This is a genomic window from Streptomyces sp. NPDC012827, assembly GCF_042900905.1.
Lineage (GTDB): Bacteria > Actinomycetota > Actinomycetes > Streptomycetales > Streptomycetaceae > Streptomyces > Streptomyces gulbargensis.
Genome location: NZ_JBIBBY010000015.1, coordinates 56,742 through 102,538 on the forward strand (window position 1 = coordinate 56,742; position 45,797 = coordinate 102,538).

Genomic DNA, 45,797 nt, shown 5'->3' on the forward strand with positions numbered 1-45,797 from the left:
CCCTGCGTGATCTGGGAGACGGGCGCGTTCAGCCGCAGGGTGGGCTGGGCCTCGTTCAGCATGGCGTTGACCAGGGCCGCCGTGCCACCGGCTATGCGGTAGCGCATGGTGTTGTTCCAGCCGGTGTTGTTGTGGCCGGACAGGGCCCACCAGTGGGCGAGCATGGTCAGCGCGCCGGTGGAGCTGGAGCCGCCCGAATACACCGCGGTCTGACCGTTGACCAGCAGCTCCTCCTCCGGCGTGAGGGCCATCTGGTTGAGCCGGTCGCGCAGGGACAGCTTGTCCTTGGCGGTGATCAGGTCCGAGCGGTAGAGGGGCTCGAAGGGGCGCTCGAAGTACTGCGTGGAGCCCTCGAAGATCCGCTCGTAGGTGAGGCCGAGCTGGCCGAAGCCCTGGGCGGGGGTGAACTCCTGCGGGCCGGTCGGGGTCGGCAGGAAGGTGCGCTCCGGCGCGGCGTCCTCGACGAGGCCGATGCCGTAACGATTCAGCTCGGCACCGACGTGCGGCTGGGAGGCCGGGTCGACCCAGGTGCCGCCCATCTCGACGGGGTGGCCGGCGAAGGTGTCGGTCCAGGTGCGGCCGCCGACGCGGCCGCGGGCCTCGAGGAGCATGACGCGCAGACCCTGCCGGGCCAGGTCACGCGCGGCGGTGATGCCCGCGTAGCCGGCGCCGACGATGATCGCGTCGTAGGTGACGGTCTCTTCCTGGCCGTCGGCGGCGTGGACCAGGGCACCGGAGGCCGCGACCGACAGGGCGGAGGCCGCGGTGATCGCGGCACCGGCCCGCAGGATGCTGCGGCGGGAGGGGCGACGGACCTGCGGCTCCGTGGCGTCCGTGGCCGTTCTGATCTTGTCGGAGTTCACCGTTGTCTTTCCGTCTCTGCCGTAGGGAAGTGGCTCTGCGCGTGGGGGTGGGACCCGGGGCGCGGTGGGGTCGCGGCGCGGGCCCGGACGTGTGGGGGGTGAGGCGCGGGGTGCGCGAAACACCCGTGGTGCGTTTGGTGTGCGTCATGCGGGTGATACGTGGCCGCGTGAGGCACGGCGCCTGGTGCGGCGCCCGGTGCGTGACGCGTGGGCCGGCGGGCGGTGCGCCGGGTGGGGCGGGACGCGGGTCGTGGGTGCGCGTCCGTGGTGCGCGGGGGTGGTGCCGGCGGGCCGTACGCGAGCGTGTGCGACGGACGCGTACGGCGCGGGCACGGGTGACCGGAGGCGCCGCGGGCTCGGCGGCGCCGGTGTTCCGGGCTTCGGTGGCCGCGGCCGGTCGGGCCGGCGGCCGGGTTCGGTGGGGCCGGAGCCGCCGCCGGCGCGCTCCCCGGGGCGCGGAGGCCTCCGGGGTGCGCGGGCCCGGCGGTGGCGCGGCCCGGGTCGGTCTAGAGGTAGTCGGTGTTCGGGTCGAGGCCGACCAGGACGCGGCCGTGGGCCTCCAGGCTGCCGACGGGGGTCATCAGGCCGTGCAGGTACAGGCCCTCGATGTCCCGCTTGATGCGCTGGAAGGGCGCGGTGCGGGCGATGATCGAGGCGCCGCTGATGTCGTGGAGCTCCTGGACGGCCTCCTTGGCGAGCTGCACCGCGTAGCCGAACTGGCCGCGCATGGTGGCCTTCTGCTCGACGGTCAGCTGCTCGCCGGCGTCGGCGCCGCTCTGCATCAGGCGGAGCCAGCCCGCCGCGAGGCCCTCGGCCGCGGTGATCTTGTTCGCCGCCACGGCGACCTTGATCTGGGTGTAGGGGTGCTCGCGCTGCTCGGCCCAGTGGGTGTAGGCGATGCCCTTTCCGGGCAGCCGCTCGAGGAAGACCTCGAGGGCGGCGCGGGCGAGGCCGATGTAGACGGGGACGGAGAGCGCCATCACGTAGGCGGTCAGGCCGTAGTTGCGGCCGTTCGCGCCGGTGTTGGAGCGGTCGCCGACCAGGCCCTCGATGACCTCGATGCCGTCGACGACGCGGTGCGCCGGGACGAAGAGGTCCTTGACCGAGGTGGTCGAGCTGCCGGTGCCGGCGGCGGCGGTGACGTCCCAGTCGTCGGCGACGGAGACCTCGGAGGCGGGGACGATGGCGAAGACCTCGGCGTCCTCCTGGCCGGGCCGCTTGAGCATGGCCGCGTAGATGTTCCAGTCGGCGCCCTTGATGCCCGTGTTGAAGCGCCAGGTGCCGTTGAGGAGGTAACCGCCCTCGGTCTCCACCGCCGTGCCGGTCGGGGTGAAGCCGCCGGAGATGCGGACGGAGCCGTCGGCGAAGATCTCCTCCTGCGCCTTGTCCGGGTACTGGGTGGCGATCCAGCCGCTGGAGACCCACGCGCACGTGACCCAGCCGGTGGAGCCGCAGCCGCGGCCGATCTCGGCGACGATGGCGGCCTGCTCGGCCACCGGCAGGTCCAGCCCGCCGAACCGCTTCGGCACCGCGATGCGGAAGACGCCCGCCTTCTCCAGCAGCTCGATGTTCTCGTCCGGGATCCAGCCTCGGGTCTCGGCTTCGAGACCGTTCTCGCGCAGGCGGGGAACGAACTCCCTCACCGCCTGCAGCACGGACTCGGCTTCGTTCACGGGCGCGGCCATCGTGACTCCTCATATCTCGGCTGGAAACAACCGGATCGAGCATGCACGGGCCGAGTTCACGCGGAGTAACGCCCGGGTAATCCCGCTCCCTCGGGCCGGCCGGTTGTCGGGGAGTCGTGAAGGAGTTTCCCTGACTTTCCCGGGCGTTCGGGGCAGAACGATGTGATGGTCACTCACAAGGCCCCCATAACAAACCGGGTGTGTGGTTTCATTTGGCTGATGGCCCCGCCGTGCGGCTCCACGCACGCTCGGGCTTCCCTCGGCGTGCCATGACCGGAAACGGACGCCACGGTTTCGCAGGGAGTTGACCGACATGTACGCGAGCTCGACCACCGGCCCGACGTTCCACGAGACGCTGGCGGCGGTGCCGCTCGACCTGTTCGCCTCGCTGCCGCGCAGCGACCAGCGGCTCAAGGCCGAGGAGTACGTCGCGGGGCTGCTGGCCGCGGACGGGCGCAAGACCCTGCGCAACGTGGCCGGCCAGTTCGGCGGCCAGGCGGCCCGCAAGCAGAGCGTCCACCACTTCATCAGCGAGTCCTCCTGGGAGTGGGAGCCCGTCCGCCGCGGCCTCGCCCGGCACGCCCACGAACTGCTGAACCCGCTGGCCTGGGTGGTCCGCCCGACCGTCGTGCCGAAGGCGGGCGAGCACTCGGTCGGCGTCGCGGAGTACTACGTCCCGGAGCTCGGACGGTCCGTCACGGGCCAGCAGTCCTTCGGTGCCTGGCTGGCCTCGCCGGCCGCGGGCGTGCCCGTGAACTGGCAACTCGTGCTGCCGTCCGACTGGGTCGAGGACCCCTCCCGCCGCAGACGGGCCCACATACCCGCGACCAGCCGGGCGCTGAGCCCGGAGGAGAACGCCGGCGACGTCGCCCTGCGGGCGGCCCGTTCACTGCCCGGCGCCGTCCGCCCCGTGGTGCTCGACACCCCGGGGCTCGACCCGTTGCGAATGGGGCGGCGCTTCGGCCGGTCCGGGGTACCGCTGATCCAGCGGGTGGACGGGCAGATCCGGTTGCGCGTCGACCCGCTGGCCCTGCCGGGCCACGGCGGCCTGCCGCTGCCCGCCGCCCGGCTCCTCACCTCCCTGCGGCGCCTCTGGCGGCCCCACCTGCGCCCGGCCGCCGGGCGGCGGCTGTCGATGGCCGTCCCCGTCGTGCTGCCCGGGGCTCCCGACGGCGGCCGGGGCACCGGCGGGCAGCGGCTGCTGGTGGCGGAGTGGCCCGAGGGGGAGCTGCCGGCCGCCCGCCTGTGGCTGGCCGACTGCGGGGTGCGGCCCGCGGACGTCCTGCGGCTGACCGCGCTGGCCGAGGTGGTGGACCGGGACGACGCCCTGGCCGCCGAGCGGGTCGGGCTGCGGGACTTCGCCGGCCGGTCCTTCCAGGGCTGGCACCGGCACATCACGCTCGCCTCGGTGGCCCATCTGGCCTGCGTCCGGGCGGCACACGAGTCGGCGGCGGCGCGGCGCACGGCGACGCGGCCCCTGCTGCTGCGGGCTGGCTGAGCCCGCGGTGACGACCACCGGCCCGTCCGGCCTCCCGGACGCCCCCGGCAGGCCGGGCCCCCCGCCGGCCCCCTCCGGCATGGCGGACCCGTCCGTTCCGACCGGCCCCCTCGCCCCCTCGGGACCGCCCGTTCCCCCCCGTTCGCCGGTTCCGTCCGGCCGCCCCCCGCCCGGCCCGCCGTAGCCTTCCGTCCGCCCGAGGTCCCCGGAGTCGTTGATTCCTGGGACATTCAGGCCTTCAAAACAGACCGCCTACCCCGTTTTTACCTCGCGTGCGGGCGCTCCAACGCCCCGAAGGAGAGTTGTGTCATGCGGTTCAACCTCATGGGACCGTTCCAGATCATCGCCGACGACGGCCAGGTCCTTCCGGCGGGAACGCCCAAGGTCTCGCAGATCCTCGCCCTGCTGCTCACGCACGCCAACGACCTCGTGACGCCCGACACCTTCATCCAGGAGCTGTGGCAGCACAGCCCGCCGCGCTCCGCGCTCAACACCGTGCAGACCTACGTCCACCACGCACGTCGGCTGCTGACCGGTGACGCCCGCCCCGACTCCGAGCACTCGCCGCTGACCACGCGGTTCGGCGGTTACACGATGAACGTCGAGGACTCGGCCATCGACATCAAGGTCTTCGAGCGGCTGGTCACGCAGGGCAAGGACGAACTGCGGGAAGGCCGGTACGAGGCGGCGGCCGACTCCCTCGCGCTCGGCCTCGCGCTGTGGCGGGGCCCGGTGCTCTCCAACGTGCCCACCGGGGACGTGCTGGCCGGCCGGGTCGTCCACCTGGAGGAACTGCGCATCCGCGCCCTGGAACTGCGGATCGAGGCCATGCGGCGGCTCGGGCGGCTGCGCGAGCTCGTCCCCGAGCTGCGCACCCTGGTGCACGACTACCCGCTCAACGAGTGGTTCCACGGCCAGCTGATCGCCGCCCTGCACCAGGCGGGGCGGCGCGCCGAGGCCCTGGACGCGTACCGGAAAGTCCGTCAGATCCTGCGGGAGGAGCTGGGCCTGGAGCCGTCGCCGGACATCCAGTGGCTGCACCAGCGGGTGCTCAGCCCGTCCCGGCTGCCGGCGGGGCCGGGGGCGCACGGCGGCGCGGTGGTGGTGCCCCTGTGGGAGTCGGCTCGCACAGGGTGAGCACCGGCGGGGCGGGCCCGGGTCAGTGGGTGAGTCCGACGACGTCGGACTCGGCCAGCTCGGCCCGCCAGGCCGGCATGTCGTCGTAGAGGTGGGCGGCGCGGGCCGCCGAGATCTCCAGGCGGGGGAGGACGGTGGCGGTGGCGATGGCGGGCAGGAGGAGCTGGAGGAGCGAGGCGATCTCGCCGGGGAGGTCGTAGCTTTCGGGAAGACCCTCGGTCACGACCCGGACGCCGGTCCAGGTGCACACGAGCGTGCGGGCGATCTCGGCCTCGTCGACGTGCTGGAGGACCTCCCCCCGGGTCTTGCCGTCCTTCAGGATGCCGGTGAGCAGCTCGATCCAGTCCGGCCACGCGGTGCCGAACTGGCGGCGGGACTGGAGGTCGATCGCCATGCGGAGGGCCGCGCTGAGCATCGGCTCTCGCGGCAGCCGGTAGGCGAGCAGCAGGAGGATGTCGATCAGCTCCTGCAGCTTGAGCGCCTGCGGCCGGACGCCGTCGGTGGTGACGGCGGCGGCGAGGACCCCGCGCGCCAGGTCCCCCTTGGAGGGGAAGTGGAAGTACAGGGCCCCCTTCGTCACGTCGGCCCGCTCCAGGATTTCCGCAATGGTCGTCGACTCGTAACCGCGCTCCTCGAAGATCGCCGCAGCGGCCTCCAGGATGACCCTGCGGGTACGGATCGCGCGTTCCTGCTGCGCCACAGCCACCTACCCCTCGTACTTGTGTGCTGAACTATTCCTTGAAAAGGACCGGTTAGCCGGTATCTTATCTCGCGTCGGAACCCGGCACTTCATTCCAGGCCTGACCCAAGGGGGGGATCATGCCCAAAGCCATGCTGTCCGATCGCCGACGGCACACACACGTCGTCCATCGGATCGCGGCACCCGTCCGGAACGTTCCCAAGGAGTTCGTCCATCTGCACCGGGAGGACTCCGTCCTGCTCACGAAGTGGTCCGCGCTCGGCGGGGACCGCTATGCCGTGACCGCACGCTGGCCCGAGGGGGGGGTCTTCGGCGACTCGGTGCCGATGCTGCTCACGCAGACGATCCGGCAGAGCTCGCTGCTCATCGGTCACGCGGAACTGGGGGTTCCGTTGGCCCACCAGACACTGATGGAGTGGATGGATTTCACGGTATCGGGTGATTTTTACGAGCCCGAAAACAAACCGGACAACCTGTTCATTCTCTTGACGTTCAAGCCGAACAACCCGCGCTCGTTACGCGTGGAGTTGTCGATCCTCTCCGAGGGCCGGCTGGTGGCGGAGTCGCTGCTCGACTTCAGCTGGATCGCACCAGGAGCCTACCGCCGGCTGCGCGGTGAGCACGCGGACGTCCCCTGGGGCGCGGCGGCCGTGCCCGCGCCGCTTCCCGCGCACGTCGTCGGCTGCGCCCGCGACAGCGAGGTGGTGCTGTCCCCGAGCGGACAGGTCAACCGCTGGGAGCTGCGCATGGACGTCTCGAACGCGGCGCTGTACGACCACAAGGTGGACCACGTGCCGGGCCTCGCCCTGATCGAGGCGGCCTACCAGGCCGCGCACGCGGTCACCGGTCCGGGCCACACCCCGATCCGGGTGATGAGCACCTTCGACCGGTACGTCGAGTTCGACGCGCCGTGCTGGATCGACGCGGTCGTCGTGCCCTCGCCGGACGAGAACGTCGTCCGTGTCGAGATCACCGGCGTGCAGAACGAGGAGCGGACCTTCTCCGTCACCATGGACTGCCCGCGATAGCTCGGCGGTCCCGTGCGAGGGGGCGGTGCCGGTCGGCCGACCGGCACCGCCCCCTTCTCTCACCGGTTGACGTAGCCGCCGTCCACCGGCAGTACCGCCCCGGTGACGTAGGACGACCGGTCGCTGAGCAACCAGGCGGCGGCCTCGGCGATCTCTTCCGGAGCGGCCGTGCGGCCCTGGGGGGTGACCTCGTGGATGGCGTCCTCCAGGCCCGGGTTGCGCGCGTACCAGTCGACGGTGATCTCGCTGCGGGTCGAACCCGGCGCCACCGCGTTCACCCGGATGCCCTGCCGCGCGTACTCGTCGGCCGCCGCGCGGGTGAAGCCGACCACCGCGTGCTTGGAGGCGACGTACGGGGCGGCGGTCGGGATGGCCACCAGGCCGCCGACGCTGCTGTTGTTGACGACGGCGCCGCCGCCGGTCGCCAGCATCGCGCCGATCTCGGCGCGCAGGCAGTTCCACAGCCCCCGGACGTTGGTGTCCATGATGGAGTCGTAGACCTCGTCCCCCATCTCGTGGAGGGGGGTCTGGTCCCCGCCGATGCCGGCGTTGTTGAACGCGCCGTCGAGGCGGCCGAAACGTTCCGTCGCGTGGGCGACCGCGCGGCGGGCGTCCTCGGCGCGGGTCACGTCGCAGACCACTGCCGAGGCCTTGAAGCCCTTGTCGTTCAGCTCGGCCGCGAGGCCGGCGATCCTCTCCTCCCGGCGCGCGGCCAGCACCACCGACGCGCCCTCCCGTGCGAACACGTACGCGGCGGCGGCGCCGATGCCGCTGCTCGCGCCCGTGATCAGGACGACCTTGTTCTCCAGCAACCCACCCGTATCCGGCATGGCGCCGATGCTGCCACCGGACGGGTGGTGGACCGACGGGTTCCGCCCAGGAAGGTAAAGGGTGTGTCAAGTCGAAGGTCCGGGCCGGGGCACGCCGTCGGGCCCCGGCCCGGACCTCCGGGTCAGACGCGCGCCGGCTCGCGGCTCGGCGCGGGCGGGAAGTGGCCCACCTCCACGAAGAACTCCACGTATCGGGCGAAGAGTTCGGCGGTCAGCGGCGGGCACTCCACCCCGGTCCCCGCGAGGGCCGCGAGGGTCTCGGAGGTGTCGATCGGCGGGTAGAAGCCGTCGGTGTCGGAGGTCATCATCTCGAAGGCGTGCAGCAGCGGCCGGAGCGCGTTGTCCGCGTCGCCGCCCACCTTCTCGCTCCAGGTCTCCCAGTCCAGCTCGTCCAGCTCGTACCCCTGCTCCCGCAGGTACGCGACGCACTGCGCGAGGCTGAGCGAGCTCTGGTTGAACAGGTGGAAGGTGCGGCCGACGGTCTCCGGCTGCCGGGACAGCGTGGTGATGGCACCGCTGACGTAGTCGACGGGCAGCAGGTGGAACCGGCCGCCGGTGATGGCCGGCACCGCCGCGGACTGCAGGATGCCCTTGAGGCTCAGCCAGACGAAGTCACGGGTCTGGCAGGCCCCGCTGCGGGTGTCACCGGAGATGACGTCGACCCGGTAGACGGAGACGGGCAGCCCCCGGTCGCGGGCGATCCCGATGATCTGCTCGGCGACCCACTTGCTCTGCAGGTAGCCGCTGGGCAGCGCCTCGGCGGGCCCGGTCGGGTCCGTCACCTTGAGCGGCACGCCCTCCTCCCGTACCCCGTCGAAGACGCCGACGGTCGAGATGTAGTGCACCGGGACCGTGCGGTGGCGGGCCGCCAGGCGCAGCACCTCCTCGGTGCCGCGGACGTTGGCGTCGCGCAGCGAGGTGTACGGGTGCAGCCAGTGGACCCGGGCGCCGTTGTGGTAGACGGCGTCCACCGTGCGGGCCAGCTCGTCGAACCGCTCCTCGGTGAGACCGAGCCGCTCGTCGGCGAGGTCGCCGAGCACCAGGGAGAGCCGGCTCTCGTCGACCTCGTCCCAGAGCCGGTAGAACTCCATGTTGGCCCGCAGCCGGGCCAGCGCCTCGCCCCGGTCGGCGCCGCGCACCAGGCAGTGGATCGTCGCCGTGGTCGAGCGCATCAGGTCACGCAGCAGGAAGGCGCCGAGGAAGCCGGTGGCGCCGGTCAGCAGGATCTCGCCCGGGTCGGCGGCCGAGCGGACGACCTCGGCCGCGGGCCGTACGTCCTCGCCGAGCCGGATCTCGGCGGCGAAGTCGACGGCGGGGGCCGCCGGGGCGCCCTCCTCGCCCGAGCCGCCGGCGAGCTGTCCGGAGACGAACGCGGCCAGGGCGGCGGGGGTCGGGTGGTCGAAGACGAGCGTCGCCGGCAGCTTGGTGCCGGCCAGGGCGCTCAGCCGGTTGCGGAGCTCGACCGAGGTCAGCGAGTCGAAACCGAGCTTGGTGAGCGGTTGTGCCGGCTGGATGCCGGAGGTGTCGGCGTGGCCGAGGACGGCCGCGATCCGGTCGACCACCGCGTCCAGGACGGCCTGTTCGCGCTCGGGCCCGTCGAGGCCCGCGACCAGGTCGGCCAGCGAACCGTCGGCGGCCGCGCCCTCCTCCGCCGCCGTCCGGCGGGCGGGCAGCGGAGCGAGCCCGGTGAGGACGGTGGGGATGCGGCCGGGCTGCTCGCGCAGGACCGCGATGTCCAGCGGGGTGGCGACGACCGCCGGGCGGCCGAGCGCGAGCGCCCGGTCGAGGAGCGCGGGGCCGTGCTCCTGCGGGACGGGCAGGAAGCCGCTGCGGGCGATGCGGCCGAGGTCGGTCTCGCTGAGGTGGCCGCTCATGCCGCCGGACTGCTCCCACAGGCCCCAGGCCACGGAGGTGGCGGGCAGGCCGTGGGCGTGCCGGTGCTGGGCGAGGGCGTCCAGGAAGAGGTTGGCGGCGGCGTAGTTGGACTGGCCGGGGCCGCCGACGACGGCGGCGATGGAGGAGAAGAGGACGAAGGCGGTGACCTCCGGCCGGCCCTGGGTGAGCCGGTGCAGGTTCCAGGCCGCGTCGGCCTTGGGCCGCAGCACGGCGTGCAGCCGCTCGGGGGTGAGAGCGGCGATCAGCCCGTCGTCGAGGACGCCGGCGGCGTGGACGACGCCGGTGAGCGGCCGGTCGGCGGGGATCGTGTCGAGGAGGGCGGCGAGCGCGTTGTGGTCGGCCGTGTCGCAGGCGGCGAGGGTGACCTGGGCGCCGAGCGCGGTGAGTTCGGCGGACAGCTCCCGGGCGCCGGCGGCGTCCGGGCCGCGGCGGCTGGTGAGGAGCAGGTGGCGCACCCCGTGCACGGTGACCAGGTGGCGGGCGAAGAGGGCGCCGAGGCTGCCGGTGCCGCCCGTGATGAGGACGGTGCCCTCCGGGTCCCACACCGGGCCGGTGCCGGTGACGGGGGCGGCCGCGCGGGCGAGGCGGGGGGCGTGGGCCTGACCGGCGCGGAGCGCGGTCTGCGGTTCGCCGGAGGCGGCCAGGGCGGCGATCCGGGCCGCCGCGGACTCCTCGGCCGGGTCCTCGTCGGTGTCGACCAGGGCGATGCGGCCGGCGTGCTCGGACTGGGCGGAGCGGAGCAGGCCCCAGACGGCCGCGCCCGCCAGGTCGGTGACGTCCTCCCCGTCGGTGGTGGCGACCGCGCCGGAGGTGACGACGGCGAGCCGGGTCTGCTCCAGGCGCTCGTCGGCGAGCCACTCCCGGACGAGCGCGAGGGTCTTCTCGGTGGTGGCGTGCACCGAGCCGGGGAGCGAGGCGGCCGGCTCGGCGTGGGTGCGGAGCAGGACGAGCGGGACGGACCGGCCGGCGGCGAGGGCCTCGGCCACCTCGGCGGGGCCGGCGAAGTCGCCGCCGTCGCCGAGGACCGCCGGCCGGTCGGTGCCGGCGGGCGGGACGGCGAGGGGGGTCCAGTCGACGTGGAACAGCGCGTCGTCCAGGCGGTCGGCGACGGTGGCGAGGGTGGCGCCGTCGACGCCGCGTACCTCCACGGCCTCGACCAGGGCGACGGGCTGCCCGGCCGGGTCGGCGAGTTCGACGCGGGAGGCGCCGGCGTCCCCGGGGGTGATGCGGACGCGCAGGGCGGTGGCGCCGGTCGCGAGGAGCCGGACGCCGCGCCAGGTGCCGGCGAGCGGGTGGGCGCCGGCGGCGGGCAGCAGGGGGCGGACGGCGGCGTCGAGGAGGGCGGGGTGCAGCGTGTAGCCGTCCGGGTCGCCCGCCTGCTCGGGAAGGGCGGCCTCGGCGAAGAGTTCCCCGTCGCGGCGCCAGGCCGCGGTGAGGCCGAGGAGGGCGGGGCCGTGGCTGAGCCCGGCCTCGGCGAGGCGGGCGTACAGCTCCTCGGGGGCGATCTCCTCGGCGCCGGTGGGCGGCCACGCGACCGGCTCGAAGGCGGTGCCGAGGGCGGCGGCGCTCAGCGTGCCGTGGGCGTGCGCGGTCCACGGCGCGTCGGGGTCGTCGGGGCGTCCGTGGACGGTGACCGGGCGGCGGCCGGTGGCATCGGCGGGGCCGACGCCGACCTGGAGCTGGTGGGTGCGGCCCTGGGCGAGGACGAACGGGGCGTCCAGGGTGAGGGTGTCGAGGACGGTGGCACCGAACTCGTCGCCGGCGCGGATCGCGAGCTCGACGAGCGCGGCGGGCGGCAGCACCACGGAACCGTGGGCGGTGTGGTCGGCGAGCCACGGGTGGGTGCGCGTCGAGAGGGTGCTGGTGAAGACGGCCTGGTCGGCGCCGGCGAGGGCGACGGCGGCGCCGAGCAGCGGGTGTCCGGTCGACCGCATGCCGAGGCCGGCGGCGCCGGCGGTGGCGGCGGCCGGCTCGACCCAGTACCGCTGGTGCTGGAAGGCGTACGTGGGCAGGGCCACGCGGCGGGCGCCGGTGCCGGCGAAGAAGCCCGCCCAGTCGACGGTGACGCCGTGCTGGTGGAGCCGGCCGAGCGCGGTGACGGCCGTGTGGGCCTCGGGCCGGTCGCGGCGCAGCAGGGCGACCGTGGTGGGGACCAGGTCGGCGGCGAGGGCGGAGAGGACGCCGTCGGGGCCGAGTTCGAGGGTGGCGGTGACGCCCTGGGCGGCGAGGGTGGCGACGGCGTCGGCGAAGCGGACGGTGCCGCGGACCTGGTCGGCCCAGTACTCCGGGGTGCGCAGATCGTTCCCGCCGGCGACCTTGCCGGTGAGGGTGGAGACCACGGCGATGCGCGGGGCCTGGTAGGTCAGGCCGGCGGCCGCCTTGCGGAAGTCCTCCAGCATCGGGTCCATGAGGGGCGAGTGGAAGGCGTGGCTGACCGTCAGACGCCGGGTCTTACGGCCCTGCTCCGCCAGCTTCCCGGCCACCTCCAGAACCGCCGCCTCCTCACCGGAGACGACCAGCGACTGAGGACCGTTGACCGCGGCGATCGCGATGCCGTCCTTCAGGAAGGGAAGGACATCCGCCTCGGTGGCCTGGACGGCGACCATCGCGCCGCCCTTCGGCAGCGCCTGCATCAGACCCGCACGCGCCACCACCAGCCGTACCGCGTCCTGAAGCGAGAACACCCCCGCCACATGCGCGGCGGCGATCTCACCGATCGAATGCCCGGCCACGAAGTCCGGCCGCACACCCCACGACTCGACCAAACGGAACAACGCGACCTCGACCGCGAACAGCGCAGGCTGCGTCCACCCCGTCTCGTCCAGACCCTCACCCGAGGCGATCACCTCACGGACCGAACCGCCCAGACCCGCGTCCAGCAGACCAGCCACCTCGTCGAACGCAGCCGCGAACGCCGGAAACGACGCGTACAACTCCCGCGCCATCCCGGCGCGCTGAGCACCCTGACCGGTGAAGAGGAAGCCGAGACGGCCGCCCGTCTTCTCACCGCGCACCAGGTTCGGGGAGGTGCCGCCCTCCGCGAGGGCCTGGAGGCCGGCAAGGAGCTCCTCACGGTCGTGACCGGTGACGACGGCCCGGTGGTCGAGGGCCGCGCGGCCGGTCGCCAGGGAGTGACCGACGTCCAGCGGGGAGAGGGCCGGGTCGGCGGTGAGGTGGTCGTGGAGGCGGCGGGCCTGGGCGCGCAGCGCGTCCGCCGTCCGGCCCGACACCGTCCAGGGCACGACGGGCAGGCCCACCGGCCGCTCGGGGGCGGGCGCCGGCTCCTCCGCCGGCGGCTGCTCGATGATCACGTGGGCGTTGGTGCCGCTGACGCCGAAGGCGGAGACGGCCGCGCGGCGGGCGCGCTCGGTGGCGGGCCACTCCCGGGCCTCGGTGAGGAGTTCGACGGATCCGGAGTCCCAGTCCGCCATGGGCGTGGGCCGCTCGACGTGGAGGGTGCGGGGCAGGACGCCGTGCTCCATGGCCTGGATCATCTTGATGACGCCGCCGACACCGGCGGCGGCGACGGTGTGCCCGATGTTCGACTTGAGCGAGCCGAGGTAGAGCGGCCGGTCCTCGGGGCGGCCCTGGCCGTAGGTGGCGAGGATGGCCTGCGCCTCGATGGGGTCGCCGAGGCGGGTGCCGGTGCCGTGCGCCTCGACCGCGTCGACGTCGGCGGTGGTCAGGCCGGCGTCGGCGAGGGCCTGGCGGATGACCCGCTCCTGGGAGGGGCCGTTGGGGGCGGTCAGGCCGTTGGAGGCGCCGTCCTGGTTGACGGCCGAGCCGCGGATCACCGCGAGGACACGGTGGCCGTTGCGGCGCGCGTCGGACAGCTTCTCGACCACGAGCATGCCGACGCCCTCGGACCAGGAGGTGCCGTCGGCGTCGGCGGAGAAGGACTTGATACGGCCGTCGGGGGCGAGGCCGCTCTGCCGGGAGAAGTCGACGAACCCGCCGGGGGTCGCGGTCACGGTGACGCCGCCGGCCAGCGCGAGGTCGGACTCGCCGGAGCGCAGCGACTGGATCGCCAGGTGCAGGGCGACCAGCGAGGAGGAGCAGGCGGTGTCGACGGAGACGGCCGGGCCCTCCAGGCCGAGGCTGTAGGCGACGCGGCCGGAGGCGACGCTGCTGAGCTTGCTGGTGAGCAGGTAGCCCTCGAACTCCTCGGGGCCCTCCAGGCCCAGGTAGCTCTGCTCGATGATGCCCGCGAAGACGCCCGTACGGCTGCCGCGCAGCGTGTCGGGGTCGATGCCGGCCTGCTCGAAGGCCTCCCAGGAGGTCTCCAGGAGGAGGCGCTGCTGCGGGTCCATGGCGAGGGCCTCGCGCGGCGAGATGCCGAAGAAGCCGGCGTCGAAGAGTCCCGCCTCGTGGAGGAAGCCGGCCTGGCGGGTGTAGGAGGTGCCGGGGCGGGCCGGGTCGGGGTCGTAGAGGCGCTCCAGGTCCCAGCCGCGGTCGGTGGGGAAGTCGGTGATGGCGTCGGTGCCCTCGGCGACGAGCCGCCACAGGTCGTCGGGCGAGGCGACGCCGCCGGGGAAGCGGCAGGCCATGCCGACGACGGCGATGGGCTCGGCGGTCTCGGCCGCCTCCAGTTCGGCGATCCTGCGGTTCGCCTTCTGCAGGTCGACGGTGACCCGCTTCAGGTACTCGACCAGCTTCTCTTCGTTCGACGGGTTGGACATCGGGTTCGTGCTCTCCTCGGGCGAAGGCGGAAGGCGCAGGCGGAAAGGCGGGAAGCCGGAGCTGGGGCTGGGGGCCGGGCCCGGGGGCCGGTCCGGCGGGGAGGGCCGCCGGACCGGCTCCGGGTGCGGGGCGTCGGAGGGGACGCCCTACGGGGTGGTGCGGCCCAGTTCGTTGTCGATGAAGCTGAGGAGCTCGTCGACCGAGGCCGACTCGATGGCCTCGGACGCGTCGGGCTCGTCGGCCCCGGGCGCCGCGGCCGTGCCCTCGGGTCCCTCGATGCGGGACAGCAGGGCCCGGAGGCGGGCGGACACGGCGGACCGGTCCTCCTCGTCCCCGGAGACCGTGGCCAGCTTCCGTTCCATCTCGTCCAGTTCGGCCATCAGGGCCTCGCGGGCGTCGGGCGCCTCGGGAACGAGACGCTCCCGCAGGTACGCGACGAGGGCCGCCGGGGTCGGGTGGTCGAAGACGAGGGTGGCCGGGAGCTTGATGCCGGTGGCGGTGCCGATCCGGTTGCGCAGGTCGACCGCCGTGAGGGAGTCGAAGCCCAGGTCCTGGAAGGCCCGGTCCGGCGCGATGCCGTCGGCGTCGGCGCGGCCCAGGACGGCGGCCACGTCGGTCCGTACGAGGGTGAGCAGCAGCTGCTCCTGCTCGACCTCGCTCAGTTCGGCCAGGCGGGCGGTCAGTTCCTCCGCGCGGTCGGCGGTGCCGCCGGCGGGGCCGGACCGGGCGACGCGGCGGCCCGGGACGGCGACGAGGTCGCCGAGCAGGGCGGGGATCCGGTCCTTGGCCCGTACGGCGGAGACGCCGACCGGGGTGGCGACGAGCGCGGCCCGGCCGTCGGCGGTGGACCGGTCGAAGAGGGAGAGGCCCTCGACGCGGGCGATCGGCCGGAAGCCGTCGCGGGCGAAGCGGTTGAGGTCGCTCTCGGACAGGTGGGCGTTGATGCCGCCGAGCTGCCACAGGCCCCAGGCGATGGAGGTGGCGGGCAGTCCGTGGGCGCGGCGGTGGGCGGCGAGGCCGTCCAGGAAGGCGTTGGCCGCCGCGTAGTTGGCCTGGCCGGGGCCGCCGAGGACGCCGACCGTGGAGGAGAAGAGGACGAAGGCCTCGAGCTCCATGTCGCGGGTGAGCTCGTGGAGGTGCCAGGCCGCGTCCGCCTTGGGCCGCAGGACCGCGTCGAGCCGGTCCTCGGTGAGGGCGGGGACGAGGCCGTTGTCGAGGACGCCCGCGGTGTGGACGACGGCGGTCAGCGGGTGTTCGGCCGGGATGGCCGCGATGACCTCGGCGAGCGCGTCCCGGTCGCCGGCGTCGCAGGCGGCGACGGTGACGTGGGCGCCGATGCCGCGCAGGTCGTCCAGGAGCGGCTGGAGGTTCTCGGTGCGGTCTCCGGTACGGGAGAGCAGCACGAGCCGGGAGGCGCCGTGCTCGGCGACGAGGTAGCGGGCGAACTCGGCGCCGAGGGTGCCGGTGCCGCCGGTGACGAGGACGGTGCCGCCGGACTTCCAGGAGGGGGCCCGGCCGGCCGGGGTGTCGGTGGCGGGGACCCGGTGCAGACGGGGCAGGAGCACCGTGCCGGCGCGCAGCGCGGCCTGGGGTTCCCCGGCGGCGACGAGCGCGGCGAGCGTGTCGCGCACCTGGCCGCCGTCCGCCGCCTGCGCCGCGAGGGAGGCGGCGGTGTCCGCGTCGGTGTCGACGAGGACGACGCGGTCCGGGGCCTCGGACTGGGCGGAGCGGATCAGGCCCCAGACGGCCGCGCCCGCCAGGTCGGTGACGTCCTCCCCCTCGCGGGTGGCGACCGCGCCGGAGGTGGCCACGACCAGCCGTGTTCCGGCGAGCCGCTCGTCGGCGAGCCACTCCTGGACCAGGGCGAGGGCCCGGTGGGCGGCGGCGCGGGTGGCTGCGGCCCGGTCGGCGGTGCCGGGGGCGGTGGGGCCCCAGGGCAGCAGGACGGTGTCGATGCGCTCGCCGGCGGCGAGGGCGGCGGCCACGGATGCCGGGTCCGGGTGGTGGTCCGGGCCGAGGACGGCCCAGGCGAGCGGCTCGGCGGGGGCGGGCAGCGGGGCCGCGGCCGGGTTCCAGTCGAGGTGGAACAGCGATTCGCGGCCGGTGCTGTCGCCGCCGACGGCGGCCCGGAACTGCTCGTTGGGGATGTCGCGGAAGACGATCGACTCGACCGAGACGACCAGGTCGCCGGCGGCGTCGGCGAGCTGGAGGGAGAAGGAGTCGTCGTCGATCTCCGTCACGCGCGCCTTGACGGCGGTGGCGCCGGTGGCGTGCAGCCGGACGCCGTACCAGTCGGCGGGGACGGGCACGGTGCCGCCGGCCGGGTCGACCGGGCGGGTGGGCAGGGCCGCCTGGAGCAGGACGGGGTGGAGCCCATACCGGCCCGCGTCGGCCTGGAGGCCCTCGGGGAGCTGGATCTCGGTGGTGCGGCCGGGGGCGTTCTCGTCCCAGGTGAGGGAGGCGGCGACCTCGGGCTCCTCGGTGAGGTACCAGCCCTCGGCGTGCATGGTCCACGGCGCGTCGAAGTCGTCGGGCCGCGAGTACAGGCACAGGCAGTGGCGTCCGCTGTCGTCCGGGGTGCCGGCCCTGACCTGGAGCTGGATGTTGCCCTCCTCGGGGAGGACCAGCGGCACCTGGAGGTTGAGCTCGTCGAGCGCCGGGTGGCCGATCAGGTCACCGGCGTGGATGGCGAGTTCGACCAGCGCGGAGGCGGGCAGGACGGGCGAGCCGAGGACGACGTGGTCGGCGAGCCAGGGGTGGCTCGTCAGGGAGAGGCGGCTGGTGAAGAGGATCTGGTTGAAGCCCGCCACGGTGATGGGCGCCCCGAGGACCGGGTGTCCGGTGGTGGGGGCGCCGTTGCCGAAGGTCTCGGGAACGGGGCGGGACTCCAGCCAGTACCGCTGCCGCTGGAAGGCGTACGTCGGCAGGGGCACCTGCCGGGCGCCGGTGCCGGCGTAGAGGGCCTGCCAGTCGACGGGGACACCGCGCGTGAAGAGGGTGCCGACGGCGGTGAGCAGGGTGCTCACCTCGTCGCGGCCCCGGCGCAGGGCGGGGACGGCGCCTTCGGCGAGGGCGGAGAGGATGCCGTCGGGGCCGATCTCCAGGTGCGCCGTGACGCCTTCGGCGGTCAGGGACTCCACGGCGTCGGCGAAGCGGACGGTGCCGCGGACCTGGTCGGCCCAGTACTCCGGGGTGCGCAGGTCGTCGCCGGTGGCGAGCTTTCCGGTGAGGGTGGAGACGACCGCCAGGCGCGGGGCCTGGTAGGTGAGGCCGGCGGCCGCCTTGCGGAAGTCCTCCAGCATCGGGTCCATGAGGGGCGAGTGGAAGGCGTGGCTGACCGTCAGACGCCGGGTCTTGCGGCCCTGCTCCGCCAGCTTCCCGGCCACGGCGAGCACCGCCGCCTCCTCGCCGGAGACGACCAGGGACTGGGGACCGTTGATCGCGGCGATCGCCACCCCGTCGGTGAGCAGCGGCGTGACCTCGGCCTCGGTGGCCTGGACGGCGACCATCGCGCCGCCCTTCGGCAGCGCCTGCATCAGACCGGCGCGGGCGACGACGAGGCGTACCGCGTCCTGAAGCGAGAACACCCCCGCCACGTGCGCGGCGGCGATCTCACCGATCGAGTGCCCGGCCACGAAGTCCGGCCGCACACCCCACGACTCGACCAGCCGGAAGAGGGCGACCTCGACCGCGAACAGCGCCGGCTGCGTCCAGCCGGTCTCGTCCAGACCCTCACCCGAGGCGATCACCTCACGGACCGAACCGCCCAGACCCGCGTCCAGCAGACCGGCCACCTCGTCGAAGGCGGAGGCGAAGACGGGGAACGTGGCGTACAGCTCCTGGGCCATGCCGGCGCGCTGGGCGCCCTGGCCGGTGAAGAGGAAGCCGAGACGGCCACCGGTCTTCTCACCGCGCACCAGGCCCGGAGCCGTACCGCCCTCCGCGAGGGCGCGCACCCCCGCGAGGAGTTCGCCCCGGTCGCGGCCGGTGATCACCGCGCGGTGGTCGAGCACGGCCCGGCCGGTGGCCAGGGAGTGGCCGACGTCCAGCGGGGAGACGCCGAGGTCGGCCGTCAGGCGGGCGTACAGGCGGCGGGCCTGGTCGCGCAGCGCGTCCGCCGTCTTGCCGGAGACGGTCCACGGGACGACCGGGAGCAGCGTCGGGTCCGTCGCCGCCGCCTCCCCCGTCTCCTCCGCGGTCTCGGCGGCCGGCGGCTCCTCGATGATCACGTGGGCGTTGGTGCCGCCGAAGCCGAAGGAGGAGACGGCCGCGCGGCGCGGCGCTCCGGTCTCCGGCCACGGGCGGGCCTCGTGGAGCAGGGAGATGGCGCCCGCGTCCCAGTCGACGTGGGTGGTCGGCTGATCGGCGTGGAGAGTGCGGGGCAGGATGCCGTGGTCCATGGCCTGGATCATCTTGATGATGCCGCCGACCCCGGCCGCGGCCTGCGCGTGGGCGATGTTCGACTTGAGCGAGCCGAGGTAGAGCGGCCGGTCCTCGGGGCGGTCCTGGCCGTAGGTGGCGAGCAGGGCCTGCGCCTCGATCGGGTCGCCGAGCCGCGTCCCCGTGCCGTGCGCCTCGACGGCGTCCACGTCGGACGGGGCGAGGCCGGCGCTGGCGAGCGCCTGCCGGATGACCCGCTCCTGCGCCGGACCGTTCGGGGCGGTCAGGCCGTTGGACGCGCCGTCCTGGTTGACGGCCGAGCCCCGGATGACCGCGAGGACCTGGTGGCCGTTGCGGCGCGCGTCGGACAGCTTCTCGACGAGGAGCAGGCCCACGCCCTCGGCCCAGCCGGTGCCGTCGGCGCCCGCCGAGAAGGACTTGCTGCGGCCGTCGGCGGCCAGGCCGCGCAGCCGGGAGAACTCCACGAAGGCGACCGGCGTCGACATCACGGTGACGCCGCCGGCCAGGGCGAGGTCGCACTCGCCGCGCCGCAGGGCGTTCGCCGCCAGGTGCAGGGCGACGAGCGAGGAGGAGCAGGCGGTGTCGACGGTGACGGCCGGGCCTTCCAGGCCGTACGTGTAGGCGACGCGGCCCGACGCGATGGAACCGGCGCTGCCGCTGAAGAGGTAGCCCTCGAAGCCCTCCGGGGGGAGGTGCGGGCGCGAGCCGTAGTCGTTGTACATGACGCCGGCGAAGACGCCGGTGCGGGTGCCCTTGAGCGACACCGGGTCGATGCCGGCCCGCTCGAAGGTCTCCCAGGCGGTCTCCAGGAGGAGCCGCTGCTGCGGGTCGGCGGCGAGGGCCTCGCGCGGCGACATGCCGAACAGCTCGGGGTCGAAGAGGTCGGCGTCGTACAGGAAGCCGCCCTCACGGGAGTAGGAGGTGCCGACCTTCTCCGGGTCGGGGTCGTAGAGGCGCTCCAGGTCCCAGCCCCGGTCGGTGGGGAAGTCGGAGACGGCGTCGACGCCGTCGGCGACCAGCTCCCACAGGTCCTCGGGAGAGGAGACGCCTCCCGGGTAGCGGCAGGCCATGGAGACGATGGCGATCGGCTCCTGCTCCTTGTCCTCGACCTCGCGGAGACGCTTGCGGGCGTCTCGTGCGTCGGCGATGGCCCTCTTGAGGTATTCGCGGAGTTGTACCTCGTCAGCCACGTGAATTCAGCTCCCCGGTGATGGTGGGTCCGATGGCCGGCTGCGCGCCGCCGCCGGAAGCGGCGGCGGCGCGCACCGTGCGGGTGCGGGTCATTCGAGTTCGTCCAGGAGCGCGAACAGCTCCTCGTCGCTGGCGGTCTCGAGGTCCTGGTCGTCGACGGTGTCCTCGGGACGTCCGGGGTCTCCGGCGCCTTCGGCCGCCTTGAGCAGTTCCTTCAGCCGTGCGGTGATCAGGTCGCGGGCCTCCTGGTCCGGTGCGGCGGCGGCGATGGCCGCCTCAAGCCCGGCGAGCGGGGTGAGCACCGGATCGGCCGGCGACGCCTCCTCGACGGCGAGTTCGCCCAGGAGGTGGGCGGCGAGCGCCTGCGGCGACGGGTGGTCGAAGACGAGGGTGGTGGGCAGCCGCAGTCCGGTCGCCCGGCCCAGCTGGTTGCGCAGCTCGACGGCGGTCAGCGAGTCGAAGCCGAGCTCCTGGAAGGCCCGGTCGGCCTCGATGCGGCTCGGGTCGCCGTGTCCGAGGACACCGGCCACCTGGGCCCGTACGAGGTCGGTGAGGGCGCGCTCCCGCTCGGCGGCCCCGAGGGTGGCGAGCCGCTGGGCGAGCGAGGCCTCCTCGGTGGCGCCGGTGCTCGCCGCGGTGGTGGTGCGGCGCTTCGGCGGGCCGGCGAGGGCGCGCAGGACGGGCGGCAGTTCGTCGCCCCGGCTGCGCAGGACGGCCGTGTCGAGACGGGTGACGGCGAGGACCGCTTCGCCCGTGGCGGGGGCCGCGTCGAAGAGGGCCATCGCCTCGTCGGAGGCGAGGGGCCGCAGGCCGACCCGGGCCAGGCGGCGCAGGTCGGTCTCGTCGAGGCCGCCGGAGATGGTGCTGGCCTGCGCCCACAGGCCCCACGCGAGGGAGACGGCGGGCAGGCCGTTCGCCCGGCGGTGGGCGGCGAGGGCGTCGAGGAAGGTGTTGCCGGCCGCGTAGTTGGCCTGGCCGGCGGTGCCGATGAGGCCGGCCACCGACGAGTAGAGGACGAAGGCCGTGAGGTCCAGGTCCCGGGTCAGCTCGTGCAGGTGCCAGGCGGCGTCGACCTTGGGCCGCAGGACCTTCTCCAGCTGCTCGGCGGTGAGGCGGGCGGCGACACCGTCGTCGAGGACGCCGGCGGTGTGCACGACGGCGGTCAGCGGGTGCTCGGCGGGGATGCCGGCGAGGACCCCGGCCAGCGAGTCGCGGTCGGTGACGTCGCAGGCGACGGTCTCGGCGTGGGCGCCGAGCTCCTCGAGTTCGGCGCGCAGTTCGGCGGCACCGGGGGCGTCGGGTCCGCGGCGGCTGAGGAGCAGCAGCCTGCGGGCGCCGTGGACGGTGACCAGGTGCCGGGCGAGGATCGCGCCGAGGGCGCCGGTGGCGCCGGTGACGAGGACGGTGCCCTCGTCCCAGCGGGGCTCCGCCGGGTCGGCGGCGGGGCCGGTGCGGGTCAGGCGCGGGACGGTGAGGGTGCCGGCGCGGACGGCGACCTGGGGTTCGCCGGTGGCGACGGCGGCGGCGACCGGGCCGTCGCCGTCCCCGTCGGCGGGGTCCAGGTCGACGAGGACGATCCGGCCGGGGTTCTCCGTCTGCGCGGACCTGAGCAGGCCCCAGACTCCGGCGTGCGCCAGGTCGGTGACGTCCCCGCCGCCCGCGGCGACGGCGCCGCGGGTGGTGACGACGAGCCGGGTCTCGGCGAGCCGGTCGTCGGCCAGCCACTCCCGCACCGTGTCCAGGACGCGGGCGACGGCGGTACGGGCCCGCTCGGGCAGCGGGCCGTCGTCGGCGGCGTCCGTGGCGGGCAGGTGGAGGACGGCGGGGGCCGGGGTGCCCGCGTCGAGCGCCGCGGCGAGGGCCGCCACGTTCTCGTACGCGTCCGCCGTGGCCGTCGCCGTGCCGAGCAGCGCCCAGCCGGTGCGGTCCGCGCCGGCGGCCGGGGCGGGCAGCTCCGTCCAGCCGAGGCCGAACAGGCCGTCGCGGGCGGCCGTGCCGGCCTCCCGCAGCGCCTCCTCGGAGAGCGGGCGCAGCAGCAGCGACTCGGCGGCGGCGACGGGGGCGCCCGCGCCGTCGGCGACGGTGAGCGCGGCCCGCAGCGAGTCGTCGCCGGACCGGTCGAGGGAGAGCCGGACCCGCAGGACCGTCGCCCCGGTGGCGTACAGGCTCACGCCGGACCAGGAGAACGGCAGCCACGACGGCCCCTCGGCCTCGGCGACACCGGGGAGCAGCGGGTGCAGGGCGGCGTCGAGGAGGGCGGGGTGGAGGCCGAACCGGGGGGCGTCGGAGCGGTGTTCCTCGGCGAGGACGACCTCGGCGAAGAGTTCGTCCTGGCCCTTCCAGAGCCGGGTGAGGCCCTGGAAGGCGCCCTCGTAGCCGTATCCGGTGGCGGCGAGGCGGTCGTACACGCCGTCGAGGCCGACCTCGGTGGCGCCGGCCGGCGGCCAGGCGAGCAGCCCCTCGGGGGTGCCGGCGCCGGTGCCGAGCCGTCCCTCGGCGTGCAGGGTCCACGGCTGGTCCGTGCCGTCCTCGTCGGGGCGGGCGTACACGGCGAGCGTGCGGCCGCCGCTCTCGTCGGGTTCGCCGGCGACGAGCTGGATCTGGACGGCGCCGCGCTCGGGCAGGACGAGCGGCGCGGCGAGCGTCAGCTCCTCGACCCGGTCGCAGCCGACCTGCTCGGCGGCCCGGAAGGCCAGGTCGAGCAGTCCGGTGGCGGGCACGAGGACGGTGCCGCGGACGGCGTGGCCCTCCAGCCAGGGGTGGTTGCGGCGGGAGACGCGGCCGGTGAAGAGGTACGCGTCCCGGTCGGCGACCCGCACGGCCGCGCCGAGCAGCGGGTGGCCGACGGCGGAGAGGCCGAAGCCCTCGGCGTCGCCCGGGCTGGAGGAGCCCTCCAGCCAGTAGCGGCCGTGGTCGAAGGAGTAGGTGGGCAGCTCGACCCGGCGGGCGCCCGGGAAGAGGGTCTTCCAGTCGGGGCGGGCGCCGCGCAGCACCGCGCCGGTGACGGCGGCGGCGACGGTCTCCGCCTCGGGCCGGCCGGAGCGCAGCATCGGGGCGAGGAATCCGGCCTCGCGGGTGAGGCAGGCCTGCGCCATGGCGGTGAGGACGCCGTCGGGGCCCATCTCGACGTACTCGGTGACCCCGAGTTCCTCGAGCTGCCGGACGCCGTCGTGGAAGCGGACCGCCTCACGGATGTGGGTGGCCCAGTAGTCGGGCGAGGTGAGCTGTTCGGTGGTGGCGAGGACGCCGGTCACGTTGGAGACGACCGGGATGCGGGGGGCGTGGTAGGTCAGGCACTCGGCGACGTTCCGGAACTCGTCGAGCACCTCGTCCATGTGGGGCGAGTGGAAGGCGTGGCTGACGGGCAGCCGCTTGGTCTTGCGGCCGCGGGTGCGCCACACGGTGCTGATCTCCTCGACGAGGTGCTCGTCGCCGGAGATGACGGTGGCCTGCGGGCCGTTGAGGCCGGCGATGGCGACGGCGTGCAGGTCGTAGTCGTCGAGCAGGGACCGCACCTCCTCCTCGCCGGCCTGGAGGGCGGCCATCGCGCCGCCCTCGCGGGCGGCCTGCATCAGGCGGCCCCGCTCGGCGACGAGGGTGCAGGCGTCGGCGAGGTTCAGGACGCCGGCCAGGTGGGCGGCGGTGACCTCGCCGATGGAGTGGCCCAGGAGGTAGTCCGGGGTCAGGCCGTGGTGTTCGGCGAGCCGGAAGAGGGCGACCTCGACGGCGAAGAGGGCGGCCTGGGTGAAGGCGGTCTGGTCGATCAGCGCCGAGTCCGCCGAGCCGGCGGGGGCGAAGAGGACGTCCTTGAGGGGCCGGAACAGCTCCGTGTCGAGGTGCTTGCACACCTCGTCCAGGGCGCGGCGGAAGACGGGCGACGACTCGTACAGTTCGCGGCCCATGCCGAGCCGCTGGCTGCCCTGTCCGGTGAACAGGAAGGCCGTCTTGCCGCGGCGGCCGGTGGTCGCGCGCACCACGGACGGGTTCGACTCGCCGCGGGCGAGGGCTTCGAGGCCCGTCATGAGGCCGGCCCGGTCGGTGCCGAGGACGGCGGCGCGGTGCTCCAGGGTGGCGCGGGTGGTCGCCAGGGAGAGGCCGACGTCGCCGGGGGCGAGTGCGGGCCGCTCGGTGAGGTGGCGGTGGAGCCGGTCGGCCTGGCGGCGCAGGGCGTTCTCGTCCTTCGCGGTCAGGATCCAGGGCAGGACGCGGCCGTCGGTCGCGCTCGCCTTCCCGGTTCCCTCCGCGTCGGCGGCCGGGGCGGCCTGGGCGGTGGGGGCCGGGGTGTCCGGGGACTGCTCCAGGATGACGTGGGCGTTGGTGCCGCTGATGCCGAAGGACGACACCGCCGCGCGGGCGGGCCGGCCGGTGACCGGCCACTGCCGGGCCTCGGTGAGCAGCTCCACCGCACCCGCGTCCCAGTCGATGTGCGGCGAGGGGTTCTCGGCGTGCAGGGTCTTCGGCAGGGTGCCGTACCGCATGGCCTGGATCATCTTGATGACGCCGCCGACCCCGGCCGCGGCCTGCGCGTGCCCGATGTTCGACTTGAGGGAGCCCAGGTAGAGGGGCCGGTCCTCGGGGCGGTCCTGGCCGTAGGTGGCGAGCAGGGCCTGTGCCTCGATCGGGTCGCCGAGGCTGGTGCCGGTGCCGTGCGCCTCGACGGCGTCCACGTCGGACGGGGCGAGGCCGGCGCCCGCGAGGGCCTGCCGGATGACCCGCTCCTGCGCCGGACCGTTGGGGGCGGTCAGGCCGTTGGACGCGCCGTCCTGGTTGACGGCCGAGCCGCGCAGGACGGCGAGGACCTGGTGGCCGTTGCGGCGCGCGTCGGACAGCTTCTCGACGAGGAGCAGGCCCACGCCCTCGGCCCAGCCGGTGCCGGAGGCGTCGGCGGAGAAGGAGCGGCAGCGGCCGTCCTCCGCCAGGCCGCGCTGGCGGGAGAACTCCACGAAGGTGCTGGGACCGGACATCACGGTGACGCCGCCGGCCAGCGCGAGGTCGCACTCGCCCTGGCGCAGGGCGTTCGCGGCCAGGTGCAGGGCGACGAGCGAGGAGGAGCAGGCGGTGTCGACGGTGACGGCCGGGCCTTCGAGGCCGTACGTGTAGGAGAGGCGGCCGGAGACGACGCTGGAGAGGTTTCCGGCGAGCAGGAAGCCCTCGAACTCCTCGGGGCTCTTGGCGAGGCGCGAGGCGTAGTCGTCGTACATGGCGCCGGTGAAGACACCGGTGCTGGTGCCGCGCAGGGTGGCGGGGTCGATGCCGGCGCTCTCGAAGGTCTCCCAGGCGGTCTCCAGGAGGAGGCGCTGCTGGGGGTCGGTGGCGATGGCCTCGCGCGGTGACATCCCGAAGAACGCCGGGTCGAACTGGTCGGCGTCGTGGAGGAAGCCGCCGTGCCGGGTGTAGGACGTTCCGGTGTGCTCCGGGTCCGGGTCGTACAGGGTGTCCAGGTCCCAGCCCCGGTTGTCGGGGAACTCGGTGATGGCGTCGGTGCCGTTCAGGACGAGCCGCCACAGGTCCTCGGGGGAGGCGACGCCGCCGGGGAAGCGGCAGGCCATGCCGACGATGGCGATCGGCTCGTCGGCGGAGGCCGCGGCGCGGCGGGCCGGGGCGGCGCCGGCGGCCTGCTTGGTTCCGGCGGCCTGCTGGTGCAGGTAGGCGGCGAGGGCCGCGGGCGAGGGGTGGTCGAAGACGGCGGTGGCGGGCAGCCGCAGTCCGGTGGCGGCGTTGAGCCGGTTGCGCAGCTCCACTCCGGCCAGCGAGTCGAAGCCGATCTCCTTGAAGGCGCGCTCGGGGTCGATGCCCTCCGGGCTCGCGTGGCCGAGGACGCCGGCGACGATGCTCCGGACGAGGTCGGCGGCGGCGGCGCGGCTCTCCTCCTCGGGGAGGGAGGCGATGCGGCGGGCCCACTCGGTGCCGCCGCCGGCGGCGCCGGGCGTGGCGCCCTGGGCGGCCCGCGCGGTGGCGCGGGGCCGGATCAGGCCGCGCAGCAGGGCGGGCGGGGTGCCGTCCGCCGCCGCCTCGCGCAGCCGGGCCAGGTCGAACAGGGCCGGTACGACGAGGGCGTCGCCGCCGGTGAGCGCGGCGTCGAACAGGGCGAGGCCGGTCTCCGGGTCGAGCGGGTCGACACCGGCGCGCTTCCAGCGGGCCAGGTCGGCGTCGCCGAGCTGGGCGCCCATGCCGTGGCTGGAGTCCCACAGGCCCCAGGCGAGCGAGGTGGCGGCGAGGCCGCGGGCCCGGCGGTGGGCGGCGAGGGCGTCCAGGTAGGTGTTGGCGGCGGCGTAGTTGGCCTGGCCCGCCGTACCGGTGATGCCGGACACGGAGGAGAAGAGGACGAAGGCGGCGAGGCCCAGGTCCCGGGTGCGCTCGTGCAGGTGCCAGGCGGCGTCGACCTTGGGCCGCAGGACCTTCTCCAGCTGCTCGGGGGTGAGCGATTCGACGGTGGCGTCGTCGAGGACGCCCGCCGTGTGCACGACGGCGGTGAGCGGGTGGGCGGGGTCGACCGACTCCAGGAGGGCGGTGACGGCCTCGGGTTCGGCGGCGTCGGCGGCGACGGTGGTGACCCGGGCGCCCAGCTCGGCCAGCTCGTCGGCGAGCTCCTCGGCGCCGGGGGTGGCCGGTCCGCGGCGGCTGGTGAGGAGCAGGTGGCGCACGCCGTGCTCGGCGACGAGGTGGCGGGCGAGGAGCCCGCCGAGGCCGCCGGTGCCGCCGGTGATCAGGACGGTGCCCTGCGGGTCGAGGCGCGGCGCGTCGGAGGGGGCCGGGGCGCGGTCGCGGGTGAGCCGGGGGGCGTGCAGGCGGGTGCCGCGCAGCGCGAGTTGCGGTTCGCCGGCGGCTCCGGTGGCGAGCGCGGCGGGCAGCCGGTCCTCGGCCTCGGCGGTGCCGTCGGTGTCGAGGAGCAGGAGGCGGCCGGGGTGCTCGGTCTGGACGGCGCGGAGCAGGCCCCAGACGGGGGCGCCGGACAGGCCGTCGACCTCCTCGCCGGGGGCGGTGGCGACCGCGCGGGTGGTGACGAAGGCGAGGCGGGTGCCGTCGTGGCGCTCGTCGGCGAGCCAGCGCCGGGTCAGTTCCAGGGCGCGGGCGGCGGCGGCGTGGGCGGCGGCCGGGGTGTGGCCGTCCCCGGCGTCCTCCGCGCCGGCGCGGACGAGGAGGATGTCGGTGTCGAGGCCCTCGGGGTCGGGCAGTTCGTCGCCGGTGATCTCGGTGACGCGCGGCGCGGGGCCGCCCGCCGGGGTGAGCGTGGTCCAGGCGACGGTGAACAGTCCGTCGGTGGTGACGGCCGGGGCCAGCCGGTCCTTGGCGACGGGGCGGAGCACCAGCGAGTCGACGGTGGCCACGGGGGCGCCGGCGGCGTCGGCCAGGTGCAGGCTCACCGCGTCGGTGCCGGCCTGCTCGACCCGTACGCGCAGGGTGGTGGCGCCCACCGCGTGGGTGGTGACCCCGCTCCAGGCGAACGGCAGCCGGATCGTGCCCGGGTCGGCGCCCTCGGCGGCGTCCAGGACGACCGGGTGGAGCACGGCGTCGAGCAGGGCGGGGTGGACGCCGTAGCGGGCGGCGGCCTCGTGCTGGTCGTCGGGGAGGGTGACCTCGGCGTAGACCGGGCCGTCATCGACGCGCCACAGGCCGCGCAGCCCCTGGAAGACGGGCCCGTACTCGTAACCGAGGTCGGTGAGCCGCTCGTACGCGTCGTCCAGCGGCACCGGCCGGGCGTCGGCGGGCGGCCACTGGCGCAGCTCCTCGAAGACCGGGTCGCTCGCGTCCCGGGTGTCGGCCGGGGTCTCGGCGAGGGCGCCGGAGACGTGACGGGTCCAGGTGCCCTGCTCGTCGTCGTCGGTCTCCGGGCGGGAGTGCACGGTGAAGGTGCGGGCGCCGGAGGCGTCGGGCGCGGCGACGGCGACCTGGACGCGCACGGCCCGCTGCTCGGGCAGGACGAGCGGTGCCTCCAGGGTGAGTTCGGCCAGGTGCTCGGCGCCGGTGGCCCGGCCGGCCGCGGAGGCCAGCTCGATGAAGGCGGTGGCGGGCACGAGGACGGTGCCGTGGATGCGGTGGTCGGCGAGCCACGGGTGGCCGGCGAGCGAGAGGCGGCTGGTGAGGACCAGGCCCTCGCCGGCGGCGAGCTCGACGGAGGTGGCGAGCAGCGGGTGGCCCGCCGGGTCGAGGCCGAGGCTGCGGGCGTCGGTGCGGGCCTCCGGCTTCAGCCAGTAGTGGCGGCGCTGGAAGGCGTAGGTGGGCAGCTCGACGCGGGAGGCGCCGGGGAAGAACGACGCCAGGTCCAGCGGGGCGCCGAGGGTGTGGGCGCGGGCGAGCCCGGCGGTCAGCGTCTCGGACTGCGGGCGGCCGGCCCGCTGGAGCGCCACCGCCTGGGAGGTGTCGGCGCGGAAGGAGCCGCCGGCCATGGCGGTGAGGACGGCGTCGGGGCCGATCTCCACGAAGGTGGTGACGCCCTCGTCCTCCAGGGTGCGGGTGGCGTCGAGGAACCGTACGGCCTCGCGGATCTGCCGCACCCAGTAGTCGGGGGTGAGCAGGTCGTCGCCGCCGGCGGGCAGGCCGGTGACGGTGGAGACGACCTGGAGGCGCGGCGCGTGGTAGGTCAGGCCCTCGGCGACCTGCCGGAACTCGTCGAGGATCGTGTCCATGTGCGGCGAGTGGAAGGCGTGGCTGACCGTCAGGCGCCGGGTCTTGCGGCCGCGTTCGCGCCACAGCTCGGCGACCTCGTCGGCGGCGTCGGCGTCGCCGGAGATGACGACGGCCTCGGGGCCGTTGACGGCGGCGACGGCGAGCCGGCCGGTGTGGGCGGCGAGGGTCTCGGCGACCTCGGCCTCGGGGGCCTGGATCGCGACCATGGCACCGCCGGGGACGGCCGCCTGCATCAGCCGGCCGCGGGCGGCGACGAGGGCGGCGGCGTCCTCCAGGGAGAGGACCCCTGCGACGTGGGCGGCGGCGAGTTCGCCGATGGAGTGGCCGGCGACGGCGTCGGGGGTCAGCCCGTGGGCCTCGGCGAGCCGGTGGAGGGCGACCTCCAGGGCGAACAGGGCGGGCTGCGTGGCCCGGGTCTCGTGCAGCAGGGCCGCGGTGGACTCGTCGGCGGTGGTGTCGGCGAACATCACCTCGCGCAGCGGCCGGCCGAGGTCCAGGTGCGGGTCCAGCGCCGCGCACACCTCGTCCAGGGCGGCGGCGAACACCGGGTGGGCCGCGTACAGTTCGCGGCCCATGCCCGGGTACTGGGCGCCCTGGCCGGTGAACAGGAACGCGGTGCGCCCGGCGCGGGCGGCGGAGCCGGTCACCAGCTGGGGCGCGTCGGCGCCCCGGCGCAACGCGTCGAGCCCGGCGAGGAGCGCGTCCGGGCCGGTGCCGGTGACGACGGCCCGCTCGGCCCAGGTGGCCCGGGTGGTGGCCAGGGAGAAGCCGAGGTCGGCGAGGTCGCGTGCGGTGAGCTCCGCCGGGTCGCCCCGGCGCTCCAGGTGGGTGTGGAGCGCCTCGGCCTGGGCGGCCAGGGCGGTGCGGTCCGGGGCGGAGAGTGCCCAGAGGGCGGGCGTGGTGGGGTCGCCCTCCGGGCGGTCGGGGGTGGCGGTGCCGGCGGGGGCGGCCGTACGGGCCCGCTCGTCCGCCGCTTCGTCCTCGGCCTGCTCCACGATGACGTGGGCATTGGTGCCGCTGATGCCGAAGGAGGAGACGGCGGCGCGGCGGGCGCGCTCGGTGGCGGGCCACTCCCGGGCCTCGGTCAGCAGCTCGACGGCGCCGGCCGTCCAGTCGACGTGGGGGGTGGGCTCGGAGACGTGCAGGGTGCGCGGCAGGACGCCGTGGCGCATCGCCTGGACCATCTTGATGACGCCGCCGACACCGGCCGCGGCCTGCGCGTGCCCGATGTTCGACTTGAGCGAGCCGAGGTACACCGGGTCCCGGTCGCTTCGGTCGCTGCCGTAGGTGGCGAGGATGGCCTCGGCCTCGATGGGGTCGCCGAGGCGGGTGCCGGTGCCGTGGGCCTCGACGGCGTCGACGTCGGACGGGGCGAGGCGGGCGTCGGCGAGGGCCTGGCGGATGACCCGCTCCTGGGAGGGGCCGTTGGGGGCGGTCAGGCCGTTGGAGGCGCCGTCCTGGTTGACGGCGGTGCCGCGGATGACGGCGAGGACCTGGTGGCCGTTGCGGCGGGCGTCGGACAGCTTCTCGACGAGGAGGAGACCCACGCCCTCGGCCCAGGAGGTGCCGTCGGCGTCGGCGGAGAAGGACTTGCTGCGGCCGTTGGCGGCGAGGCCGCGCTGCCGGGAGAACTCCACGAACATGCCGGGCGCGGACATGACGGTCGCGCCGCCCGCGATGGCGAGGGTCGTCTCGCCCTGGCGCAGCGACCGTACGGCCATGTGCAGGGCGACCAGCGAGGAGGAGCAGGCGGTGTCGATGGTGAGGGCGGGGCCGACGAGACCGAGCTGGTAGGCGATGCGCCCGGACATGACGCTGCTGGTGGAGCCGGTGAGCAGGTGGCCCTCGACGCTCTGCGGGGCCTCGTGCAGGCGGGTGCCGTAGTCGAGGGCGGTGGCGCCGACGAAGACGCCGGTGCGGCTGCCCTTGAGGGTCTGCGGGTCGATGCCGGCGCGCTCGACGACCTCCCACGCGGTCTCCAGGAGGAGGCGCTGCTGCGGGTCCATGGCGAGGGCCTCGCGCGGCGAGATGCCGAAGAAGCCGGCGTCGAAGAGGGCCGCGTCGTGCAGGAAGCCGCCCTCGCGGACCGAGCTCTTGCCGGAGCGGTCGGGGTCCTGGTCGTACAGGTCCTCGTCCCAGCCGCGGTCGGTGGGGAAGCCGGAGATCGCGTCGGTGCCCTCGGCGACGATCCGCCACAGGTCCTCGGGGGAGGAGACGCCGCCGGGGTAGCGGCAGGCCATGGCGACGATGGCGATGGGCTCGTCGTCCTGGAGGGGGGTGGCGAGGTACGCGTCGTCGGCGGCGGCCGCACCGGTCAGTTCGGCCTCGATGTGGGCGGTGAGCGCCTCGGGGGTGGGGTGGTCGAAGAGGAGTCCGCTGGCGAGGCGCAGCCCGGTGGCGCTGGCGAGCCGGTCGCGCAGCTCGACGGACATGAGGGAGTCGAAGCCGAGGTCCTTGAAGGAGGCCCGGGCGTCGGCGCGGCGGCCCTGGGCGTAGCCGAGGACGGCGGCGATGTGCGTGGAGGTCAGGTCGGTGACGGCACGGGACCGCTCGGCCGGGGACATCGCGGCGAGCCGGGCGCCGAGTTCGCCGCGGGGCGTGGGGGCCTCGGCGGGCTCGCGCGGCGCGGCGGCCGGGAGCGCGGGGGTGGCGCGCTCGGTGGAGCGGGGTTCGAACCAGTAGTGCTGTCGCTGGAAGGCGTACGTGGGCAGGGGGACGCGGCGGGCGCCGGTGCCGGCGTAGAGGGCCTGCCAGTCGACGGGGACACCGCGCGTGAAGAGGGTGGCGACGGCGGTGAGGAGGGTCGTGACCTCGTCGCGGCCGCGCCGCAGGGCGGGGACGGCGCCTTCGGCGAGGGCGGAGAGGACGCCGTCGGGGCCGATCTCCAGGTGCGAGGTGACGCCCTCGTCGGTCAGCGTCCGGACGGCGTCGGCGAAGCGGACGGTGCCGCGGACCTGGTCGGCCCAGTACTGGGCGGTGCGCAGGTCGTCGCCGTCGGCGAGGCGGCCGGTGAGGGTGGAGACGACGGGGATGTGGGGGGTGCTGTAGGTGAGCTGCGAGGCGACGGCCTTGAACTCGTCCAGCATCGGGTCCATGAGGGGCGAGTGGAAGGCGTGGCTGACCGTCAGACGCCGGGTCTTGCGGCCCTGCTCCGCCAGCTTCCCGGCCACCTCCAGAACCGCCGCCTCCTCACCGGAGACGACCAGGGACTGGGGACCGTTGACCGCGGCGATCGCCACCCCGTCGGTGAGCAGCGGCGCGACCTCGGCCTCGGTGGCCTGGACGGCGACCATCGCGCCGCCCTTCGGCAGCGCCTGCATCAGACCGGCGCGGGCGACGACCAGCCGTACCGCGTCCTGAAGCGAGAACACACCCGCCACATGCGCGGCGGCGATCTCACCGATCGAATGCCCGGCCACGAAGTCCGGCCGCACACCCCACGACTCGACCAAACGGAACAACGCGACCTCGACCGCGAACAGCGCAGGCTGCGTCCACCCCGTCTCGTCCAGACCCTCACCCGAGGCGATCACCTCACGGACCGAACCGCCCAGACCCGCGTCCAGCAGACCAGCCACCTCGTCGAACGCAGCCGCGAACGCCGGAAACGACGCGTACAACTCCCGCGCCATCCCGGCGCGCTGAGCACCCTGACCGGTGAAGAGGAAAGCGGCCCGGCCGTCCCGTATGTTTCCGGTGACCACGCCGGCGCCGGGGGCGCCCTCGGCGAGGGAATCCAGACCGGCGAGGTAGGCGTCCTTGCCGTCCGCGAGGACGACCGCGCGCTCGTCGAAGGTGGTGCGGGTGGTGAGCAGCGACCAGCCGATGTCGGCGGGCGTGGCCTCGCCGGTCGCGGCGAAGGCGCTCAGCCTGCGGGCCTGGGCGCGCAGCGCGTCGGCGTCCCGGCCCGAGAGGATCCAGGGCAGGACGGGCCGGGCGTCCTCGGCGGCCGGCTCGGAGGCGTCGCCGGAGGCGCCCCCGGCGGCGGGGTCGGTGGCCGGGGCCTCGCTGAGGACGACGTGGGCGTTGGTGCCGCCCATGCCGAAGGAGGAGACGCCCGCGACGAGGGGGCGGTCGGGGTGCGGCCAGGCGGTCAGCTCGCGCGGCACGGCGAGGCCGAGGCCGTCGAGGTCGATCGCCGGGTTGGGGGTCTCGAAGTTGAGGCTGGCGGGGATCTCGCGGTGGGTGAGGCTCAGCAGCGCCTTGAGCAGGCCGACCATGCCGGCGGCACCTTCCAGGTGCCCGACGTTGGTCTTGGCCGAGCCGACGAGCAGCGGGTCGCCGGGCGCGCGGTGGGCGCTGAAGACGTCCCCGAGGGCGGCGGCCTCGATGGGGTCGCCGACGGGCGTACCGGTCCCGTGCAGCTCGACGTACTGAACATCGGAGGGGCTGATTCCGGCCTTTTCGTAGGCCTCGCGGAGCACCTGGCGCTGGGCCTCGCGGCTGGGGACGGTCAGGCCGGGCGTCGCGCCGTCGTTGTTGACGGCGGAGGCGCGGATGACGCCGTAGACGCGGTCGCCGTCCGCGACGGCCCGGTCCAGGGGCTTCAGGATGACGGCGCCGCCGCCCTCACCGCGTACGAAGCCGTTGGCGCGGGCGTCGAAGGTGTAGGCGGTGCCGTCCGGGGAGAGACCGCCGAAGCGCTCCTCGGTCACCGCGCTCTCACCGAGGATGTTGAGGTTGATGCCGGCGGCGATGGCGGTGGTGGACTCGCCCGAGCGCAGGGACTCGCAGGCCAGGTGGACGGCGACCAGGGAGGAGGACTGGGCGGCGTCGACGGTGAGGCTGGGGCCGCGCAGTCCCAGGTAGTAGGAGACGCGGTTGGCGATGACACCGCGGTTGAGGCCGGTCATCGAGTGCTGGGTGATGACCTGCTCGCCGTACTGGCCGGCCAGGCTCGTGTAGTCGTCGCGCAGGGTGCCGACGAAGACGGCGGTGCGCGAGTCGCGGAGGGAGGCCGGCAGGACGCCGGCGTCCTCCAGCGCCTCCCAGGCCAGCTCCAGGACCATGCGCTGCTGCGGGTCCATGGCGGCGGCCTCGCGGGGCGAGATGCCGAAGAACGAGGCGTCGAACTCGCCGATGCCGTCGAGGAATCCGCCCCGGCGGACACCCGGGGTGTCCTCGGGGGCGGCGGTGTCCCAGCGTCCGGGTGGCGCGTCGGTGATCGCGTCCTTGCCGGTGCGCAGCAGTTGCCAGAAGTCCGCCGGGCCGAGGGCCATGGGGAGCCGGCACGACAGACCGATGACGGCGATGGCTCCGTCCTGGCCTCGCGACGCCCGGCTCTCCACAGAATTGCGATTAGTCGTCATGGCGCTCGGCTGCCCTTTCCTCACTGATTTCGAAGCGGCCTGAGTATCCCGGATATGGAACCCCGCATTGTTGACCTTAAGACCGGTTGCCCTGGTTCCTCTCAACACCGGGTCATGCACGGGTAACCGCAGGTTTCGGTCACGAGATGGCCGGTCCGTTACTTGTCGGTGGGCGGCCGGTGAGGTGCAACCCGTTATGTTCGGGCCAGATCTGCGTGAAACTCCTCGAATTCCCGGGTGCCATGCCGGAAGAAAGCAGGAATGGTCTCGCCATGAGCAATCTCACCAGCGATGTCGAAAAGCACACCGCTCTGTACGAAGCGGCCTTCAACTCGGGTGACGTCGACGCCGTGAACGCGATGTACACCGACGAGGCCGTCGCGGTCTGGGAACCGGGCGTGCCGCTCACCGGCCAGGCCCGCAAGGACGCCGTCAAGGAGTTCCTGGCCCGGAAGCCGAAGATGAGCGCCCGGCCGCGCCAGTCCTTCGTGACCGGTGACACGGCGCTGCTGATCGTGGACTGGTCGATCGCGACCGTCAACGACGCGGGCGAGCCGGAGCTGCTCACCGGCGTCGGCGTCGACGTGCTGCGCAAGGGCGCGGACGGCAACTGGCGCTACGCGATCGACGACCCGTACGGCGAGCAGCAGCAGTAAGCGCCCCCCACCGGCCTCCGGCACGGAAGCCTGACCCGACCAAGAAAGTGGTGTTCGCAGACCATGAGCATTCCTGGGATCACGGTCGACTTCGACGTCGACAACCCGGACCTGACCGGCGACTCGGAGACTCAGAACGAGATCTTCATCCAGCTGTTCAATTCCGGTGACGGCGCCCTCTTCGACCTTCTCTACCGCGACGACGCGATCTCGAACTTCTCGGGTTCGCCGCTGACCGGCAAGGAGCGCACGGAGTTCTTCAAGGAATTCCTCGCGCCGAAGCCGTTCCTGGTGGCCGAGATCACCCACGCGTACGTCGCCGGCGACGTCGCCCTGATCGGCGTGAAGTTCAGCGTCGACGGCACGGACGCGGACGGCAAGCCCACCCGCATCGAGGGCAACTGCACCGATGTGCTCCGCCGTGGTGAGGACGGCCGCTGGCTCATGGCCATCGACCGTCCCGTCGCGGGAACCCTGCTGCCCCAGTAGGGTCCCCCCTTCTCCTGGCCTGCCCGGTCCATCCCCCCGTCCGGGCAGGCCAGGGAACCTCCGGGCCGGAGGGTGAACCTTTCAAGACGGCTACGATCGGGCCGATAGCAAACCGCAAGCGCGGTTCATTACGCTGGACGTTCTTGAGGGGCCGTCAGCCGCGCCCCCAGGCATCCACGGAGTGCACATGGCTAAGCAGGAACGCGCTGTTCGCACACGCGAGGCGCTCCTCCGGTCCGCTGCGGAGATCTTCGACACGGATGGATTCGTGTCGGCCTCCCTCTCCGCCATCTGCAGCAAGGCCGGGGTGAGCAGTGGCGCCCTGCATTTCCACTTCGCCAGCAAGGGCGCGCTGGCCGAGGCGATCGAGCGGGCGGCGGAAGCACGCCTGCGCCTGATCACCGGCCCCGATCTGGACCCCGACGACGACCTGGACGCCGCCGACGGCACGTACGCCGGCGACGACCTGGACGCCGCCGGGCGTACGACGACGGCGGGCGGCGCGAGGCCGGGAGCCGGTACGGAACCGGCGGGCCGCGCCCGCGCGGCCGGCGGACCGGTGCCCGGCGGCCGGCCGGTGTCACCCGTCCCGGTGAGGACGGCCGGCGGACCGGTGACCGGCACACCGGTGCCCGCCGTACCGCTGACGACCGGTGACCGGCCGGTGCCCGCCGCCGGTGCGGGACCGGAGCGTGCGGACCGTACCGGCGGGACCGACCGCCCCGATCCGGTGCGGCTGGTCGTCGCGACCTCCCACCGGCTGTTCGACCAGCTCAACACCGATGTCGTCCTGCGTGCCGGTTTCACGCTCGGCTGCGAACCCTCGTGGCAGAGCCGGGCCGACCTGCACGGCCAGTGGCGGGACTGGATCGCGTCCGCGCTGCGGCTCGCCGCCCGCCGGGGCGCGCTCGCCGACGGCACCGACCCGGAGGACGCCGTCACCGTCGTCGCCGCGTCGACCGTCGGCTTCGAGGCCCTCGGCCGCAAGGATCCCGCCTGGCTCTCGCAGGAACGGCTGAGCCAGTTCTGGCAGTTCATGCTCCCCCGTCTGGTGCCGCCGGGTACCGGCCCGCAGAAAGGGACGTAGTGGATAGCACGTGGTTCAGGCGCTTCGGCACGGCCGCCCCCGAAGGCAGCATGCGGTTGGTGTGCTTCCCGCACGCCGGCGGCGCGGCCAGCGCGTTCGTCCCCCTCTCCCGGGCGCTCGGTGACCGGCTCGACGTGCTGGCCGTCCAGTACCCGGGCCGCCAGGACCGGCGCCGCGAGCAGCCCTTCACCAGCGTCACCGCCCACGCCGACGCCCTCGCCGAGGCCCTGAAGCCGCTCACCGGCGAGCCGTACGCCCTGTTCGGGCACAGCATGGGCGCGGTCCTCGCCTACGAGACCACCCGCCGGCTCACCGCGGCCGGGCGGCCCGGCCCGAACCGGCTGTTCCTCTCCGGGCGCGGCGCGCCCTCCCCGCACCCCAGCGTGCACGACCGGCTCGCCGGCGACGCCGAGATCGTCGCCGCGGTGCGCGGCCTCGGCGGCACGGGGAACGCGGTGTTCGACGATCCCGAGCTGCTCGAGATGGTGCTGCCGGCGCTCCGCGCGGACTACGGCGCCCTCGGCTCGTACCACTGGAACGGCGGCGCGCCCCTGGCCTCCCCCGTCACCGTCGTCGTCGGCGACGCCGACCCGGTGGTCACCGTGCAGGAGGCGGCCGGCTGGCGGGACCACACCACCGGCGACTTCGCCCTGGAGATCCTCCCGGGCGGGCACTTCTACCTGGACGAGCGCACCACCGACGTCGCCGGCATCATCACCACGGGCCTGCTCGCCGCGGGCCCGGCGGCGTGAGTCCGCCCTCGCCTGACGGCCCTTCCCCAGGCTCCGGCAGCCTGCTGGCCGTCAGCGACCTCCACGTCCGATACCCCGAGAACCGCGCGGTCGTCGAGGCCCTGCGGCCCGCCTCCGACGAGGACTGGCTCCTCGTCGCCGGGGACGTCGCCGAGCACATGGCGGACGTGGAATGGGCCCTGTCGACGCTGGCCCGCCGCTTCCGGAAGGTCGTGTGGGCGCCCGGCAACCACGAGCTGTGGACCCCGCCCGACGACCCGGTCCAGGAGCGCGGGGCCGCCCGCTACGAGGCCCTCGTCCGGCTCTGCCGCGAGCTGGGCGTGACCACCCCCGAGGATCCGTACCCCGTGTGGCGCGGCCCCGGCGGGCCGGCGGTCGTCGTGCCCCTCTTCCTCCTGTACGACCACACCTTCCGCCGCCCGGGCGTGCGCACCGCCGAGGAGGCGCTGCGCCGCGCGGACGAGGCGGGCGTCGTCGCCACCGACGTGTTCCTGCTGCACCCCGACCCGTACCCCACCGTCGCCGACTGGTGCCGGGCCCGGCTGCTGCGCACCGCCGAGCGCCTCGACGCGCTCCCGGCGGACCTGCCGACCGTGCTCGTCAACCACTTCCCGCTGGTACGGGAGCCCACCGAGGTGCTGCGGTACCCGGACTTCGCCCTGTGGTGCGGCACCGAGGCGACCGACGACTGGCCGGTCCGCTACCGCGCGGCCGCCGTCGTGTACGGCCACCTCCACATCCCGCGGCTGATACGGAAGCAGGGCGTGCCGCACCACGAGGTGTCGCTCGGCTACCCGCGCGAGTGGCGCCGGCGCCCCGGCACCCCCGGCCGCCCCGTACGCATCCTGCCGGCCGGCGGCCCGCCCCCGGGACGCCCCGCCGCCACCGCCGCGCCGGCCGCCGGGGGGCCACGGTGATCGCCTCACTGCTGCCCGCCCCCGCCGTGACGGCCGAACGGTTCCACGACGGGCCCGAACCGCTCGGTCTCTTCCCCGAGGAGGAGCGGGTGGTCGCCGGCGCGGTCGCCGCCCGGCGCCGGGAGTTCGCCTCGGTACGGGCCTGCGCCCGGGAGGCGCTGGGCACCCTCGGCCTGCCGCCGGTGCCGCTGCTGCCCGGCACGAAGGGCGCGCCCCGCTGGCCGGACGGCGTGGTCGGCAGCATGACCCACTGTCAGGGCTACCGGGCCGCGGCCGTGGCCCTGCGCGAGGACTTCGCGTCGATCGGCTGCGACGCCGAACCGAACGCGCCGCTCCCCTCCCCCGGCCTGCTGGAGGCCGTCTCCCTCCCCCGCGAGCGCGCCGTGCTGCGCGAACTGGCCGCCCGGCGGCCCGCCGTCGCCTGGGACCGGCTGCTGTTCAGCGCCAAGGAGAGCGTCTACAAGACCTGGTTCCCCCTCACCGGGCGGCCTCTGGACTTCGACGAGGCCGTGATCACCCCCGATCCGTCGGCTGGCACGTTCCGCGCCGAACTCCTGGTCCCCGGACCGGTGGTGAACGGCGTCCGGATCACCGCCTTCGACGGACGGTGGCGCGTGGGGAACGGGCTGGTGGTGACCGCCATCGCCCTGCGTCCCCCCGAGGGCACGGGATCCGGCCGGGTGCCGGGACCGCGTACCGACGCCGCCCGACCCGACGACTGGAGGACATGATGCGCGACCACCTGTACCGGCCCGACGCCGACCGGGCGTTCCCGGAGGCCCTGCTCCACGTGCTGCGTGAGGTCCACACCCTGCCCGAGGCGCTCCTCCACACCCTGCTGCACCCGCCCCTGCAGCTGGCCGGCTGCGACGAGGAGCGGCCCGGCGAGACCCACATCGTCCGCGGCATCGACTGAGCACCGCCCAGGAGCCCGCGGCACGGCGGACGCCCCCACCGCCGCCGGGGTACGGGCCGGGGACCACACCGGCCCGTACCCGCCCGCCGGGAGCGCGCGTACCCGCACGCCCCCGCCGGGAAGCACGCCGCCCGGGACCCCCACAGGCCCGGGACCGGCGCCACGGCCGGGCTCCCCGTCCGGCGGATCGGGCCGGACGGGGGGCCTGGCAGCCCGGTGCGGACGGGCGACCACCGACACGTCCGCACCGGGAGTCTCAGCCTGCGGACGCGTCGGTCCACATCCGGCTGGACAGATCCGTCCCGCGCAGCACCTGGACCCGCCAGGGGTCGATGCGCAGCACGTGGTACTCGGGATCGGTGGGGCCCCCGCGCCAGAAGTTGCGCGGGTCGTAGCCGACCCCCGCCGGGCTCCCCCTGCGGTAGAGGTCCCAGGCGTACTCCCGCTCCTCGGGCGTCGAGGCCCAGGTGGAGACCGAGTCGACGAAGACGGCGTTCTGCCGGGGATTCCAGTACGAGTACGTCGTGTGCGGGTTGTGCGCCAGGTGAGCCGTCTTGACCGGTGTCCTGTGCGCGGCGAGCCAGCCGACCGGCCGGCCGTCGACGACCTCCCAGACCGGCAGCAGCACCCGGGCCCGGGGGCGCGACTTCCGGTCGACGGTGATCATCGTGCAGTAGACGATGTCCTTGACGTACTCGAAGAATTCCCCCTCGATCTCCGAGAACTTCTCCACCTTCACGACCATGGCGATTCCTTCGGACGAGCGGGTGTTGTTTCCGGGTGCGGGGCGGGGGAGCCTGCACACCTCCAGCATGCAACAGCCCGGCTCATGACGGAACCACGCACTTTTAGGTCAGTGAGTTATCGCCGCGATACCGTCGCGCGCGCCCGAACGCGCTTACCAGACCGGGGCGAACGGCTTCAAGGGGACTTCAAGAACGTCGTGTCATACTTCCAGGCGAATCCTCCGACCAGTTCGGCACGGGCCACTGATGCTCCAAGAATTTCCACTCCGATTCGGGTCGGAGCCATTGATTGAGGGAATATCTGTTTCCGGAGAGCGGGGGGCTATGCAGTTCGGATTGCTGGGGCCTTTGGAAGTGACGGCCGACGGCGAGCCGGTCGCGCTGGGGGGGACCAAGCAGCGGGCGACTCTCGGGTACCTGCTGCTGCGCACCAACCGGGTCGTGGCCGCCAGCGAGCTGGTCCAGGCGCTGTGGGACTCCGACGACGCCCCCGTCACGGCCCGGAAGATCCTGCACAACGCGGTGTGGGGCCTGCGCTCGATGCTGGCCTCCCTCCCCGAACCGCCGACCGGCAGTCCGCCCGCCCTGGTGACCCGAACTCCCGGCTACGTGCTGCGCGTCGAGCCGGACCACGTCGACCTCTCCGTCTTCCAGCGGCGGGTCTCCGAGGGGCGGGCGGCACTGGCCGCGGACGCCCCGGAGACGGCGGCGCGCCTGCTGCGCGAGGGTCTGGAGCTGTGGCGCGGCCCGGTCCTGGCCGATCTGGCCGAGTCGGGTTTCAGCTGGCCGGAGATCGAAGCGACCCGCCGCACCCGCCTGGACGCCCTCGAGGACTTCTTCGACGCCGAACTGGCGTGCGGTCGCCACCATTCGGTGATCGGTGACCTCACCACGCTCGTCGACACCGAGCCGCTGCGCGAGCGGGCCTGCGGACAGCTGATGATCGCCCTCTACCGCTGCGGCCGCCAGGCGGACGCCCTGAACGTCTACGACCGGGCCCGTTCGGCCCTGGTGGAGAACCTCGGCCTGGAGCCGGGCCGCGGGCTGCGGATGCTCCAGCGGTCGATACTGACCCACGACGCCGCCCTGAGCCAGGAGGTGGGGTGGCCGGTGATCCGCCGCTCCTCCGTCACCCTGGCCCCGCCGGCGCCCGAGGCACCCCGGCCGCCGGCCGACCACACCGGCCGCCCGCTCGGCGCGGCCCGCCCGCCCGCCGCGCCGACCGGCGGCGCGAACGGCACGGGCGGGACGACGGTGACCCAGCGCATCGCGGTCAGCGCGGTCCTGATGAACGTCTGCCACGACGACCTGGACGAGGCGCACCCCGGCGAGATCGGCACCACCGTCGGCAGCGCCGAGGACGTCGTCGGGCAGGTCGTCGAACGCTTCGGCGGTACGGTCATGGCTTCCATCGGCTCCGTCTCGCTGGCCCTCTTCGGGGCGCACGGACCGCGCCACGACGACCCGGAGCGCGCGGTACGGGCGGCGCTGACCCTCCGTAACCGCTTCACCTCCGACCAGGGCCCTTCGCTGCGGGCGGTGGTGACGACCGGTCAGGCGCTGGTGCGGCTGCGGCCGGGCGCGGAGGGTGTGGCGCCCCTGTCGGCGGTGGGGTCGGTGCTGGACGACGGCCGGACGCTGCTGGCCCGGGTGCCGGACGGCGAGGTGTGGATGAGCGGCGCCACCCGGCGCGCGACGGGCACCTCGGTGGTCTCGCGGCCGGCCGGGGACGTGCCCGACACCTGGCAGGCGGTCGATCTGGTCCGGCAGGAGGCCGGTCCCGGCGCCGACCGGGCGTACGAGCTCGGCGTGCTCAACGGCCTGCTGGACTGGGCCAGGAACCGTTCCGTACCGCACCTGGTGACGGTGCTCGGCGCGCCCGGCGTCGGCAAGACCCATCTGCTGCGGGAGTTCGGGCAGAGCATCGCCCGGCAGCCGGAGACGGCCGCCCGCATCCTCGTCGCCCGCGAGCCGACCGGCCCGGACGGGACGCCGACGATGCCGGGGCAGATCCTCGCCGAGTACTGCGGCCTGCTGCCCGGCGACCCGGCCCGCGTCGTACGGGAGAAGCTGACCTCGGCGCTCTGGCGGCTGCCGGTCACCGAGGAGTGCCGCACACGGCTGCGCCGGACGCTGCTGCCCCTGCTGCCCGGGACGGTCGCGCCGCCGCCGGACCGGATGCCGGAGATCCTGGCCACCTGGAGCGAGTTCCTGACCTTCGCCTCGGCGCTGGAGCCGCTCGTCGTGGTCCTCGACGACGTGCACCGCTCCGACGACGCGCTCCTGGACCGGCTGGAACAGCTGGCCGACGGGGCGGGGACGGCGCCGCTGATCGTGGTGGCCACGGCCCGGCCGGAACTGCTGGAACGGCGCCCCGGCTGGGGCGGCGGCCGGCGCAGGGTGTCCACGCTGACGCTGCTGCCGCCCGCGAGCCCGCCACCGGCCCCGGTGGCGGCGGTGACACGCGAGGAGGCACTGGCGAGCCCGGTCGGCGTATGAGCCCGACCGGGCTGTCGCGCACCGGGCCCCGTGCCCGGCGGGGCCGGCCCGGAGGGGCGCCGCCGGGCACGGCCGGGGCGCGCGGCCCGTCCCGTGGGGGTACGCGGGGCCCGGCGCGCGGATCCGCGGCCCGCTGAACACGCCGAGCGGGCCGCCCGTGGGGGAGGACGGCCCGCTCGGCGGGTCCATGGGGCCGGTGCGGAACCGGCCCGCGGGTGCGGTCAGGCCGCCTCGGCCGCGGTACCGGTGAGCCCGGCGCCGTCGTGCGTACGGAAGAGGCCGCAGACCGCGCGCAGGCCCTGCTCGAGCCGGCCGATCTCGGCGTCGGTCAGGTACAGCGACGGCTCGAAGCGCAGGGTGTTCACGGCGCTCGCGGTCGGGAAGGTACGGATGCGGTGCTCCCGCATCAGGTAGCCGGCGACCGTGTAGCCGAGCAGCGGGGCGCTCTCGCGGATGGCCTCGGAGCCGGATCCGGACTGGTCGTGGAACTCCAGGCCCAGCATGAGACCCCGCCCGCGCACGTCCTTCACCACGTCGGGGAAGTCGGCGCGCACCCCGGCCAGCATGTCCATCAGCTTCGCCCCGCGCTCGCGCACGGCCCGGTACGCGGCGCCGTCGTCCGCCTCCAGCATCTCCAGGACCTTCTGCGAGATGAGGCAGGAGAAGGCGTCCTTGGCGAAGGTCGAGCTGTGCACCAGCTCGAATTCGGAACGGTAGCGGGACTGCCGGGTGAGCATGACGGAAGTCTTCGCGATTCCGCCGCCCAGGCTCTTGGCCAGCGCGTAGTAGTCGCCGCGCAGTCCGAGCGCGGAACTCGCCAGGAAGTCGCCGCTGCGGCCCATTCCGCTCTGGACCTCGTCCACGATGATCGGGCAGTCGACCTCGGCACAGGCCCGCTGGATCTCCTGCGCGAATTCCTCCGACAGGACGCGGATTCCGCCCTCGCCCTGAATGGGCTCCAGGACGAACGCGCAGAACACCGGGGAGTTCCGCTCGGTCACCGACACCGTGCCGTCCTCGACGACCAGGTCGAAGACGGTCGCCCGCTCGTTCTCGAGGACCGCCTTGAGCGCCGGCGCGTTGCCCGCGGGGACGAACCGCGAGGGCGTGGCGAGCGCGGCGAACGGGGTCCGGTAGCCCTCGTTGTGGGTGAGCTGCACGCTGCCGACCAGCTTGCCGTGGAAGCCGCCCTCCAGGGTGAGGAGGACCGGCGGGCGGCCGGTCTGCTCGGCGTTGTGCCGCTCGATCCCGGCCACCAGCGCCTCGAAGCCGTCCGCGCCCTCGCGCTCCTCGACCCCGACCAGGCGGTACGCCTCCGGGGCCACCCGCGCCCCGCCGGCCACGGCGTCCCGTGCGGCGGCCAGGTTCTCCGCCAGCTCCTCCCGCAGCGCGGCGAGGCGCAGCCCGCGGTCGAGCTCGGCGTGCTTGACGGCCGCCTCGACCGCCTCGGCGCCGGTGTTGGCGAAGATGGCCGAATAGTTCTCCTCCGTGCCCAGCTCGCGCCGGAGGATCCGGTTGAGCGCGACGGCGACGTCGTTCGCGTACGGGTGGCGCGAGAACTGCGCGTGCACCGGGGTCTGCGACCCGATCAGCTGCTGCGCGTGGGCGACGATCTCGGGGTGGTTGTGCCCCAGGATCAGCGACCCGTAGCCGCCCGCGAAATCGAGAACGGGAATCTCCTCGCCGTTCTCCCCGAGGTAATAGAGCGTATTTCCCTCGGCCCGTACGTACTCGACATCGAGACCGAGTGACGCCAGCCATCCGAGCAGATACGGTTCCGCAAGCTGCGGATCAGCAGAGACGGTATTCATGCCACCCCTCACCCAATAGTGACCTGATCGGTCAGTGACCTGACCGAAAACGCCCAGATCGTAGCCAGCGGCCGCTCATCCCCCATGAACGCCCGCTCACGAAACGGTAATCCTCCGCTCCCGCGCGCCCGGCTGAGCGTCCAGTTACTCGGCGATGCCCGACCCGCGGGACGCCCCCCGTACATTTCTTCCCATGGATTACATGAAAGGCGCGGCATGAATTCCGTATCCACTGGCGTCGCCATTTCCCGGGAGCCGGCGGCCCACCCCGCCCCCCTGCGCGAGGTCATGTCCCTGTTCGCGACCGGCGTCACCGTCCTGTCCGTCGGCGGGGAGCACATCCACGGCATGACGGCGAACGCCTTCACGTCGGTCTCCCTCGACCCGCCGTCCGTGCTGTGCTGTGTCGCGCACAGCGCCGTGATGCACAAGGCGATCACCTCCGCCGGGCACTTCGGTGTCTCGATCATGGAGGCCGGCCAGGAGGGCCTGGCCCGGTTCTTCGCCGACAAGCAGCGGCCGCTCGGGCCCAGCCAGTTCACCGGCGTCGACTGGACCCCCGGCCCGCAGACCGGCGCCCCCCTGCTGAACGGTTCGCTCGCCTGGCTGGAGTGCGAGCTGTCGGCCGCCTACGACGTGGGCGACCACGCGGTCTTCATCGGTGACGTGGTCGGCGCGAGCCGCAGCGACGGCGAGGACGGGCTGTTGTTCTTCAGCGGCGCGTTCCAGCGCGCGGACTCGCCCTCCCGATGACCGCCGACACGGCCGTCGGCGGCTGGGAGGCCGTCATCGGCCCCGGCTTCGCGGAGGCCCTGCAGGAAGGACTCGCGCGTGTGGCGCAGAAGGCGTCCCCGGCGCAGCCCGTCGCACGGCAGCTCATGCCCCGGACGCCGGAGGACTCTCCGGCGGATCCGGGGCCGGGCCCCGAGTACGTGGACGCGGTGCTGCGCCGGTTCGAGTCGGCGCTTCCGGCGACGCTGAACGCGGCGGTCCGCTTCGACAGCGCGGTCCGCAGGGCGCTCCTCGGCCGGGCCCGCGCCGTCCTCGCCGCCGCCTTCGGTCCCCGGTCCGTCCCCGCGGACGACACCGTGCCGGACGCTCCGCCCGTCCAGCCGGCCCCCCACCACACCGCGGCGGCGTCGGTCCTGCTGTTGGAGTGCGCCGTGCTCCAGATGATGGAGAGCGGCCGCCTCGACGAGGGAACTGTGCGGGCCCTCGGCGAGGCGGTCCGGCAGGCCGACGAGAGCGACGCCCCGGCGGACCCGTCCGTGTGCTGCTGGCGCGAACAGCGCCGGATCTCCCGGGAGCTGCACGACGACGTCGCCGACGGCGTCACCACCGCACGCCTCGCCCTGGAGGAGTGCGACGAACTTCCCCAGCCGGTCGCCGCCGACCGCATCGCCGCCGCCCGGCTCGCCCTGCGGGCCACGGACGCGCGTCTGCGGGCCCTGGTCGGCGGGGTGCGGGAGCGGTCCGTCGTCCCCCCGCTGGAGACGGCGCTGCGCCAGTTCGCGGCCGAGGCCGCTCCCGAGGGCGTCCGGGTGACCGTCCGGATGACCGGCGACGAGGGCATGCTGCCGGACATCCGCCGCCGCGACCTGTACCTGACGGTCCGCGAGGCGCTGCGCAACAGTTTCACCCACTCGGGGGCCACGCGCGTGAAGGTCTCCATCCGGTCCACCCGCTGGTGGGCGTACGCGAGCGTGGAGGACGACGGTCACGGCTTCGACGTCGAGCGGGTGCTGCGGCCGGGCCACCCCCACCACGGGTTCCGCTCGATGGCGGAGCGGATGGAGGACGCCGGCGGTCGCCTGACCGTCAGCAGTTCCCCCGTCGACGGGACGCACGTGGAGGCCCATCTGCCGCTGCGGCCCCACCGGCACGGGACGCGCGGGGGATCGTCCGCCGGATTCCCCCACGCGTGAGGTCCCCCGGCACGCTACGAATCATGTCGTGATCCAGGTTTGAGGGTTTGAGGAGCCGTCGTGCGCAAGGTGCTCATCGCCAACCGTGGCGAAATCGCTGTCCGTGTCGCCCGGGCGTGCCGGGATGCCGGTATCGGCAGCGTGGCCGTGTAT

At 74.4% G+C, this 45,797-nt stretch carries 22 protein-coding genes and 1 pseudogene (1 of these 23 only partly in view); 14 read left to right on the forward strand and 9 right to left on the reverse strand.

The features are described 5' to 3' along the window. Together ACFY60_RS28545 and ACFY60_RS28550 are read right to left on the reverse strand one after the other, a co-directional pair. Nucleotides 1-863 carry the 5' portion of a flavin monoamine oxidase family protein gene (locus ACFY60_RS28545; RefSeq protein WP_388616876.1) on the reverse strand. The gene continues 598 nt to the left of window position 1, outside the view, so 863 of the gene's 1,461 nt are visible here — the first part of the coding sequence; its start codon is at nt 861-863; its stop codon lies beyond the left edge, outside the window. Between the two features lie 506 nt (nt 864-1,369). Next, nucleotides 1,370-2,548, reverse strand: a complete 1,179-nt coding sequence (locus ACFY60_RS28550) for an acyl-CoA dehydrogenase family protein (protein ID WP_309049584.1) — start codon at nt 2,546-2,548, stop codon at nt 1,370-1,372. 313 nt (nt 2,549-2,861) lie between these two features. Between ACFY60_RS28550 and ACFY60_RS28555 the strand changes: the two genes are divergently transcribed. Then, on the forward strand, nt 2,862-4,046 hold the full coding sequence (locus ACFY60_RS28555) for an IS701 family transposase (RefSeq protein WP_388616880.1): 1,185 nt from the start codon (nt 2,862-2,864) through the stop codon (nt 4,044-4,046). A gap of 309 nt (nt 4,047-4,355) precedes the next feature. Continuing rightward, nucleotides 4,356-5,183, forward strand: coding sequence for a BTAD domain-containing putative transcriptional regulator (locus ACFY60_RS28560; protein ID WP_388616883.1), 828 nt, complete (start codon nt 4,356-4,358; stop codon nt 5,181-5,183). A gap of 22 nt (nt 5,184-5,205) precedes the next feature. Here the strand turns inward: ACFY60_RS28560 and ACFY60_RS28565 are convergent, their stop codons facing one another. Further along, entirely contained in the window at nt 5,206-5,889 is a 684-nt protein-coding gene (locus tag ACFY60_RS28565) for a ScbR family autoregulator-binding transcription factor (protein WP_388616886.1), read from the reverse strand. Between the two features lie 113 nt (nt 5,890-6,002). Between ACFY60_RS28565 and ACFY60_RS28570 the strand changes: the two genes are divergently transcribed. Beyond that, nucleotides 6,003-6,911 (forward strand): ScbA/BarX family gamma-butyrolactone biosynthesis protein, encoded by a 909-nt coding sequence (locus tag ACFY60_RS28570; protein WP_388616890.1) that lies wholly within the window; start codon nt 6,003-6,005, stop codon nt 6,909-6,911. Between the two features lie 59 nt (nt 6,912-6,970). On the opposite strand, the gene ACFY60_RS28575 is transcribed toward ACFY60_RS28570, so the two are convergent. The 4 genes and pseudogenes from ACFY60_RS28575 to ACFY60_RS28590 form a co-directional block, all read right to left on the reverse strand. After that, nucleotides 6,971-7,741, reverse strand: a complete 771-nt coding sequence (locus tag ACFY60_RS28575) for an SDR family NAD(P)-dependent oxidoreductase (RefSeq protein ID WP_388616897.1) — start codon at nt 7,739-7,741, stop codon at nt 6,971-6,973. A 122-nt stretch (nt 7,742-7,863) separates the two neighbouring features. Continuing rightward, complete coding sequence (locus ACFY60_RS28580) at nt 7,864-14,316, reverse strand: type I polyketide synthase (protein ID WP_388616899.1); 6,453 nt, start codon at nt 14,314-14,316, stop codon at nt 7,864-7,866. 147 nt (nt 14,317-14,463) lie between these two features. Beyond that, a pseudogene (locus tag ACFY60_RS28585) lies at nt 14,464-19,890 on the reverse strand (SDR family NAD(P)-dependent oxidoreductase); the annotation flags it as partial. Between the two features lie 108 nt (nt 19,891-19,998). Further along, nucleotides 19,999-33,846 (reverse strand): type I polyketide synthase, encoded by a 13,848-nt coding sequence (locus ACFY60_RS28590; protein WP_388616901.1) that lies wholly within the window; start codon nt 33,844-33,846, stop codon nt 19,999-20,001. Between the two features lie 272 nt (nt 33,847-34,118). Between ACFY60_RS28590 and ACFY60_RS28595 the strand changes: the two genes are divergently transcribed. The 7 genes from ACFY60_RS28595 (at nt 34,119) to ACFY60_RS28625 (ending at nt 38,663) form a co-directional block, all read left to right on the forward strand. After that, entirely contained in the window at nt 34,119-34,502 is a 384-nt protein-coding gene (locus ACFY60_RS28595; protein WP_388616903.1) for a YybH family protein, read from the forward strand. Nucleotides 34,503-34,565: 63 nt separating this feature from the next. Beyond that, the gene (locus ACFY60_RS28600) at nt 34,566-34,991 is read left to right on the forward strand and encodes a nuclear transport factor 2 family protein (protein ID WP_352061819.1); all 426 of its coding nucleotides are present in this window, start codon (nt 34,566-34,568) and stop codon (nt 34,989-34,991) included. Between the two features lie 187 nt (nt 34,992-35,178). Beyond that, nucleotides 35,179-36,078: a TetR family transcriptional regulator gene (locus ACFY60_RS28605; RefSeq protein ID WP_388616905.1), complete on the forward strand. Its 900-nt coding sequence runs from the start codon at nt 35,179-35,181 to the stop codon at nt 36,076-36,078. A gap of 50 nt (nt 36,079-36,128) precedes the next feature. After that, nucleotides 36,129-36,830 (forward strand): thioesterase II family protein, encoded by a 702-nt coding sequence (locus ACFY60_RS28610; protein ID WP_388616924.1) that lies wholly within the window; start codon nt 36,129-36,131, stop codon nt 36,828-36,830. After that, nucleotides 36,827-37,747, forward strand: coding sequence for a metallophosphoesterase family protein (locus ACFY60_RS28615; RefSeq protein WP_388616907.1), 921 nt, complete (start codon nt 36,827-36,829; stop codon nt 37,745-37,747). The genes ACFY60_RS28610 and ACFY60_RS28615 overlap by 4 nt, the downstream gene beginning before the upstream one ends. After that, nucleotides 37,744-38,478: a 4'-phosphopantetheinyl transferase gene (locus ACFY60_RS28620; RefSeq protein ID WP_388616910.1), complete on the forward strand. Its 735-nt coding sequence runs from the start codon at nt 37,744-37,746 to the stop codon at nt 38,476-38,478. Before ACFY60_RS28615 ends, ACFY60_RS28620 begins: the two co-directional genes overlap by 4 nt. Next, nucleotides 38,478-38,663, forward strand: a complete 186-nt coding sequence (locus ACFY60_RS28625) for a hypothetical protein (protein ID WP_309031459.1) — start codon at nt 38,478-38,480, stop codon at nt 38,661-38,663. Before ACFY60_RS28620 ends, ACFY60_RS28625 begins: the two co-directional genes overlap by 1 nt. 256 nt (nt 38,664-38,919) lie before the next feature. Here the strand turns inward: ACFY60_RS28625 and ACFY60_RS28630 are convergent, their stop codons facing one another. Further along, nucleotides 38,920-39,408, reverse strand: a complete 489-nt coding sequence (locus ACFY60_RS28630) for a pyridoxamine 5'-phosphate oxidase family protein (protein WP_388616913.1) — start codon at nt 39,406-39,408, stop codon at nt 38,920-38,922. A 325-nt stretch (nt 39,409-39,733) separates the two neighbouring features. On the opposite strand from ACFY60_RS28630, the gene ACFY60_RS28635 reads away from it, so the two are divergent. Next, nucleotides 39,734-41,908: a BTAD domain-containing putative transcriptional regulator gene (locus tag ACFY60_RS28635; RefSeq protein ID WP_388616916.1), complete on the forward strand. Its 2,175-nt coding sequence runs from the start codon at nt 39,734-39,736 to the stop codon at nt 41,906-41,908. Nucleotides 41,909-42,129: 221 nt separating this feature from the next. Here the strand turns inward: ACFY60_RS28635 and ACFY60_RS28640 are convergent, their stop codons facing one another. Further along, nucleotides 42,130-43,719, reverse strand: coding sequence for an aspartate aminotransferase family protein (locus ACFY60_RS28640; RefSeq protein WP_387793367.1), 1,590 nt, complete (start codon nt 43,717-43,719; stop codon nt 42,130-42,132). Nucleotides 43,720-43,935: 216 nt separating this feature from the next. On the opposite strand from ACFY60_RS28640, the gene ACFY60_RS28645 reads away from it, so the two are divergent. The 3 genes from ACFY60_RS28645 to ACFY60_RS28655 form a co-directional block, all read left to right on the forward strand. Next, nucleotides 43,936-44,472 carry a flavin reductase family protein gene (locus tag ACFY60_RS28645; protein WP_387793365.1) on the forward strand — a complete coding sequence of 179 codons (537 nt, stop codon included), beginning with the start codon at nt 43,936-43,938 and terminating at the stop codon, nt 44,470-44,472. Then, the gene (locus ACFY60_RS28650; RefSeq protein WP_387793363.1) at nt 44,469-45,644 is read left to right on the forward strand and encodes a sensor histidine kinase; all 1,176 of its coding nucleotides are present in this window, start codon (nt 44,469-44,471) and stop codon (nt 45,642-45,644) included. Before ACFY60_RS28645 ends, ACFY60_RS28650 begins: the two co-directional genes overlap by 4 nt. A 60-nt stretch (nt 45,645-45,704) precedes the next feature. Then, a partial coding sequence (locus tag ACFY60_RS28655; RefSeq protein WP_351219746.1) for a biotin carboxylase N-terminal domain-containing protein occupies nt 45,705-45,797 on the forward strand: 93 nt, incomplete at its 3' end.

What these genes read in the sequence shown, in the direction of transcription:
- ACFY60_RS28550 (WP_309049584.1), bottom strand. Translation starts at nt 2,548, where the DNA reads ATGGCCGCGCCCGTGAACGAAGCCGAGTCCGTGCTGCAGGCGGTGAGG.
- ACFY60_RS28555 (WP_388616880.1), top strand. Translation starts at nt 2,862, where the DNA reads ATGTACGCGAGCTCGACCACCGGCCCGACGTTCCACGAGACGCTGGCG.
- ACFY60_RS28560 (WP_388616883.1), top strand. Translation starts at nt 4,356, where the DNA reads ATGCGGTTCAACCTCATGGGACCGTTCCAGATCATCGCCGACGACGGC.
- ACFY60_RS28570 (WP_388616890.1), top strand. Translation starts at nt 6,003, where the DNA reads ATGCCCAAAGCCATGCTGTCCGATCGCCGACGGCACACACACGTCGTC.
- ACFY60_RS28575 (WP_388616897.1), bottom strand. Translation starts at nt 7,741, where the DNA reads ATGCCGGATACGGGTGGGTTGCTGGAGAACAAGGTCGTCCTGATCACG.
- ACFY60_RS28580 (WP_388616899.1), bottom strand. Translation starts at nt 14,316, where the DNA reads ATGTCCAACCCGTCGAACGAAGAGAAGCTGGTCGAGTACCTGAAGCGG.
- ACFY60_RS28590 (WP_388616901.1), bottom strand. Translation starts at nt 33,846, where the DNA reads ATGACGACTAATCGCAATTCTGTGGAGAGCCGGGCGTCGCGAGGCCAG.
- ACFY60_RS28595 (WP_388616903.1), top strand. Translation starts at nt 34,119, where the DNA reads ATGAGCAATCTCACCAGCGATGTCGAAAAGCACACCGCTCTGTACGAA.
- ACFY60_RS28600 (WP_352061819.1), top strand. Translation starts at nt 34,566, where the DNA reads ATGAGCATTCCTGGGATCACGGTCGACTTCGACGTCGACAACCCGGAC.
- ACFY60_RS28605 (WP_388616905.1), top strand. Translation starts at nt 35,179, where the DNA reads ATGGCTAAGCAGGAACGCGCTGTTCGCACACGCGAGGCGCTCCTCCGG.
- ACFY60_RS28610 (WP_388616924.1), top strand. Translation starts at nt 36,129, where the DNA reads ATGCGGTTGGTGTGCTTCCCGCACGCCGGCGGCGCGGCCAGCGCGTTC.
- ACFY60_RS28625 (WP_309031459.1), top strand. Translation starts at nt 38,478, where the DNA reads ATGCGCGACCACCTGTACCGGCCCGACGCCGACCGGGCGTTCCCGGAG.
- ACFY60_RS28630 (WP_388616913.1), bottom strand. Translation starts at nt 39,408, where the DNA reads ATGGTCGTGAAGGTGGAGAAGTTCTCGGAGATCGAGGGGGAATTCTTC.
- ACFY60_RS28635 (WP_388616916.1), top strand. Translation starts at nt 39,734, where the DNA reads ATGCAGTTCGGATTGCTGGGGCCTTTGGAAGTGACGGCCGACGGCGAG.
- ACFY60_RS28640 (WP_387793367.1), bottom strand. Translation starts at nt 43,719, where the DNA reads ATGAATACCGTCTCTGCTGATCCGCAGCTTGCGGAACCGTATCTGCTC.
- ACFY60_RS28645 (WP_387793365.1), top strand. Translation starts at nt 43,936, where the DNA reads ATGAATTCCGTATCCACTGGCGTCGCCATTTCCCGGGAGCCGGCGGCC.
- ACFY60_RS28650 (WP_387793363.1), top strand. Translation starts at nt 44,469, where the DNA reads ATGACCGCCGACACGGCCGTCGGCGGCTGGGAGGCCGTCATCGGCCCC.